This is a genomic window from Microbacterium soli (assembly GCF_039539005.1).
GTDB lineage: Bacteria > Actinomycetota > Actinomycetes > Actinomycetales > Microbacteriaceae > Microbacterium > Microbacterium soli.
Genome location: NZ_BAABCP010000002.1, coordinates 56598 through 110836, shown reverse-complemented (window position 1 = coordinate 110836; position 54239 = coordinate 56598). Strand labels below are relative to the sequence as shown.

Sequence of the window (54239 nt, the reverse complement as noted above, 5' to 3'; positions counted from 1 at the left end):
GCCTGCACACCGTGACGGGTCGCCCCATCTGGGTGGTCCGCACGGCGCTCGAGGTCACGGTGGTGCTGATCGGCTGGCTGCTCGGGGGTGATGTCGGCGTGGGCACTCTCGCGTTCGCACTGCTGGTGGGCCCCCTGTGTCAGTTCTTCATGCGCGTCTTCGACGTGGAGGTTCCGACTGCACCGCCGGGCGGCGAGGGGCAGGATCTCCGGCCGGATGCCGTGACGGGGTGACCGCGTGGACCTCACGGAGATGCGACGGATTCCTGCCGGTTCGGTGCACCTGCACGACGCCCGGCGCGGTCGTCGCTGGACGGTGGAGCTGGAGTCGTTCGAGATCGGCGTGTACCCGGTCACGGAGGAGCTGTTCGCCGAGTTGCTGGGCGTCCCCGCGCGTCATCCGCGGCGTCCGGCCCGTGATCTGAGTTGGCTGCGGGCGATCCGGTTCTGCAACGCCGCCTCGGAGTGGGAGGGACACGATCCGGCGTACTCGTTCGACGGTGAAGAGGTGACCTGGCATGTCGACAGCGACGGCTACCGCCTGCCGACGGAAGCCGAGTGGGAGTTCGCCTGCAGGGCGGGATCGACCGGCCCGCACTACGGGCCGCTGACGGAGATCGCCTGGACGGCGCTGGACGGGGTGTCGGAGCCGCAGGATGTGGGCGGGAAACTTCCCAACCTGAACGGACTGTTCGACACGCTCGGGAACGTGTGGGAGTGGTGCTGGGACCTGCTCGATCCGGCCCGGTACGACGATTACCGGGTGTTCCGCGGGGGAGGGTTCGAGGATGAGGCCTTCAGCGTCCGCGCGTCGGTGCGACGCGGGGGAGGCCCGCGCATGCACCATGACGACGTCGGCATGCGGCTGGCGCGCGGCGGGTTCGACACGGTCGACGCCGCCCAGGGCTGGTCCGCAGGGGAGGATCTGGAGCGCGGTGCCCGCGGAATGCCGCGACCGTTCGGATGGACTCCACGGGGCTGAGCCGTCGGATGGCTCCACCCGACGGCTCAGGCGCGGCGACGCCGCTCGGGGTCGAGGCCGATGCGGATGCGGGTGTGCTTGCGCTCGATGATGATCATCGTGGTGCCCAGCGCCCACAGCGGAAGCTGCGTGAGGAACGCCCATCTGAATGCACCCATCGAGTACGTCGACGGCGTGCCGGCGCCCTGCAGGTCGAGAGCGAGGCCGATCAGGAAGATCGCGGTGAGCGCCGCGAGGAACCCGCCCGAGTTCGTGACGCCGGTGGCGGTGCTGAGCCGATGGGCGGGGTTGTGGGTGCGAGCGTGGTCGAACGCGATCATCGACGCGGGGCCGCCTGCCCCCAGGCAGACGACGAGCACCACGAGAAGCCACAGCGGCGCGGCGCCCGGCCAGAAGATCACCAGCAACCAGCCCAGCACCTGCACTCCGATGCTCGGGATCACCAGGGCCAGCGAACGCCGCGTGGGAACACGACGGGAGAGTTCGCCGAGGACGGGGCCGAGAAGCATCGCCACCAGGACGTTCAAGGAGACCAGGCTCGCCGCGGCAGCGGCCGAGAGCCCCTCGCCCTCGGTCAGGTAAGGCATACCCCACAGCAGCAGGAAGGCCGTTCCTGCGAACGGTGTCGTGAAATGCGACCAGAACGCCAACCGTGTGCCAGGGTGCGCCCACGCGGCCCGGATGCCCACGCCCGTGTCGATGGAGGACGTCACGACGCGGATGACGCCCGTCTCGGTGTTGACGGAGACGTCCTCGGCGTGCTCGGGCGGACGGTTGCGGATGATCGCCCACACGAGGATCGCGAACAGCACTCCGAGTCCTGCGACGCTGCCGAAGGTGATCGTCCACGTCGTGGAGTGCAGGAGCGCGGCGAGGGGGAGCAGCGCCACCAGTTGTCCGCTCTGCCCGGCGATTCCCGTGAGCTGCACCATGATGGGGCCGCGCTGCGCGGGAAACCATGTGGCCACCAGGCGCACCACGGCGGGGAAGACGGCAGCGTCGCCCGCGCCCAGCAGCATGCGGGCGACGATCGCGACGCCGATGCTGGGGGAGAGGGCCATCACAAGCTGTCCGACGCTCATCAGCAGCATGCCGATGACCATGATGGGGCGGGAGCCGTAGCGGTCCAGCAGCACCCCGATCGGGATCTGCATTCCGCCGTACACGGCGAGCTGCACGACGGCGAACAAGGACAGCGTCGCGGCGTCCGCATGGAACCGTCCCGCCGCGTCGACGCCGACCGCGCTCAGCGAGCTGCGATTGACGATCGCGAGGACGTACGCGGCGACCGCGACGATCCAGATCAGCCAAGCGCGCCAGCCGGGAGATGAACGGTTCGGATCAGTGGCGGTCACTCCATCCAGACTAGTGCCCGACCGACGGTGCAGCGGCCTGCGCAGGAGCACGAACCCGTCCGCGAGCTGAGAACCCGCCGAGGAAGCGGAAGAGCGCCGACAGCGCCTGTTAACCTCAGGGCATGACGGGATCTCGTGGATTCACCCTGGCCGGGCTGACGGCGCTGTGCATCTTGGCACTGCCCGGGTGCGCGCTCATCGACACGGTCGTCTGGGGCGCCGACGGCGCCGAGGTGATCCGGATCACCGAGGACCTCATCGACGACCTCTCCGCCGATGGCACCACCGAGCTCATCTGCGACGGTGCCGACGTGGACCTCGGCGCCCCGGCGGATTGGTCGGGACGCGGGGCGGGAGAGCCGGAGCGGACCGGCGCGGCCGCCGCCGAGCAGGACATTCCGTGGGCGCAGTGGAGCATCAACATCGAACTGCTGCCGCTAGGCGCTTCGGTCGGCGACAGTTTCCCCGGCGATGTCCTGTACCGGCAGACGGACGATGGCCTCTGCGTCGACGACGTCCCCTGGACGACGCGCGAACACGTGGGCTGAGCCCTTCGCCACGCGGTGCCGGGGAGCGTTCCTTCACGCGTGTTGACATAATGTGCATTATCGGCGTTACCTCCTTCCGATACGCACCGTCGTGCCCAGGACGGCCGGTGACGGATCATCGGACCCCAGAACCTACTGCCTGCCCCCGACGTACACCGCCAGGTGCTGTCCGGTCAGCGTGGCGGCCGACGCGACCAACTCGGCCGGCGTGCCTTCGAACACGACGGCGCCGCCATCGTGTCCGGCGCCGGGACCGATGTCGATGATCCAGTCCGCATGGGCCATGACGGCCTGATGGTGCTCGATGACGATGACGGTCCTGCCGGCATCCACCAGGCGGTCCAGCAGGCCGAGGATCTGCTTCACATCCGCAAGATGCAGCCCCGTGGTCGGCTCATCGAGCACGTACACATCGCCTTTCTCCCCCATCTGGATCGCGAGCCGCACACGCTGACGCTCGCCGCCCGACAGCGTCGAGAGGGGCTGTCCGAGGGACATGTAGCCCAACCCGACCTCCTCCAGACGGGTGAGGATCGCAACGGCCGCGGGCAGCCTCGCCTCGCCCGCGGAGAAGAACTCCCGCGCCGCCGAGACCGAGAGGTCCAGCACCTGGGTGATGTCGAGACCCGCGAGCCGGTACTCGAGGACGCCGGCCTGGAAGCGCTTGCCACCGCAGTCCTCGCACGGCGTCTCGATGGTGTCCATGAACCCGAGCTCGGTGACGATCACGCCGGCGCCCTTGCAGGTGGGGCAGGCGCCCTCGGAGTTGGCGCTGAACAGCGCGGGCTTGACGCCGTTGGCCTTCGCGAACGCCTTGCGGATCGGGTCCAGCAGCCCTGTGTACGTCGCGGGGTTGCTGCGGCGTGATCCCTTGATGGGACTCTGATCGATCGACACGACGCCCTCGCGGGCGGACACCGAGCCGTGGATCAGCGAGCTCTTCCCCGATCCTGCCACGCCGGTGACGACCGTGAGCACACCCGTGGGGATGTCCACGTCAACGTGCTTGAGGTTGTTCGTGGTCGCGCCGCGAACCTCGATGACGCCGGTCGGCACGCGCACGGACTCCTTCAGGGAAGCCCTGTCGCCGAGGTGGCGTCCGGTGAGCGTGTCGCTGGATCGCAGGTCCGCGACCGTCCCCTCGAAGCAGATCTCTCCCCCGGCCCCGCCCGCGCCCGGTCCGAGGTCGACGACATGATCCGCGATCGCGATCGTCTCCGGCTTGTGCTCGACGACCAGCACCGTGTTCCCCTTGTCGCGCAGCTCCTGCAGCAGTCCGTTCATGCGCTGGATGTCGTGCGGGTGCAGACCGATCGTCGGCTCGTCGAACACGTAGGTGACATCTGTGAGCGCAGAACCCAGATGGCGGAGGAGCTTGATCCGCTGGGCCTCTCCCCCGCTCAGGGTCCCCGACGGCCGCTCCAGGCTCAGGTACCCGAGCCCCAGCGTCACGAACGCGTCCAGATTCGTACGCAGCGCCGCCAGCAGCGGTGCAGAGCCGTCCTGTTCAAGCCCGCGCACCCATTCCGCGAGGTCGGTGACCTGCATCCGGCAGGCGTCGGCGATGCTGACCCCCGCGATCTTCGAGGAGCGAGCCCCCGCCGTCAACCGCGTCCCATCGCAGTCCGGACAGGTGGCGAACGTGGCGACCCGCTCCACGAAGCGTCGGATGTGCGGCTGCAGCGCGTCGAGGTCCTTCGACAGCATCGACTTCGTGATCTTCGGGATGAGCCCCTCGTAGGTGACGTTGATCCCGTTGAGCTTGATCTTCGTGACCTCGCCGTACAGGAACATGTGGCGCTGCCGGTCGGTGAATTCCGAGATGGGACGATCCGGCGGGTAGAAGCCCGACGCGGCGAACTGCTTGACCATCCAGCCGTCGGCCGTGTAGCCGGGGACCAGGATCGCCCCGTCGTACAGCGATCTCGTCTCATCGACGACCTGGGACAGGTCGATGTCGGACACCACTCCCCTGCCCTCGCACCGCGGACACATGCCGCCCAGGTACACGGCGTCCTTGACGATCTTCCGCTCGCCATGGGGGCCGGTCATCACACCGCTGGCCTTCTGCGTCGGGATGTTGAAGGAGAACGCCGTGGGTCCGCCGATGTACGGCGTGCCGAGCCTCGAGAACAGGATGCGCAGCATGGCGTTGGCATCCGTCACCGTTCCGACCGTGGAGCGCGGGTTGGCGCCGAGGCGCTCCTGCCCGACGATGATCGCCGTCGTCAGACCCTCCAACACGTCCACGTCCGGGCGGGGAACGGACGGCATGAACCCCTGCACGAAGGCGCTGTAGGTCTCGTCGATCAGACGCCGCGACTCCGCGGCGATCGTGTCGAAGACCAGCGAGCTCTTCCCCGATCCTGAGACACCGGTGAAGACGGTCAGGCGACGCTTGGGAAGGACGACGCTCACGTCCTTGAGGTTGTTCTCCCTGGCGCCGGCGACCCGGATGCTGTCGTGCGTGTCTGCGGCATGGATGCTCATCGCTTCTGTTGAATCCTCACGAGGTTGCCGGCCGGGTCGCGGAAGGCGCAGTCGCGTGCACCATACGGTTGGTCGACGGGCTCCTGCACCACTTCGGCGCCCGCGGACACCGCCCGCTCGAAGGCCGCCTCAAGATCATCGGTGGACAGCAGGATCCATCCGTACGTGCCCTTCGCCATCATCTCGGAGATCATACGACGCTCCTCCTCGGTCACGCCGGGGTCGGTCGCCGGCGGGGCGAGGAGGATCGAGACGTCCGGCTGGTCCGGGTTCCCCACGGTGACCCAGCGCATGGTCCCGCTTCCGACATCGCCGCGCACCTCGAACCCCAGCGCATCGCGATAGAACGCGATGGACTCGGCCGGATCGATGTGCGCGAGCGCGGCGGTGTGAATCGTGATCGACATGCTGTTCACCTTACGGTTCTCAGTGGCCTGGGGGAATGCGGATGCGGCGGATGCACGGTTCAGCGGCTGCTGCCATGCCGGTAGGCACATGACCCTCGTCACTCCCAGCGGAAACCGTCGGGATCCGTGAACCGTCCGGTCGTCGGATGGATTCGCAGCCGATGCGATCCGCTGCCGTCCACGGGGACTCCGGCGTCCTTCGCGAGAGCGGAACGCTTGTAGAGGGCGAGACGGACGGCATCCGTCGAAGCCCCGAGCTCGGCGTAGTTGCCGACTCTCCTCCCCCGCTCGAATCCCCGGTCGACGTAGAAGCGCTGGGAGTCGGCGACCTTCTCGACACCGAGCAGCAGCACGAGCGAGTCGAAGCGGAGCGCCCCGTCCGTGCTGCTCCGCTTCGCGGAGGTCGCCGCCTTCCAGATCGTGCCGTCCGGGGCCTGCACGGTGCCGCCGTAGCCCCAGAGCGTCTTCGCCACCGGTTTGAGGACGGTGGCTCCCGCATCGGTCGCGCTGCGCAGCAACGCGTCCACGTCCGCGGGCTGAGAGGCCACGAGCGACAGGGTGAACCCGCGGAAGCCGCTTGTGGCGGAGTCGCCGTCGACCAGTCGGAGACGGTCGCCGATCTGGAATGCCGAGGTGTAGAAGGCCTCGGCGGCGGACAGGTCGTTCACCTCGAGGGTGATGCTCTCGATCGCATTCATGCCTCCACGCTAGAGAGCAGGAGCACCCGCCGCTTCTCGATTCCTGACCGGTCTGGTGACCTGCTTGGCGATGCACGCGGGCATTCCGACAGTCTGCGCGGCGCCGTGCTCGCGGTAGACGCTCGGCGGAACGCCGACGAGCTCGGTGAACCGCGTGCTGAACGTCCCCAATGAAGAGCCGCCCACGGCGAAGCAGACCTCCGTGATGCTCAGCCCGCCGCGGCGAAGCAGCATCATCGCCCGCTCCACCCGCCTGGTCATCAGGTACGAGTACGGGGACTCGCCGTATGCGTGTCTGAAGCGCCTGCTGAGATGCCCGGCGGACATGTGCGCGCCCTGCGCGAGAGACTCCACATCCAGTGGCTGGGCGTACTCGCGGTCGATCCTGTCCCGCACGCGCCGCAGCGCGACGAGCTCGCGTAGACGAGCATCGTCTCGGGACTGATCCGGCATCATCCCCCCATGCTCGCACTCTGGACCGACACGCGGTGCGTCCGCCGCGCGAAGGCCTGTCGCCCCGTGCGCTCTGCGGCTACGCTGTCGGTGTCATCACACACAGGAGGTTCTCAGAAAGGACCATCGTCATGACCGACGTCTCCCCCGCGGCGAAGAGCTTCCTGTCCGCCGTGCGCACCTCCCTCGCCGTCTCCGGCGTCATCATGCTCGTCCTCGGCGTCTTCATCCTCGTCGCGCCGACGAAGACGGCCGTCTTCTTCGCCGGCGTCCTCGCCTCCTACCTCATCATCCAAGGGCTCATCTACATCGGAACCGGCGTCTTCTCCCGGAGCACGGGCGGATGGGCACGGCTGGGTCATGTCCTGCTCGGTGTGCTGTACGTCGCAGGCGGCATCCTCGCCTTCGTGAACCTGTTCGCCTTCACGGCCTCGCTCGCGCTGTTCATCGCCATCCTGCTGGGCATCACCTGGATCGTCGACGGAGTCGTGGCGCTGTCCCTGCGCGGCGGCACTCGCTCCCGGACCTGGACGATCGTCTACGCGATCCTCAGCATCATCGCCGGGGTCGTGCTGCTGTTCTCCCCGTTCTACATCGTCATGCTCTGGTGGCTCGCGGGCATCTCGCTGGTCGTGCTGGGAGTCCTGCAGATCGCCCGCGCGATCACCCTCAGCAGGGACGCGAAGCTCGTGGCCGAGGAACTGCGCACCGGCCCCGCGAGCTGATCGCCCCGCGGACTATTCGGCGGCGAAGTCCGAGACGTCGCCGACCAGGCGCGTGTTGTCGGCGGGGACCGGATCCAGAGCGGCCTGCGCGACCTCCGCGGCGAACTCCGCGACGTTGTAGAGCTTCCCGGCCGATTCGCGGCGACCGGCGATGGCATCGGGATTCATGCGCTCGAGCAGCTTCGCGGTGATCGTCCCCTCGATCATGTCCCCGGAGACGACGGTGAACCCGATGCCCTTCTGCGCCAACCCCGGGATGAGCTCGCGCAGCGCGTCCTCGCCCGCGCGTTTCGACGTGGCGACGGCTTCGTACTCCGGCATCGTCGGCGTGGTGCGGATGAAGTGCGCCTGGTGGCTCGTGACGAACACGACGCGGGACCCCTCGCCCATCAGCGGCTCGGCGGCCTTGAGCGCCCCCACCTGCGCGTCTCTGTTGAGCCTGAGCGCGTAGTCCTCCGCCATCCCGGACTCCATCCCGCCCGAGGCGTTCAGTACGAGGATGTCGAGCCTGCCGAACTCCGCCCCGACGCTGTCGAACATGGCCGCCACGGAGGCCGGATCGGTGAGGTCCGCGCCGACGGTGAGCACGCGGCCGCCGAGTTCACGCAGCTGAGTCGCCAGCTTCTCGGCGCGAGGCGCTTTGTTGCGGAAGTTGATGACGACGTCCGCGCCGGCCTGAGCGAAGATGCGGACGGTGTCGGCGCCGATCCCGCGCGACGAACCGGTGACGAGCGCCACCTTGCCGTCGAGGGATCCGGCGGGCAGAACCTGGGTCATTCCTGACTCCTCATGATGCGGAAGGCCGCCGGGATGGCGACCTCCCAACCCTACAACGGCACGGGCGGCGTCCCCGGGCGGCCCCTGCGTGATAGGTTGACCGCAGGAGGGCGCATGGACGGTTTCTCGGCATTCATCACGGGCCTCGAACAGTGGGCGTGGATCGGCTGGCTGGTGCTCATCGCGCTGTTCCTCGTCATCGAGATGATGACGCTCGATTTCACCTTTCTCATGCTCGCGTTCGGCAGCGTCCTCGGTCTCGTCGCCGACCTCGTGGGCCTTCCGCTGTGGGCGCAGGTGATCATCGCCGCCGTCGCGGCGGCCCTGTTCATCCTCTTCCTGCGCCCGCCTCTCCTGCATCGGCTCCGTCGCGGCGAGGATCCGACCCCGTCGAACATGGCCGCGATCATCGATCTGCACGGTACGGCTCTGCAGGACATCACCCGCATCTCCGGCCAGGTCAAGCTCAGCAACGGCGACACCTGGACCGCCCGCAGCATCGACGGCGCACCCATCAGCGAGGGCAGTCGGGTGGCCGTCGCCGAGATCATCGGCGCGACAGCCGTCGTCCGCCCCGTCAACGATTAGGAGCACCGATGGACGATTCCTCGTTCCTGCCCGCGGCGATCGCCTGGATCCTCGCGATCGCCGTCATCATCTTCGTCCTGGTCACACTCGCCCGGTCGATCCGGATCATCCCGCAGGCGACGGCGGGCGTCGTGGAGCGGCTGGGCAGGTACCACAAGACCCTGCAGCCCGGTCTGAACCTGCTGGTCCCCTTCATCGACCGGCTGCGCCCGCTCATCGACATGCGCGAGCAGGTCGTGTCGTTCCCGCCGCAGCCGGTGATCACGGAGGACAACCTCGTCGTCTCCATCGACACCGTGGTGTACTTCCAGGTGACGGATGCCAGGGCCGCGACCTACGAGATCGCCAACTACCTCGGCGCCGTGGAGCAGCTCACCACGACGACGCTGCGCAACGTCGTGGGCGGGTTGAACCTCGAAGAGGCTCTCACCAGCCGGGACAACATCAACGGTCAGCTGCGGGTGGTCCTCGACGAGGCCACCGGCAAGTGGGGCATCCGCGTGTCGCGAGTGGAGCTGAAGGCGATCGACCCGCCCGTGTCCATCCAGGACTCCATGGAGAAGCAGATGCGCGCGGAGCGCGAGCGCCGCGCGACCATCCTCACCGCGGAGGGCTCCAAGCAGGCGCAGATCCTCGAAGCCGAGGGCGAGCGGCAGGCCGCGATCCTCCGCGCTGAGGGCGACAAGCAGGCGGCCGTGCTGCGCGCACAGGGCGAGGCCGAGGCGATTCAGAACGTGTTCGCGTCGATCCACGAGGGCCGCCCCGACGACAAGCTCCTGGCGTATCAGTATCTGCAGACTCTGCCGAAGATCAGTGAGAGCGCGTCCAGCAAGCTCTGGATCATCCCCAGCGAGCTGACAGACGCCCTGAAGAACTTCGGCGGCGCATTCGCCCCCAGGCAGGGCGACGGCACCCTGCCCCCCTCGGCGTGACCCACCCGTACTTCGCAGGGGCACGGCATCCGCGCGTCCTCGCCCATCGCGGGCTGCTCCCCGAGTCGAGCGCGGACTCGTCGCTGTGGGAGAACACCGCAGGGGCCTTCGCGGCAGCTCACGCGGCGGGCGTCGAGTACATCGAGACGGACTGCCGGGCCACCGCCGACGGTGATGCGGTGCTCCTGCACGATCCGACGCTGCAGCGGCTGGCCGGAGACGAACGCGCCGTGGCGGAGGTGCGCACCGCGGAGCTCTCCCGGATGTTCGAGGACCATGGCGGGCTGCTGACCGTCGCAGACGCGCTCGATGCCTTCCCCGAGATCCGCTTCAACATCGACGTGAAGGCCGCCGAGGCCGCCGAGCCGACGGGCCGCGCGGTCGCCGCACACGCGCACCGAGTGCTCATCACCAGCTTCTCGGAGCGCAACAGGACGGCAGCGCTGGAATCCGCTGCGTACGCGGGAGCCGCGCTGCGCCCCGCGACCGCACCCGGCAGGTCCGCCATCATCCGTCTGCGACTGCTCTCCGGACTGCGTCTCCCCTCTGCGCGCGTGCTGAAGGGCATCGACGCCATACAGGTCCCGGAAAGGCACGCGGGCGTGCAGGTCTTCACTCCCGTCCTCGTACGCGCAGCGCACCGTGCCGGTGTCGAAGTCCACGTGTGGACCGTCGACGACCCCGACGCCATGCGCGGTCTCATCGATGCCGGCGCGGACGGCATCGTCACCAATCGTGCCGACCTGGCGCTGAGCACGATCTGACCCCGCGGGCGAGCCGGGGACCAGAGGCCCTGGGATTCCGCTGTGAGTTCGGCACGCACTCGGCTCCCGTGGATGAAGCGCACAGGCGCGACCGTTATACCTGACAGCGACGAGAGGACCACAAAATGGCAGATCGCAGCCTTCGAGGCATCCGGTTGGGTGCCCAGAGCCTTCAGAGCGAAGAGGGCGTCGTCTTCATGGAGCGGCGCGCCACCACCTACAAGTGCGATGCGTGCGGCCACGAGACCACCCTCATGTTCTCGGCGGAAGCCGAGCCTCCCCAGACCTGGGAGTGCCGCAATTGCAGTGCGGACGCCGTGCTGCAGGTCGACGGCGCATCCGTGAAGCTCGACGAGTCGGAGGAGAAGCCCGCCCGCACGCACTGGGACATGCTCCTGGAGCGCCGCACCCGCGAGGAGCTCGAGGAGATCCTCGCGGATCGCCTCGCCTACGTGCGCGCCCGACGCGGCGGCGGCGACGACCCGACCCGAGAGCGCCTCGGCGCCTGAGTCACCGCCGCCGCGCTCTCCAGCCGGCGGTCGCCAGCGCACCCGCGCCCGCGACCAGCAGCGTCAGCTGCACCCACGGGCCCAGCAACACCGCTGCCGTGAGGCCGGACCGCAGCTCGACATCCTCGAGCAGCGCTCCGGCCTCATCCGCGTCCAGGCTCGCCACGGTCGTCCCGTCGGGCCGCATCACCTGGCTGGTGCCCACCGTCGAGACGTTGACCACGCTGCGCCCCGTCTCGATCGCCCGCATCCGGGCGAAGCCCAGCTGCTGCAGGTTCTCGTCGGTGCCGCGGAAGTCGGCGTTGTTGGTCTGGAACACGAGCACCTGCGCGCCGCCCTGCACGCCCTCGCGGATGACCTCGTCGTAGATGACGTCGAAGCAGATCGCCAGTCCGACGGCCGTGTCTCCGACACGCACGAGCGGGGGGTTCGTGCCGGGAGTGTATTCTCGCCCGATCAGGCCGATCAGGTCCGGCGCCAGCGCGTTGAAGAAAGCGCGGTCCGGCACGTACTCCCCGAACGGCACCGGGTGACGCTTGTCATGCTGTTCAGTCGCCGTGCCCTCCTGCGTCCACAGGAACGCCGTGTTGAAGACGTCGTCGCCGCGTTCCGTCGCGGCATCGGCCAGCACCGGAGCATCCATCCTCGCGGCCACCCGCGCCAGACGCCGTGCCGTCGAGGCGTCCTGGAACGGGTCGTAGTCGACGCTTCCCTCCGGCCACACTACCAGGTCCGCACCACGCCCCTCCAGCGGCTCGGTGGCCGCCATCTGCGCATCGATGACGCTGTACTGCGCCCGCGTGTCGAAGTAGCCGGTGGGCCCGTTCCCCTGCACGGCCGCGATCCTCATCGTGCCCTGCGGGGTGGTCGGGAAGAGGGGGGTCAGCAGCAGCACGAGCAGCGTGGCAGCCGGGGCGATGAGCACCCGTGCCCGGTGCACGGACCATGATCGGGCAGCCTCGACGACCAGCGCGACCGCGAACACCATGAGGAAGCTCAATCCGCTCACCCCGATCCAGGAGGCGACGGGTGCGAAGGGACCCTCGGCCTGGGTCATGCCCAGTCGGGCCCACGGGAACCCGCCGTACGGCCATGCGCCGAGGAACATCTCATGCACGGTCCACAGCGCCGCCACGACGGCCGGGAGCAGCACGGAGCGGAAGCACGGCCACGCCCGGGGCACCCAGCGGTAGGCCAGTGAGATCAGCACCAGCGACACACCTGTCAGCACACCCTCGACGACGGTCAGCGCGAGCCACGGCACCGGACCCAGGTAGCGCGCCGTCCACGACACGAGCAGTGAGAAGAGGACCAGACCGTACACCGTCGAGATCAGGAGCGCTCCGCCGAGCCGGCGGCCGTCCAGCACCACCAGCAGGATGGCGACGGCGACGAGCGCGGCCGGCCAGATCGCGACGGCGGGGAATGCCGCACTCATCAGCAGTCCCGCCACCGCGGCCATCCAGACGGCGATCCACAGCGGAATGCGCGGACGCGCCCGTGGACGCTCTCGTCGATGCGCCATCCTCACACCGCCGAGTATGCGACGATTCCCCGGCGGACGCCGTCCAGCGCCCGCCGGGCCGTGCGCGCCAGCTCGTCGTCCTCGGAGACGATCGAGAGCTGATCGAGCAGATCGATCGTCTGCTTCGCCCAGCGCACGAAGTCTCCCGCCGACATGTCGGCGTCCGTCAGCACGCGCTCCAGCGCACCGCCCCGGCACCACGAGTGCATGGCGGATGCCAATCCCGGCGCAAGAGGCTCCGTGCGCGGCAGCGAGAAGTCGTTCTCGATCGTGTCCAGTTCGTCCCACAGTCGCGTCGTCGCGTCGTACGCGATCCGGAAAGCCCCGCGAGGCATCCCCCGCTCCCCCGCGTTCTGCTCGTCGCGTCGGGGCTCGTAGACGAGGCAGCTGGCCATGGCGGCGAGTGAGGGGGCGTCGAGGCTGCGCCACAGCTCCCTTCGCAGCGACTCCGCAACGAGCAGGTCGCGTTCCCCGTAGATGCGGCGCATGGTGCGTCCGGCATCCGTCAGGGTCAGGGCCTCCTCCTCCCCTTCCAGGTATCCCACGACCTGCAGCACGTCGATGACGCGATCGAAGGTGCGCGCCACGGTGCCGGTCCGCGTCTGGATCTGACGCCGGATCCGGTCGGTCTCGCGCTTGAGCCGGAAGTACCGCTCCGCCCAGCGGGCGTGGACCTCCCGCTCCGGGCATCCGTGACAGCCATGTCGCTGCATGCGAGTCCGCAGACCCTGGATCTGGCGGATGCGCTTGTCATGGGTCGAACGGGATCCGCCGGTATCCCTGCGGTTCTTCTTCTCGAGATCGCTGAGCTCACGTCGCATGCCCGCGTACTCCAGGAAGTCGCCGTGCTCGCACTGCATGGGCCCCAGGTAGCCCTCCATCGACGCCTCGGCCTCTTTGACCTTGCGGGCCAGTCCCACCACCGCCCGGTCGGCCTGGAACTGTGCGAAGGAGGACTCCAGGATCTCCCTGGCCCGCGAGCGACCGAAACGTCCGAGGAGGTTGACGGCCATGTTGTAGGTGGGGCGGAAGCTGGAGTTCAGAGGGTACGTGCGCCGCGATGCGAGCGCGGCGACGGCCTGCGGATCCATGCCCTCGCTCCACTGCACGACGGCATGCCCCTCGATGTCGATGCCTCGTCGGCCCGCACGCCCCGTGAGCTGCGTGTACTCCCCCGATGTGATGGCCACCCGGGCCTCGCCGTTGAACTTCTCCATCTTCTCCAGCACGACCGTGCGGGCGGGCATGTTGATGCCCAGGGCGAGGGTCTCCGTGGCGAAGACGGCCTTGACGAGCTTGCGCTGGAACAGCTCCTCCACGACGTCCTTGAAAGCCGGAAGCAGACCGGCGTGGTGCGCGGCGACGCCGCGCTCGAGGTCGTCCCGCCACTGCCAGAACCCCAGCACGTCGAGGTCCTCGTCCTGCAGCGACCTGGTGCGGTCCGTGACGATCTCCCGGATCTCGGTGCGCTCCTCGTGCGAGGTCAACCGGATGCCCGCTCTGCGCACCTGCTGCACGGCGGCGTCGCAGCCGACCCTGCTGAAGATGAAGAAGATGGCCGGGAGCAGGTGAGCACGCTCCAGCAGGCGTACGACGTCGGGCCTGTCCATGCGCTCGATCCGATGCGCCTGGGATGGGCGCAGGGTACGTCCTCCCCCGCGGCTCGGCGGTTGAGACTGCCGCCCGGCGTGCCGTCCGCTGCGGTACTGTCGCGCCCGCCGGTTCCCGTCGTGACGGGAGCCCGCGGAGGAGCGGATGCGGAACAGCTCCTGGTTGACCTGCGCGGTCGCGGCCCCGGCACGGTCGTCGAACAACGGAAGCAGATCGCCCCGTACCAGCACATGCTGCTCCAGCGGGACGGGGCGGGTCTCCGAGACGATGACGTCCGTGTCACCGCGAACGGTGTCCAGCCAGTCGCCGAACTCCTCCGCGTTCGAGACCGTCGCGCTGAGGGCGACCAGGCGCACGTCCTCGGCGAGGTGCAGGATCACCTCCTCCCACACGGGCCCTCGGAATCGGTCGGCGAGATAATGGACCTCATCCATGATCACGTACCGAAGACCGCGGAGCGCATCTGAGCCGGTGTACAGCATGTTGCGCAGCACCTCGGTGGTCATCACCACGACGCGCGCGCTGCCGTTGATGTTGACGTCCCCGGTGAGCAGGCCCACCCGGTCCGCGCCGTACACGTCGACCAGTTCACGGAACTTCTGGTTCGACAGCGCCTTCATCGGCGTCGTGTAGAAGGCCTTGTCGTGCGGCGTCTGCATGGCCAGATGGATCGCGAACTCGCCGACGATCGTCTTGCCCGCACCGGTCGGCGCCGCCACGAGCACGCTCCGCCCCGCTTCCAGCGTCTGGCATGCCTCGACCTGGAACGGATCGAGTTCGAAGCGCTGGGATGCGGCGAACGCAGTGCTGCGGGGGTGCCGTGCGGCGGCCTGTGCCGCCGCGTAGCGCTCAGCGTGCGTCGTCATGCGGCAGAGGCATCGGGATCGAGCCCCGACGCGATCTGCCGGTTGCGCTTGCGCCGGTCGAACAGGAGCGACAGGAGCGCAGCGGCGAAGTACAGCACGATCAGGATCCCCGCGAGCAGGAACATCGAGGTGATGTCGGCCGCCGGCGTCGCGATCGCCGCGAAGAGCGCTGCGACGAGGACGGCGACACGCCAGCCCTTGAGCATCGTCCGCCCGCTGAGCACGCCCGCGATGTTCAACGCCACCATGAAGACGGGCAGCACGAAGGAGACGCCGATGACGAGGATGAACTTGAGGATGAAGTCGTAGTAGTAGTCCGAGTCCAGGAAGTTCTTGCCCACCTCGGGCACGAATCCCGACATGACCTCGATGACGTGCGGGGCGACCCAGATGGCCACGAACCCGCCCGCGAAGAACAGCGGCACGGCGGCGCTCATGAAGGCGACCGTGTATTTGATCTCCTTCTTCGTCAGGCCGGGCATGACGAAGGCCCAGATCTGCCACAGCCACACCGGGGCGGACAGCAGCAGGCCGATCGACAGCGCCATCCGGATGCGCAGGTTGAACCCCGAGGTGATCTTGGTGAACATCAGCTCGGCGAATTCCTTGCCGCGTTCCTCGTTGATGATCTCGATGGGGATCGCCATGAACTTGATGACGTGATCGGTGATGATGAACGCGATGACCATGCCCACGGCGAGGCCGATGACCGCGATGATCAGGCGTCTGCGAGCCTCACGGAGGTGCTCGCCCAGCGACATCCGTCGATCGTGCCTCCCTTCGGACGGCGCGTCGACGCTCAGTTCCGTCACGACCTACGAGGCTCGAGGCGGCGTGTCCTGGTCGGCAGGACTCTCGGCCGCCGCGGTCTCGGTGCCGGTCGATGCGGCCGGGGCGCTGTCCGTGCCGGATTCCGGCGCGTCGTCCTCCTTCATCGCCTTCATCTCGCCCTTGAAGACACGAGCGGACTGGCCGAGGCTCTTCGCCAGCGCAGGCAGCTTCGCCGCGCCGAACAGAAGCAGGATGATGATCAGGATGATCCACAGGTGCGGGCCTGCGAAGAGATTGCCCATGGAGAACTCCTCTTGTGGGTCGGTTGCGGTTCAGTCTACCCGGGCATCGTCCGCCCGAGGTACACCATAGAGATCCAGACCGGCTGCCGCCCACTCCCGTGTGGCGGTTCGCGCGCTGGGCGGATCCAGCACCTCCAGCGCACCGCCGAACCGACCGGCGATCCGTTTGACTCCCCGCGGGTCCGCCATGCCGATCCGCACCGTCACACCGGCCTCCGTCCTCTCGATCTCCTCATGGGGGAACGCGCCCAGCAGCAACGGCAGCATCCGCTCCGGCAGTCGCACCGTGACGTGATCGGATGCCGTCCCGCCGCCGATCTCGGCCGGAATCGGTGCGTCGGCGTGCGTGATGGGAATGTCCGTCAGCTGCGGATCGCTCACCCGGTCCAGATGGAACGTGCGCATGGCTTGGCGCAGATGGCACCAGCCCTGCAGGTACCACTGACCGTCGGTCATCTTGAGCTGCAACGGGTCGACGGTCCGGATGGTGGGCTGCGCATCGGGTGCCTGATACCGGAACGACACGGCCACACCGTCGTGCAGCGCGCGGGACACCGCCCGCTGCACCTCCGTGACGCGAACGGGCGCGATCACGAGCTCCGGCGGGGCGTCCGCGGAGCCGCGGGAGAGCTTGGCGATCAGGCCCGAGACCAGCTCCGAATCGGCGACGGCCGGCACCGCCGCGACCAACTGCAGCCCCGCCAGGAGCGCGGCGGCCTCCCGCGCCGTGAAGCGCGGCACCCTGCGCAGCGCGACGTCGTTGGTGATCTCGATGATGTCGTGCTGGTCGAGCAGCTCCCAGTCGATGTCGAACATCTCCTGCGGGAGCTGCCAGTATCCCGCCTCACCGGGCAGACCGATGACGGTGAGCTTCTCCACCATCGCACGCATCTGCGCGCGGGTCACCCCGAACTCTGCGGCCGCCTCGTCGAGGGTGACCTGGCCGCGCTCGAGGAGGTATGGGACGAGCGTCAGGTACAGGCGCACGCGGTCGGCCGCCAGCAGCGGTGCGGTGCTCATGCTCGGCCCTCCGGATGCGCGTGAGAGGCCACGATGGCCTGCAGGCGCTGGATCACGAGGTCACGAAGGTCGTCCGGCTCCACCACGCGCACCTCCGGACCGTAGCCGGCCAGCTCGTCGGCGAAGATGTGCCGGTCCACGTAGCTCACCCTGATGCCCTGCGCGGCCGGCACCGCCCGTCGGCCCAACCGCAGAGCCGCCTCGGTGCCCGGGGTCACCTCCAACAGCGCGGACTGGGAGGCCGCGAACTGTTCGAGGCCCGTCAGCGCCCTGGTGGCGGCACCCTCGCGAGGCGCGGGATCGAAGGTCTTCGCGGTGACCTTCACCTCGCTGATGATGCGGCTGAGCAGGAAGGTGCGCTCGGCGTCGGCATCGACGTCGATGCCGAACAGATGCCAGCGCGACTCGTACTCCACGAGCGCCAACGGGCGAACCCGCCGGTGCGTGGGTGCCGACTCCCCTGGTTTGAGATACTCGAACGCGACGACGCGATTGCGCTCGATCCCCTCCTGAAGCGCCGGAAAGGCGGGGTCCCGCGTGTCGATGCGCGGAGCGAAGCCGATGATGGGCTCGTCGCCGTCGATGCCCAGCGCGCGGATCTTGCGGACCCCGGCCTGCGCATCCGCGGACACCGACTCACTGCGCCACACGCTGCCGGCGAGTTTGAGCACCGCCAGTTCCGCCGCGGTGAACTCGATGTCGGGCGGGAGGTCGTACTCCGCCTGCGGGATGCGGTACCTGGCCTCGCGGAGATCCTGCGGGTCGGCAGGGTCGCCGATGGTCTCGACGGGCATCCCCAGCGCCCGCAGATCCTCCTTGTCCCGCTCGAACATCTTCTCGAGCGAGTCGACGCTCTTTCCCTCCTCGATCCGCTGACGATAGCCGGAGACGTTGTCGAGGATCTGCTTCTTGGTCAGCCCGATCTCCGTGGCCATCAGCGCCACGACGAGGTTCGTCAGGCGCTCCTCCGCGGGGATCCGCGCCGGGGTCATCCCCGGACCAACTCCGGGGGGAGGATACCGAGGACGTCGACGACGTACGCGGTGGCATCCGCGTCCTCACCGGGGACGATCACCAGCAGCTGCGAGCCGACCGTCGCCGCCGACACCGCATCCATGACCTCTTCGGGCAGTGCGGAGCCGTCGAACACGACGCCGGAGTCCCAGGACGAGCGGGTGACGGTCCGATCGGTCCAGTCCACCGCCGTGTACTGGAACATCGCGGTGCCGTCGCCGACAGCGTCCGCCCGCCCTTCGATGAGCGTCTGCGTGACGGCCTTCTTCGGTGCTGCCGCATCCGGGATGATGATGCCGGGGCGGCCGTCAGCGGCACGCACCACCGTCGGCAGGCCGTGCGCGTCGTTGAAGACGTCGCGCCCCTCTGCGTGGGGAAGCAGCACCTCCTGGATGTCGATGGTGCCGACCAGACCACTGTCGGGTCGCAGGCCCGCCTGCTCCGCCATGCCGTCGGGGAGATCCCCGGCGGGCACCGCGAAGGCGACTCGCGACCCCTCCGCGGCGCATGCGAGGGCGGCGCCGCCCGCACCCAGCTGCGCGTCCATCAGGTCGGAGGACCAGATCACGGGAGCGGTCTGGAGCACCTGCCCGGTCGACCCGCTCAGCAGCGTGACGACGGCGACGACGTTCTGCTGGGGCGTGCGGACGACGGGACCCTCGCCCGCGACGAGGTCGGCGTGCAGCACCTGCGAGGTCACCACGGGCGAGGTGAGGTTCACGGTGGGCGAGCCGATGTCACCCGTCGCGTTCACCGCCATCTCCAGTGCGCGCGAGTCGCCGCGCGCACACCCGGGGTCGCTGGTTGCCGGAGCCGACCCGCACCCGGTCAGGACGAGAGCGGACAGGGCGAGAGCGGACAGGGCCGCGGTCGTTTTACGCACGCGCCCCAGTCTATTCCGAAGCCGCGGCGTCCTCACGCGACGCGGCCGCGTAGCGCGCACCTTCGGCTGCCCTCCGGGCCTCGCGAACGCGCTTGCGCAGGTTCTTGTCGGTGATCTCACGGTCTCCGAGGGCGCCCGGGGTCCACAGTTCGACGTCCTCGTCGCCGTAGCGGGTCTTCGAGGCGCGGCGCCGCACATCCGGCAGCACGGCGCCCGGTGCCAGACGGCGGGCGGTGACCAGGAAGCCGGTGTGCGCGACCATGCGGTGATCGGGTCGCACGGCGAGGCCCTCCACATGCCAGCCCCGCACCATCGTCTCGGAGGCCTCCGGGTCGGTGAACAGGCCCATCCCGCGAATGCACTCGGCGATCCTGGACAGCTGCGTGACGGTCGCCACGTAGCAGATGACCACGCCTCCGGGCGTGAGCGCATCCGCTACGGCGCCCATGCACTCCCAGGGCGCGAGCATGTCGAGGACCACCCTGTCGACGGAACCGGTCGCGACCTGCGCGGGCAGCTGCTCGGCGAGATCCCCGATGGTGACGCGCCAGTTGGTCGGGAGCTTCCCGAAGAACGTCTCCGCGTTGGCCTTCGCGACCTCGGCGAAGTCCTCCCTGCGCTCGAACGAGGTCAGTCGCCCCTCGGCGCCGATCGCCCGCAGCAGAGCCAGCGAGAGGGCACCGGACCCCACGCCGGCCTCGACCACCACCGCACCGGGGAAGATGTCGGCCTGCATGACGATCTGCGCGGAGTCCTTCGGGTAGACGATCGCCGCGCCTCTGGGCATCGACATCGCGAAGTCACGGAGCAGCGGGCGGAGTGCCAGGTAGTCGTGCCCTCCGCTGTTGGTGACCACAGAGCCGTCCGGCTGTCCGATGAGCGCGCTGTGGGCGAGCTCGCCGTGGTGGGTGTGCAGCTTCCCGTCCGCACGGAGCGTGATGGTGTGCATCCTGCCCTTGGGCCCGGTCAACTGCACGCGGTCGCCCTCCCGGAACGGGCCTCTGGGCCGGCTCGCGTCCACTATGCGGCCTCTTTCGAGTGGCGTGCGTGCAGCGCACGGATGTCGGCGACGGTGCGTCCGTCGAGACTCGGCCACAGCTCGTGCGCCGCCGACCCGTCCAGCGGGACGATGTGCGGAACACCGAGGGTCACCGCTCCGGATGCCCGCCCTGCGGCGACTCCCGTCATCGAGTCCTCGATGACCACGGCATCCGCGATGTCGATCCCCAGCATCCGCGCCGCCTGCAGATACGGATCCGGATGAGGTTTCGGCCGGGGCGCCTCATCGCCGCCGAGGACGAGTTCGAACGCCGGGAAGTCGATGAGGGCGACCACCTCCCGCGCCATGCGCTTCAACGACATCGTCACGAGAGCGGACGGGATGCCCTCCGCCTTCAGCTCCGAGAGCAGTGCGCGCGCACCGGGCCGGAACGGGACGCCCTCGGTCCGCAGCCGGGCGGCGACATCGTCGGTGAGGCGCTGCACGATGGCATCCGCCTCCATGCGCACGCCATGGCGCTGCAGGATCACCGCACTGCCGTGCAGACCGCTGCCGACCAGCTCCAGCGCGTCCTCGTGGGTCCAGGTGCCGCCGTAGAACTCGACCAGGGCCGTCTCGGCGCTCATCCAGTACGGCTCGGTGTCGACGAGGGTTCCGTCCATGTCCCACAGGACTGCGCTGGGCTTGCTGCTCACTGAACCCATGCTAGCCGGGCACTCCGATGAGACGTCTGACACCCCGCACCGGCGTCGGGAAGCTAGCCTGGAGGAATATCCCCGGGGCCGCAGACAGGGTTTCGGGTCGCACAGGAAGGGGAACGGTGGACGTTCTCGGCTCACGGATCATCGTCGCCGCGTTCGACGGCTGGAACGACGCCGGCGAGGCTGCCAGCGGCGCCATCGCCGCGCTGCGCGGCACCGGCTCATACGAGCGGGTGCACACCGTCGACCCCGAGCTGTACTTCGACTACCAGTACACCCGCCCGTCGACGCGGACCGACGCATCGGGACGCCGTCGGCTGCAGTGGCCGGAGGCCGCCCTGTGGCGCCCCACAGCCGTCACCGACGGACCCGAGCTGTGGCTGCTCACCGGCGCCGAGCCCGCCCGTGCCTGGCAGGCCTTCGCCACGGAGCTCCTCGACGTCGCCCTGCGGGATGACGTCACGGGGCTGATCACCCTCGGCGCGATGCTCTCGGATGTCCCGCACACCCGGCCGATCTCCATCTTCGCCGCCAGCCAGAACGACCGGGTCCGCGAGGCGCACGGCCTGGACAAGTCGACCTACGAGGGGCCCGTGGGCATCCTCAGCGTGTTCGAGCACTTCGCCGAGGACTCCGGCATCCCCACGGCGAGCCTATGGGCGAGTGTGCCGCACTACGTCGCCTCCGCGACGCCGTCGCCGAAGGCGACCCTGGCGCTGCTGGACAGGCTCGAGGAGCTCACCGGCGTGGGGCCCGCGCGCGAGCATCTGCGCACCGAGGCCGCCGCGTGGGAGGCGTCGATCGACGCCGCGGCCGCCGAGGACGACGACATGACCGAGTACATCCGTCAGCTGGAGCGCACCAGGGACACCTGGGACTCGCCGGATGCCTCCGGGGATGCCATCGCGCAGGCCTTCGAGCGCTATCTGCGCCGGCGCGGCGACGGCTCCGACAAGCGCTGAGAGCCGTCGACCCCGGCTCCGGAGACGCGCCGGACGCGCCGATCAGCTCGGTGCGAGCAGCCCGGTGGACAGCAGCGCGATGAGGACGCCGCCCAGCAGCACGCGGTAGATGACGAACGGCAGGAAGCTGCGTTTGGAGATCCAGTTCATGAAGAACGCGATGACCCCCAGCGCGACCACGAAGGCGATGCCCGTGGCCGCGAAGGTCTCCCACAGGCTGAAGTACTGGTCGGCATCGCCGCCGTGCTTGACCAACTGGTAGAAGCCGCTGCCGAACACTGCGGGGATGGCCAGCAGGAATGCGTATCGTGCGGCGGCCGCGCGTTCGTAACCGAGGAACAGCCCCATGGTGATCGTGCCGCCGGACCGGGAGACGCCCGGCACCAGCGCGAGTGCCTGCGCGATGCCGTATGCGATGCCGTGCGGGTAGGTGAGCTGGTCGAGCCTCCGCCGCTTGGCGCCGATGTGGTCGGCGATGCCGAGGAGCAGTCCGAACCCGATCAGCATGATCGCGACGATCCACAGAGAGCGCAGGGTCGTCTCGATCCGGTCCTGGAGGGCCAGTCCCAGCGCGACGATCGGGATGCTGCCGAGGATGATGAGCCACCCCATCCGGGCATCCGGGTCGTCCCGTGGCACCCCGCCGGACAGAGACCGGAACCACCGTCCGATGATGCGGACGATGTCGCGCCAGAAGAACACGACGACGGCGGCCTCGGTGCCGATCTGCGTGATGGCGGTGAACGCGGCTCCCGGGTCCTCCCCCGAGGGCAGCAGTGCGCCGACGATGCGCAGGTGGGCGCTGGAGGAGATCGGCAGGAACTCGGTGAGTCCCTGGACGACGCCGAGGAAGAGTGCTTCGAGCAGATTCATGCGTGCTTTCTGGAGATCATGCGGCGGTGTGCCGAGAACGGATGCCGCTCAGCAGCTGCGCAGCAGATCGGCCAGCACACGACGGCCGAACTCAAGCGATTCTAGGGGAACGCGCTCGTCGACCCCGTGGAACATTCCTGTGAAGTCCAGATCAGCAGGCAGCCGCAGCGGGGCGAAGCCGTAGCCCGTGATGCCGAGGGACGCCAGCGCCTTGTTGTCGGTGCCCGCGCCCAGCAGGTACGGGATCACGGGCACACCCGGATCATGACGACCGAGGGCGGCGACCATGGCATCCACCAGTTTCCCGCTGAAGGGGGTCTCCATGCCGATGTCGCGCACGACGGTCTGGATCTCGATGTCGTCGCCGACGATCTCCTGGAGTCGTGCGAGGACGTCGTCCTCGGTGCCGGGGATGACGCGGACGTCGACGAGAGCCTCGGCCGTGGCGGGGATCACGTTGTGCTTGTAGCCGGCTTGCAGGACCGTGGGGTTGGCGGTCGTGCGGAAGGTGGAGCGCAGGAACGCCTCGGCGGGGCCCGCCGCAGCGGCCAGTGCGTCGGGATCGTCGACAGGGCGTCCGCTCAGCTCGCCGAGCCCCTGGAGCAGGGCCCGGGTGGTCGGGGTCAGCCGGATCGGCCAGCGCGTGCGCCCGATGGCCAGGACCGCCTCGGCGAGCCTCGTGATCGCGTTCTCCTCGTGGTACCGGCTGCCGTGCCCCGCCCTCCCCTTCGCGACCAGTCGGAGCCACATCAGCGCCTTCTCACCCACCTGCAGCAGGTAGGCGCGGTGATCGTCCACGGTGATCGAGTAGCCGCCGACCTCGCTGATGGCCTCGGTGGCTCCTGCGAACCACTCCGGTCGATCACGGACGACGAGCCCGGAGCCCTCGACGCCGCCGTTCTCCTCGTCGGCGAAGAAGGCGAGGATGAGGTCCCGTTCGGGCTGCTCGCCCGCACGCAGCAGATCCGCAACGGCGGTGAGGATCATGGCGTCCATGTTCTTCATGTCCACGGCGCCCCTCCCCCACAGCATGCCGTCCCGCACGACTCCGGCGAACGGGTCGACGCTCCACTCTTCGGCCACGGCCGGCACCACATCGAGGTGTCCGTGCACGACGAGAGCGGGGCGCCGGGGATCGCGACCGGGCACGCGTGCCATCACGTTCGTCCGCCGCGGGAGGGGCTCGTAGTACTCGGGCTCCAGCCCCAGAGACTCCAGATGGGCGCCCACGTACTCCGCCGCCTCCCGCTCCCCTTCGGACCTGCCGCCGCCGTGGTTGGACGTGTCGATGCGGATGAGGTCGCGAGCGATCCGTGCGACTTCGGGCAGGGGCGAATCTGACATGTGCTCAGGCTATCGAAGAGCGTGCCACGCCCGAGCGTCGGATCGTTTCGTGCCACGGTTCATGCCGTGCTAGAGTCGTTCTTCGGTCGGCAACGACCATTGCGCGGGTGGCGGAATAGGTAGACGCGCTAGCTTGAGGTGCTAGTGCCCGCATAGGGCGTGGGGGTTCAAGTCCCCCCTCGCGCACGTCGTGAGATCAGCCTCTGATCAGGAGTTCCAGACTCCGGGTCAGGGGCTGATCCCGTTCCAGGCACGAGAAGAAGCGCGACGGCTGGCCGACGCTGACGGAGAAGCGATCGAACAGCCGGGCGGCCGAGCGCCGGTGCGTGCCGGGTGCCGGTAGCGTTGGGGCATGGGAGGGTCAGGAGCCGCCATGCGCATCGCGGTGATCGGTGCAGGGGTCGGCGGGCTCGTCTTCGCCGCCGGAACGCAGGCCGATGGCCATGAGGTGACGGTCTTCGAGCGCCGGCGGTCGTCGGATCCCGCCGGTGCCGGATTGACGCTCTTCGGCAACGCGTTCGCCGCCCTCGACATCCTGGGGCTCGGTGATGCCGTCCGCGACGTCTCGAGCAGCACCATCGCGACGATGCGCGCGGGTCAGCGGACGCCTTCGGGTGCATGGCTGACCACGCTTCCCCCGAGTGCCGTCGCGTCCATGCGCAGCATCCACCGCGCGCAACTGCATCGTGCTCTCATCGACCAGCTCGCGCCGACCACCGTGCGGACCGGCAGGACGGCCACCGTGCCCTCGGACGGCTCGCCCCGTGTCGCGGCGGGCGGCGAGTTCGAGGAGTTCGACCTCGTCGTCGCGGCGGACGGCATCCGCAGTCGAACGCGCACCGGCCTCGGCCTCGACACGGGCCTCCGCTACGCGGGATGCACGGCCTGGCGGGGTATCACGGCCGAGCCCGTCGACATCCGCGAGGAGGCCGGCGAGACCTGGGGCCGTGGTCGGATCTTCGGTGTCGTGCCGCTGCGCGACGGCCGGATCTACTGGTTCGCGACGGCGAACGCTCCCGCGGGCACGAGGTTCGAGGACGAGCACGGGACCGTCCTCCGCCTGTTCGAAGACTGGCATGATCCCATCCCTGCCTGCGTCCGTGCGACCCCGGCAGGAGCGGTCATTCGACACGATCTCCACGACCTCGCCGAGCCGCTCCCGTCGTTCGTCCGCGGACGCACAGCGCTGCTGGGCGATGCCGCCCACGCGATGACCCCGAACCTCGGGCAGGGCGCGGGACAGGCGATCGAGGACGCCGCGACCCTCGCCGTCCTGCTGAGAGGGTGCGGTGAGGGTGGGCTCGACACCGCGCTGGCCGACTATTCGCGACTGCGGCGGCAGCGGACCCGTGCGATCGCCCGGCGCTCGCGAATGGCCGGCCGCGTGGCGCAGGCGGAAGGACGCCTGTCGGCGAGCCTGCGTGATGCCGCGCTGAGGCTCACGCCCGGCGCGGTCCTCAGCGGGCTGAGCCGTCGCATGCAGGACTGGGCGGCTCCGACTCCCTCGCGTCTCGCCCCAGCGCATCACCCCGGTGACGCGGTGGTGTGAGGGCGATGATCCGCCCTCACACCACCGCGTGAACCCCGGACAGCTCCAGGACGCGACCCCACACCCGCTGGGCGACACCGGGCTCCGGCGTGCGCGTGCGCGGATCGGAGGCCACGAGGACAGGCGCGCCGCGCATGCCCTCCCGCGGCGCGAAATAGTCGCCTCCCTCAGCGTCCGGGTCCGAAAGGGCTCTCACACCCGACCACGCCGCGGCGTCCTTGCCCTGCGCCCATGGTGTGAACGGGTTGCGCCGGCGCCGCACGCCGTCACCACTGATCCCCTGTCGCGACGGAGTCTTCGCGTCCACCCCCACTCCAGGACGAGTGATGATCGAGGACACCGGAAGGCCCGCCGCACGGAGACGCCGATCGAGCTCGTGGGCGAACACCTCCGTCGCCGTCTTCGCCTTGGTGTAAGCGCCCACCCCCGTGCGCGGGGTCTTCTCGAGGTCGGTCACGGACATCCCGAACCTGGTCACGAATCCTGTGGACGCGTGAACGATGCGGGCCGAATGGCCGAGGTCCTGTCGAGCCAGACGCGGCAGCAGCGCCATCGCCAGGGCCGCGTTGGCGATCATGTGGGCTCCGACCATGAGCGGCAGCCCGTCGTGCGTGCGCGCGCGCGTGGAGAAGTTCATGGGCCCGCCGTTGAGGAAGACGCCGTCCAGCCGCGGGAGCTCCGCCAGCGCGGCACCGGCGGCGGCGACGGAGTCGAGGGAGGTGAGATCCAGACGGACCGAGCGGACCGATGCCCCGGGTACGTGAGAGCGGAGCACCTCCTGCGTGTGCTGCATCCGTTCCTCGGATCGCGAGACGAGCACCACCTCCGCGCCGGCGGAGGCCAGCTGCTCGGCCGCGAAGTAGCCGATCCCGCCGGTCGAGCCGGTGACGGCATGCACCTGGCCCGACAGATCGGGCAGTGCGTTCGGGTTCCAGTTCATGGGTTCTCCTGTAAGTGGATGAATGATCCGTTTTATTCACTGTAACCGGATATGTCATCCGATTAGGTATCATGACGCTGTGAATCAGCTCCGCTCCGACGCAGCGCGCTCCCGAGAGCGCATTCTCGACGCAGCACGAAGGGTGCCCCTCGTCGACCTGCGGCTCAACGATCTGGCACGTGACGCCGGCGTCGGCGTCGGCACGGTGTACCGCCATTTCCCGACCGTGACCGCGCTGCTGGAGGCCCTGCACCGGGAACCGCTCGAACAGCTCGTCGAGAGCGCCCGTCGGGCTGCGCAGTCCGACGACCCCGCCTCAGCGTTCACCGACCTGATCCGCGCCGGAACGAGTGCGCAGCTCGCTCACGAGGGTCTGCAGGCCGTCCTCACCGCCCCGGATGCGTCCGAGGAGGTGTCCGCGCTGCGGGAAGAGCTCCACCGCTGCGCGGCACAGGCGCTGGACGCCGCCATCGCGCACGGGCAGGTGCGCGACGAGCTGACGGTCTCGTCGGTGCTGCGTCTCGTGTGCGGCATCGAGCACGCGGTGCGCCTGGGGGACGGCGAGGACCGCGAGCTGCTGCAGGATGTCCTGATCTCAGGTCTGCTCGCGCCGCGGCCCTGACGGGCGCGCCCGTCCGCCCTCCGCGGTCACCGGATGCTCACACCGCGCCGACGCCGAAGACCAGGCCCAGGGCATACGTCACGGCCGCGGCCCCGAAACCGATCGCGAGCTGCCGCAGCGCGCGCTTGAGCGGCGGCCCGCCGGAGAGGATGCCGACCATCGCGCCGGTGCCCAGCAACGCGACGCCGACCAGGACGAGGGCGAGGATGATGGCCCCGGTTCCCGACATCCCGAACAGCCACGGCAGCACGGGCACGATCGCGCCGGAGGCGAACAGCAGGAAGCTGGACAGCGCTGCCGTCCAATCCCTGCCGACGATGTCGTGGTCGCCGTGCACGCCGATCGGACCGGTGACATCACGACGGATGCCGGCCTGCGCCGCCGCGACGACTCGTGTCGCGCGGGCCAGCGACTCCTGCTCGCTCATGCCTCGCGCGCGATACACCAGCGCCAGTTCGTTCTCGTCGATGTCCAGGTCGCCCGCAGCGGCATCCGCATCCCCGCTCTCCTCGGTCGATGCCAGGAGCTCGCGCTGCGACCGCACCGACACGAACTCGCCCGCCCCCATCGACAGCGCGCCGGCGAGCAGACCCGCGATGCCGCTGAACAGGACCAGTCCGGACCCGACACCCGTCGCACCGATCCCCAGCACCAGCGCGAGGTTCGAGACCAGCCCGTCATTGGCGCCGAACACCGCGGCGCGGAACGATCCGGACAGCCGCCGCCGGCCACGGGCGGCAAGACCCCGGACCACCTCATGATGGACCTTCTCGTCGGCGCGCATCGCCGCTGTCGCGTGCACTTCGGCGTCGTACGGTGAGCGCGCCTCCGCGCTCTGCGCGAGCGCGAGCACGAAGATCGACCCGAAACGACCCGCCATCCAGCCCAGCATCCGTGACCGGAGCCCCGCCTTCGGGAGCCGCGCGGGTTCTTCGCCGCCGAGCAGGGTGAGCCAGTGCTGCTCGTGCCGACGCTCCGCATCAGCCAGCCCGAGCAGGATCTCCCGCTCCTCGCCCTCCCGACGTCCGGCCAGGCGGGAGTAGACGGCCCCCTCCGCACGCTCCTCGACCAGGTAGCGCGCCCACTGCCTGCGATCCGCTTCCGTGGGCACTGCGCTCTCCGACATCCATCCTCCGGTCTCCGACTGACATTCCACCGTATCCGGACAGCAGTGCGCGATCCGCACCAGGACGCGGATTGACAGCTTTTCGGATGCCCCAAAACCGCCCTTCCGACGCCTGCTCGGCAGTCACAGCGCCTCTGCTTCGGCCGACGTGACACGAACACGCAGCCGAGGTGAGCGGTGAGAGGCGAGTTGCGGGCCTCAGGCGCGCACGCGCTTGCGCAGCAGGTCGATGCGGGATTGCAGCTGGGTCACCGTCGCCTGTGCGACCGCCGGCCCTCCGCAGGTGCGGCGCAGTTCGGCGTGCACGGCTCCGTGCGGCTGGCCGCTCTGACGCGCGTACAGCCCGACCAGACTGTTGAGGAGCTGGCGCTGTTCACGCAGCGTGCGGTGCAGAGGCGCGGGCAGCGTCGTCTCCCGCTCCGGCTCGGCGGCCTCTCGCTCCTGTCTGAGCCGACTCTGCCGGGCCTGGCGCTGCATGAGCAGCTCGTGGACGTGCTCGGGGTCGAGCAGTCCCGGCAGACCGATGAACTCCTCCTCCTCGGGGGTGCCGGGTTCGGCGAGCTGGCCGAACTCGTGTCCCTCGAAGACGACCCTGTCGAAGTGTGCCAACGAGGAGATCGCCTGATAGCTGAACTCCTGCGTCAGCGCATCCGAGGCATCCTCCTCACGGTTCGCGCTCTCCAGCAACGAGTCGTCCAGGCCGTCGTCATCCTTGCCCACCCGATCCAGCGCATGGTCGCGCTCCCGCTCCATCTCGTTCGCCAGAGTCATCAGCACCGGGACATTCGGCAGGAACACGCTGGCTGCCTCACCGCGGCGACGAGCTCGCACGAAGCGGCCGATCGCCTGCGCGAAGAACAGCGGCGTCGAGGAGGACGTCGCGTAGACTCCGACGGCGAGCCGCGGGACGTCCACACCCTCCGAGACCATCCGCACCGCGACCATCCAGCGCCGGGTGCTCTGGCTGAACCTGTCGATGCGCTCCGATCCCGAGCTGTCGTCGGAGAGCACGACGGAGGGCTGCTCGCCGGTCATCCGGTGCAGGATCGCCGCATAGGCGCGCGCCACGGTCTGATCGGTGGCGAGCACCAGCCCTCCGGCATCCGGAATGTGGCGCCGGATCTCCGTGAGGCGGCGATCCGCAGCGGACAGCACCGCGGGCATCCACTCCCCCTCCGGATCCAGCGCCGTGCGCCAGGCCTGGGAGGTCACGTCCTTCGTGTTGTCCTGACCGAGATGCGCCTCCAGTTCGTCCCCCGCGCTGGTGCGCCAGCGCATCTTCCCCGAGTACATGTGGAACAGGACCGGGCGCACGACGCCGTCGGCGAGTGCACGACCGTATCCGTAGCTGTAGTCGGTGCGGGAGACGCGCGCTCCGGATTCATCGGGCAGGTACTGCACGAACGGGATCGGCGCGGTGTCGCTGCGGAACGGCGTCCCCGACAGCAGCAGCCGCCTGCGTGCCGGGCCGTAGGCATCACGGATCGCATCGCCCCAGCTGAGAGCGTCGCCGCCGTGGTGGACCTCGTCGAGGATGACCAGCGTCTTCGCATCCTCCGTCAGATGCCGGTGCACGCTGGAGCGCGCGGCGACCTGCGCATAGGTCACCACCACCCCGTGATACTGCCGGGAGGGCGCCCAGTGGCTGTTGCGGAAACGCGGGTCCAGACGGATGCTCACGCGCGCCGCCGCATCCGCCCACTGCGTCTTCAGATGCTCGGTCGGGGCGACCACGATCACCCGATTCACCTCGCCCATCCGCAGGAGCTCGACGGCGAGCGTCAGCGCGAAGGTCGTCTTCCCCGCGCCGGGCGTCGCGGCGACGAGGAAATCCCGCTGGTCCACCCGGTAATACTCCTCGAGCGCCTCCCGCTGCCAGGCTCGGAGCTTGTCCGCGGTCCCCCACGGGGCGCGCTGGGGGAAGGACGGGGAGAGCATCGAGTCAACGATAATCCAGACCGCAGACGCTGATCGGCGCAGTGCCCCCGCACCGCGAGTATGCTCTCACCGGTGCCGCCACGAGCGGCGCGGAGAAGTCGAAGGAGCACACGATGGTCGACCAGGATTCGTCCCGCACCCCATTCGTCCCGAATGAGGGCCCGCACCCGTGGCGACGTTTCGTCGCCGTCGGGGACTCCTTCACCGAGGGCATCGGAGACCCCGACCCCGCAGAACCCGATGGGCATCGCGGCTGGGCGGATCGCGTCGCCGAGGTCCTGTCCAGAGACGTCGAGGACTTCGCGTATGCCAACCTCGCGGTGCGAGGGAAGCTGATCGGTCAGATCGTCGCCGACCAGATCGAGCCGGCAGTCGCCCTCAATCCCGACCTCATCTCGATCTGCGCGGGTGGGAACGACGTGATCCGCCCCGGCACGGACCCCGACGAGATCGCCCAGCAGCTCGAGGGCGCCGTGGCACGGCTCTCCTCCACGGGCGCGGCCGTCATCCTGTTCACCGGCATCGACACCGCTTTCACACCGGTCTTCCGCCCGTTCCGCGGCAAGGTCGCCATCTACAACGAGAACGTCCGCGCGATCGCGGAGCGGTACGACTGCATCGTCGCCGACCAGTGGGCGCTCAAGGTCGTGCAGGATCCCCGGTTCTTCGACGACGATCGGCTGCACTTCAATCCCCTCGGTCATCATGAGATCGCCCGCATGGTGCTCCGTGCGCTGAATGTGCCGAACGACCTGCAGCCCATGCAGCCGGGTCCCCTGCCCGCCCGCACCTGGCGGGAGGCCCGAGCCGACGACATCGGCTGGGCGCGCGAGCACCTCGTGCCCTGGGTGCTGCGCAGGCTGCGCCACCAGTCCTCCGGGGATCACATCGTCGCCAAGCGTCCCGAGCCCGCACCCGTCCGGCGCCCGGACTCCGAGGACTGAAGTCCGACGACGGGTCGCGCCCGTCGCCCCTCAATGCGTCAGCGCCCACAGCGCGACGGCGGCGGCGGAGGCGACGTTGAGCGAATCGACACCGCCGAGCATCGGGATGGTGACCACGTCGTCAGCGGCGGCCAGCGCGTGCGAGCTGAGCCCGTCACCCTCCGTGCCCAGCACGAGCGCCACCCTCTCGGGGCGTGCCGCGGCGTACTCGTCCAGCGGTGTGGCTCCCTCGCGCAGCGCGAGTGCCGCCGTCCGGAATCCCGCCGTGCGCAGAACGGGCCCCGCCTCGTCCCATTCGCCGATCCGGGTCCACGGCACCTGGAACACCGTGCCCATGCTCACCCGCACGCTGCGCCGATACAGCGGATCGGCGCAGCGCGGCGTCACGAGCACCGCATCCGCGCCCAGCGCGGCGGCGGCGCGGAACGCCGCACCCACGTTGGTGTGATCGGACACGTCCTCCAGCACCAGCACCAGCCGCGCGTCGTCCAGGACGTCCGCGACGACCGGGAGGACCGGACGCTGCATCGCCGCCAGTGGCCCGCGGTGGATCGCGAATGCCGTGACCCGCTCGCTGACATCCGCGGAGACCACGTAGACGGGGACGTCCAGACCGTCGAGCGCTTCACCCACGGCATCCGTCCACCTGGGCTGGGTGAGCACCGACCTGGGGACGTGCCCCGCCTGCACTGCCCGTGCGATGACCTTGACGGACTCGGCCATGTACAGGCCGCCCGCCGGCTCGCGCACCCGTCGCAGGGCGGTGTCGGTCAACGAACGGTAGTCGTCGAGTCTGGGATCCGAGGCATCGTCGACGGGCACCAGCTGCATCCCTCCACTCTCGCAGACCCGGGCTTCTTCCACGTTCGCTCGCCGTAGACTTCCCCCGTGCACCCCGATGACACGACCGCCGTCCCCGCCGAGGATGACGAGGTGCTCGACCGGGTGCGCGCCGCGGCCGCGCTGCTGGCGGGACGCAGAATCGCCGTACTCACCGGTGCGGGCATCTCCACCGACTCCGGCATCCCCGCCTATCGCGGTGCGGGCGCCCGGCCCCGGGCGACCCCGATGACCATCCAGACCTACCTCGGCGACGCGGGCGCGCGCCGGCGCTACTGGCTGGGCGGCCACCTGGGCTGGCGGGCGTTCACCTCACCCGACCCGAACGCCGGTCATCTGGCGCTCGCACGGCTGGAGCGCACGGGTGCGGTCACCGGCGTGGTGACGCAGAACGTGGACGGCCTGCACCTGCGCGCGGGCAGCACGCGGGTCGTCGAGCTGCACGGCACCATGCATCGCGTGCTGTGCCTGAGGTGCGGTCAGGTCCTCGATCGTCGGGCCGTCGCGGAGCAGCTCGAGAAGCTCAACCCCTGGGTGCGCATTCCTGAGCGGATCGCACTGAACCCCGACGGGGATGTCACGCCGGAGAGCACCCGCGGCTTCGTCATCCCGCCGTGCACGGTGTGCGCGGGGATGCTCAAACCGGAGGTCGTCTTCTTCGGCGAGTTCGTCCCCGCCGCGCGGTTCCGCGCCGCGGAGTCGCTGGTGGGAGCCTCGGACGCCCTGCTGGTGGCGGGGACCTCGTTGACGGTGAACTCCGGCATCCGCATCATCGAGCGCGCCCGGCGCCGCGGCATCCCCCTCGTGATCGTCAATCGCGAGCCGACGAGGGCGGATGCGTGGGCGGATGCCGTGATCGCCGGCGGCACGTCATCCGTGCTGAGCGCTCTCGCAGATCGACTCGATAGGGTCGAGGCGTGACACTCATCTCCCTCGTGCGCCATGGTCAGACCGACTGGAACCTGGAGCGCCGCATCCAGGGTGCCACCGACATCCCCCTGAACGACACCGGGCGGGCCGATGCCCGTGCGGCCGCGGAGGCGCTCGCCGCCGGCCGCCATGACGCCGTGTACACCAGCCCGCTGATCCGTGCGCAGGAGACCGCGCAGATCATCGCCGCACGCCTGAGCCTGCCGGAGCCCGCCATCACGCGGGGTCTGCGGGAGCGGGAGTTCGGTGTGGCGGAGGGCATCGGAGTGTCCGACTACCTGGCACGCTACGGCGACTGGCAGTCCGAGGTTCCCGGCGCCGAGACGCTCGACGAGGTGCGCGACCGTGCACTGGACTCGCTCGAGCGCATCGCCCGCGCCGCCAGGCGCCGGTCCGCACCGGCCGCGGAATCGATCGTGGTGGTCACGCACGGCGGAGTGATCCGCGCGCTGCTCATGCACGTGTCCGGCGGCACCCTTCCCCGGGAGGGCGAGCCGATCCGCAACGGCTCCGTACACAGGTTCGTCGCCGAGCGCAGCACGCTGAGGTTCCTGGAGCCGATCGTCGGGTGAGCGGTGGCGCGGCGGATCGCCTGCCGCTCGTCGCGGATGCCCGCCTCACGCCTGCCCGAGGATCGCACGGGCCTGCCGCAGCAGCGGCTCGTCGACCATCCGACCCCGGTAGCTGAACACGCCGCGCTGCCCCTCGGCGGCCGCGAGCACGGCACGCGCCCACTCCCGTGAATCGGCATCGGGTCGGTACGCGTCGCGGATCACGGGGACCTGCTTGGGGTGGATGCAGGCGGTGGCCCGGAATCCGGATGCCGCCGCATCCGAGGCCTCCGCTGCCAGCCCGGCCTCATCGTCGATGTCCAGGTGCACGGCGTCGATCGCCGCGCGCCCGTGCCCCGCGGCGGCGAGCAGCGTCGCCGCGCGCGCATGCCGGGCGATGTCCCGGTATGAGCCGGAGTCGAACCGGCTGGAGGTGCCGCCGAGGGAGGCGACGAGATCCTCGGCGCCCCACATCAGTGCCGCGACACGTGGGTGCGCGGCGATCTCGGCGACGCGCAGCACGCCGGCGGCCGTCTCGCACAGTGCGATGAGCGCGTACGACTCGTCGAAGGCATCGAGTGCCGCAGGGTCCTCCGTCTTGGCCACCATGACGTTGCGGAACGGCGTGCGGGTCAGCGCCGCCAGATCGGCGGTGAACTCCGCAGAGGCGGGAGCATTGACCCGCACGACCACGCGCGCCGGGTCGAGGTCGGTGGAGATGATGTTCTCCCTCGCCTGCGCCTTCGCCTCGGGAAGGACCGCGTCCTCGAGATCGAGGATGACGGCGTCGGCTTTCGACAGCGCGCCGGCGAATCGCTCGGGCCGGTCGGCGGGGCAGAACAGCAGCGCCGGCCCGAGGTCGAAGCGGTCAGGCGGGGGGATGTCGGCCATGCACGTACCCTAACCGGCGATGCCGAGTGTGCGGGCGATGACCAGCAGCTGCACCTCGCTGGTGCCCTCGCCGATCTCGAGGATCTTCGAGTCGCGGTAGTGCCTGGCCACCGGGTACTCGTTCATGAAGCCGTTCCCGCCGAAGATCTGCGTGGCATCGCGTGCGTTGTCCATCGCGGCCTCGCTGGAGACGAGCTTGGCGATCGCGGCCTTCTCGGCGAAGGGCCGCCCCGCGTCGCGCAGCCGAGCGGCATGGTGCCAGGCGAGCCGTGCGGTGTGCACCCGCGCGCGCATGCGGGCGAGGGTGAACTGGGCGTTCTGCCTGGTGCTCAGCGCCGCGCCGAACACCGTGCGCGAGCGCGCGTAGTCGACGGCCGATTCCAGGCATCCCTCCGCCGCCCCGGTCGCCAGCGCGGCGATGGCGATGCGTCCTTCATCGAGGATGCTGAGGAAGTTCCTGAACCCGGCGCCGCGCTCCCCCAGCAGGTTGCCCTCCGGCACTCGCACGCCCTGCAGCGTGAGCGGGTGCGTGTCCGAGGCGTTCCAGCCGACTTTGTCGTATGCGGGTTCGACGGTGAATCCCGGGGTGCCGTTGGGGACGATGATCGTCGAGATCTCCTTGTGGCCGTTCACCTCGCCCGTGACCGCGGTGACGGTGACGAACCGGGTGATCGCCGTCCCGGAATTGGTGATGAACTGCTTCGTGCCGTCGATCACCCACTCGTCGCCCTCGAGGCGCGCGGTGGTGCGCGTCGCACCCGCATCGCTGCCCGCCTCCGGCTCGGTCAGGCCGAAGCCCGCGAGCTGCCTACCCGCCAGCAGGGACGGCAGGTACTCCTGCTTCTGCTCCTCGGATCCGAACCTGTGCACGGGCATGGCGCCGAGACTGACTCCCGCCTCCAGAGTGATGGCGAGGGACTGATCGACACGCGCCAGCCCTTCGATCGCGAGACCCAGCGTCAGCAGGTCTCCGCCCTGCCCTCCGTGATCCTCCGGGAAGGGCAGGCCGAAGAGCCCCATCTCGCCCATCCGGCGCACCACATCGAGGTTGAGCGTGTGGGAGCGGTCGGCCTCGTACGCCTGGGGAGCGACCACCTCCTCGGCGAAGTCGCGCACCATCGCAGCGAGCTCCCGCTGCTCCTGGGTCAGGTCGAGATCGCCGGAATCGTCGGTCATGCTGTCTCCTGTCCGTCGACACGGGCGACGGGTTGCTCGCGCCGCACCTGATCGCCCACCGCGACCAGCAGATGCACCGCGCCGTCGTGCGGCGCGAGCACCGGGTGCTCCATCTTCATCGCCTCGATCGAGACGAGCGGGTCCCCCTCGCGCACGACATCGCCCTCCGCAACGTGCAGCGCGACGACGGTCCCGGGCATGGGCGCGTGCCCTGTCGGGTCGTCGGCGCCGGTGGTCGTGGTCTGTGCGGCGAGACGGCGGAGCAGGCGTGCGCGGCGCGACAGCGGTCGCAGTCGTAGGGTCGTCCCGTTCTCGGACACCCAGATCGCGCCGTCGGCGTCCACCGCCGCCTCTGCATCCGTCGCGGCATCCGCGCCCGCCGTCGCGTTCGCGTCCGGCGCGGTCTCGACGATCTCGTCGTCATCGGTGAGGAACGCGACGGACGCCCTGACCGGTGGCGTCCCCATCCGCCAGCCCTGCGCCGTGCCCCACAGCTCACCGACCCGGACGTCGTCGGGCGCCTCGACGAGAACCGCCGCGGATGCCAGCATCCGGGGCGACGGACGCCGGGGCGGCAGCGGCAGCATCGTCTCGATGAGTCCGGTGTCCAGGTCGCCGGAGGTGACACGCGCATGCGTGCACAGGCTCCGCAGGAAGGCGATGTTGGTCTCCACGCCGAGCACGACCGTGCGGGCGAGCGCCGCGTCCAGCCGACGCAGCGCTGTGGCACGATCCGGCCCATGGGCGATGATCTTCGCGATCATCGGATCGTAGAACCCGGTGACCTCCGATCCGGACTCGACGGCGGCATCCACCCGGACTCCGCGCGGTGGATCGAACAGCAGCACCGTCCCCGTGGAGGGCAGGAATCCGCGCTCCGGCGACTCGGCGTACACGCGGGCCTCCACCGCATGCCCGCGCGCCGGGGGCGGCGCGGGAAGCGCACCGCCGGCAGCGACCAGCAGCTGCAGGGCGACGAGATCCAGCCCCGTGACCTGCTCGGTGACCGGATGCTCCACCTGCAGTCGGGTGTTCATCTCGATGAAGTGGACCTCGTCGACGGCATCCGCCTCCACGAGGAACTCCACCGTCCCCGCGCCGACATAGTGCACGCTGCGCGCGGCGGCGACGGCGGCGTCCATCAGACGCTCCCGGACGGCAGACGGCAGGCGGACGGCCGGAGCCTCCTCCATGACCTTCTGATGCCGACGCTGCAGCGTGCACTCCCGCTCCCCCAGCGCGAGGACGGTGCCGTGGGCGTCCCCGAAGACCTGCACTTCGATGTGTCGCGGCCGTCGCACCAGTCGTTCCAGCACCAGCGCATCATCGTCGAAGGCCGCCGTGGCCACCCTCCGGGCCGTGGCCAGCGCCTGCGCGAGTTCATCGCCGGTGCGGACGACCTCCATGCCCTTGCCCCCGCCGCCGGCGCTGGGTTTGACCAGCAGCGGATACCCGATCTCGTCGGCGCGCAGGCGGATGAGCGCATCGTCCATGCCCGTGGCATCGAAGCCGGGAACGACGGGAACACCGTGCGCGGACACGTGCTCACGGGCGCGGGCCTTGTCGCCCATGATCTGCAGTGCCTCCCTGCCGGGGCCGATGAACACGATGCCCGCGGCCGCGCAGGCCTCGGCGAGGGACACGCTCTCTGACAGGAAGCCGTACCCCGGGTGGATGGCCTGCGCGCCGGACCGGCGCGCAGCCTCCATGACGGCGTCGACCTTGAGGTAGGACTCCGCGGCGGATGCGCCGCCGATGCGCACCGCGTCGTCGGCCTCGCGCACGTGCGGGGCGTCGGCGTCCGCGTCGCTGAACACGGCGATGCTCCGGATGCCGAGCGTGCGCAGCGAGCGGATGATGCGGCGGGCGATCTCCCCGCGATTGGCGACGAGGACGGTCTCGAAGACGAAGGCGGGATCAGCGGTGTGCAAGGTCATGACAGTCACATCCGGAAGAGGCCGAAGTGCGGCTCGGGCATGGGGCTGCGGGAGACGACGTCGAGGGCGAGGCCCAGCAGGTCGCGGGTCTGATCGGGGTCGACGATGCCGTCGTCCCACAGCCGCGCCGTCGCGTAGTACGGCTCGCCCTGCTGCTCGTACTGATCGCGGATGGGCTCCTCGAACGCTTCCCTCTGCGCGCGTGTCCACTCCTGGCCCCGAGCCGCCAGCTGGTCGCCCTTGACGGTGGCGAGGACGGATGCCGCCTGCCTCCCGCCCATCACCGAGATCCGGCTCGCCGGCCAGGTCCACAGGAAGCGCGGTGAATAGGCCCGACCGCACATCGAGTAGTTCCCCGCGCCGAAGGAGCCGCCGATGATCACGGTGAGCTTGGGAACCCGTGTGGTCGCCACCGCGGTGACCATCTTCGCGCCGTCCTTGGCTATTCCGCCCGCTTCCGCGTCGGTGCCGACCATGAACCCGGTGATGTTCTGCAGGAACAGCAGCGGGATGCCGCGCTGATCGCACAGTTCGATGAAGTGCGCTCCCTTCAGGGCGGACTCGCTGAAGAGCACCCCGTTGTTGGCGATGACACCGACCGGATGCCCGTGCAGCACGGCGAAGCCCGTGACGAGTGTGGTGGCGTACTCGGGCTTGAACTCGGAGAAGCTGTCGGCATCGACGAGTCGGTCGATGACCTCGTGCACGTCGTAGGCCTCGTTCACGTCAACGGGGACGACGTCGTACATGCTGCCCTGCTGCGCCGGCGAGCGAGAGGCGACGACCTCCCAGGCGGGGGCGGCGGGGCGGGGCAGGGTCGCCACGATGTCGCGCAGGATCTGCAGCGCGTGCTCGTCGTCCTCCGCCAGGTGGTCCACGACACCCGAACGACGGGCGTGGAGTTCTCCCCCGCCGAGCTCCTCGGCGGTGACGACCTCGCCGATGGCGGCTTTGACGAGCGGCGGGCCGCCGAGGAAGATCGTGCCCTGGTTGCGCACGATGACCGTCTCGTCACTCATCGCGGGGACGTAAGCGCCGCCCGCCGTGCACGACCCCAGGACGGCCGCCAGCTGCGGAATGCCCTCCGCGGACATCCGCGCCTGGTTGAAGAAGATGCGGCCGAAGTGGTCGCGGTCGGGGAACACCTCGTCCTGCTTGGGCAGGAAGGCACCCCCGGAATCGACGAGGTACAGGCAGGGCAGTCGGTTCTCCAACGCGATCTCCTGAGCGCGCAGGTGCTTCTTCACCGTCATCGGGAAGTAGGTGCCTCCCTTCACGGTCGCGTCATTGCACACCACCATCACATGGCGACCGTGCACGAGGCCGATTCCTGCGATCACGCCCGCGCCCGGCGCAGCACCGTCGTACAACCCCGTCGCCGCGAGCGGTGCGATCTCGATGAACGGGCTGTCCTCGTCGAGGAGCCGTGTGACCCGGTCTCGGGGCAACATCTTGCCTCGTGCGACGTGACGATCGCGAGAATGCTGTGGTCCGCCCAGAGCCGTCTCGGCGATCCGCTCCCGCAGCTCGTCTGCCAACTCCTGCTGGGTGCGGGCCATCGCGCGTCCTCCTCGACTCACCCCAGGGCTGATATTCCACCCAGGATTGGTTAAGGTTCATTAACCATGACAATTCAGGTTAGCGAGGATTAACTGAGATGGCAACGTCCCGAACCGCCCGCGATCGCGCGAAGGCCCGCCGGACCGACGCGATCCTCCATGCAGCGGCGGAGCTGTTCGCGATGCACGGCTATTCCGGTGCTTCTCTGGAGGAGATCGGAGCGGCCGTGGGCATCTCCGGCCCGGCCGTCTACCGGCACTTCGCCGGCAAGCAGGCGCTGCTGGGCGCGCTCCTCGTGGGTGTCAGCGAACGGCTCGTCGACGGCGGGACGGACGTCGCGGAATCCGCGGCCGCGGGAAGGGACCGAGTGCGCGCGCTGGTCGCCTTTCACGTCGAGTTCGCGTTGAGCAACGCGGACGTGATCCGAATCCACGACCGCGATCTGCCTTACCTCTCCCCGGAGTGCCGAGCCGACGTACGCCGGCTGCAGCGCGCCTACGTCGATCTGTGGATCGACGCATTGGCAGAACTCGTCGATGACGGCAGGGACGCGCTGCGCCTGCGCGTGCAGGCCTGCTTCGGCCTGCTCAACTCCACGCCGCACAGCACCAGCACCCTGCTTCGCACCCAGGAGGGCACCGGCCGCCTGCTCGAGGCCATGGCACTGGCGGCACTGCTCGTCGACGACTGACCGTGCTGATCCCGCAGGACCGGTGCCGATGACGCCGCCCCGGCATCCGCTCAGTACAGCATCGCCCTGCCGGGCTGCTCGAGCAGGTCGGCGACGTCCTTGAGGAAGCGGGATCCCTCCGCACCGTCGACCAGACGGTGATCGAACGACACGCTCAACGTCATCATCCGACGCAGCGCGATCTGACCGTCGTGCTCCCAGGGCTGGCGACGCACCGCCCCGACCGCGAGGATCCCGGACTGCCCCGGCGGCAGGATCGGCGTGCCCGCATCGATCCCGAACACTCCGATGTTGGTGATGGAGAAGGTTCCGCCGGCGAGCTCCGCGGGGCTCGTCCTCCCCGACCGCGCGGTCCGGGTGAGCTGCGCGAGAGCATCGGCGAGGCCGGTGAGGGAGAGCCGTTCGGCATCACGGATGATCGGGACGATCAGACCGCGATCCGTCGCCGCGGCGATGCCGAGGTCCACGAAGTGATTCTCGATGATCTCCCCGGCCTCTTCGTCCCACGTCGCATTGAGGGAGGGATTGCGGCCCAGCGCCATGCACACGGCCTTCGCGACGAGCACGAGCGGTCCGATGCGATGCTCCGACAGCGACCTGTCCGCCCGCAGCTGCTCGATGAGCTCCATCGTCGCCGTCACGTCGACGGTGTGGAAGCACGTCACGTGCGGAGCCGTGAAGGCGCTGCGCACCATGGCCTGGGCGGTGTGCTTGCGCACGCCCCGGATGGGGATCCGGGTCTGCGCGCGTTCGCCGACGGACGCGGAGGACACGGCGGGAGCCGGCGATGCAGGCGCCGACGACGCGGATGCGCCGGACGCACGGGCTCCGACGCGCTCGGCGTACGCGTCGACGTCGGCCCGGGTGATGGTGCGATCCCCGATCTCCGCCGCCACCAGCACGAGATCCACGCCGAGGCGCTTCGCATGCGCACGCACCGGGGGCGTCGAGCGCGGCCGCTCCCCCACCACGGGCTCGGCCGCGCTGGGGGGCAGCGCGTCGTGCGGCGCGGCCTCGATCACGGCCGCATCCGCGCTGACCGACTGAGATGCCGCGGCGCGCCGCGCACGCCGCACCGGACGCCCCCCGGAACTCGGCGCCGCACCGTAGCCGACGAGATTGGGCTGCGCCTTCTCCTCGGCATCCGTCGCCTGCGCGGAAGGAGCCGGCTCCGCACCCGCGACGTCGAAGGTGATCAGCGGAGATCCGACGGCCACCGTCTCACCGGCCTCGGCATGCAGCGCGGAGACGACGCCCTCGTACGGGGAGGGGAGCTCGACAACGGCTTTGGCGGTCTCCACCTCGGCGAGCGTCTGATTCAAGGTGACGGTGTCACCGGGCACGACGAGCCATTGCACGACCTCCGCTTCGGTGAGACCCTCCCCGAGGTCGGGGAGACGGAACTCCTCGATCACAGCTGTGCTCCCTTCACGCCGCTGATGCTGCTGGGACGATCCAGGACGCGATCCACCGCATCGAGGATGCGGTCCAGATCGGGCAGGTGGAACTTCTCCAGCTTCGCCGGCGGGTACGGGATGTCGTGGCCGGTCACCCGCAGCGGCGCCGACTCGAGGTATTCGAAGCAGAACTCGGTGATGCCGGCGATGATCTCCGCACCGACACCCGCCTCGCGCGACGCCTCGTGGGCGACGACGACGCGTCCGGTGCGGCGCACCGAAGCGTTGACGGTCTCGTAGTCGACCGGAGACAACGAACGCAGGTCGATGACCTCCAGGGAGATCCCCTCATCCTCGGCCGCCTCGGCGGCGTCCAGGGCGGTGCGGACCATGGCGCCGTAGGCGATGACGGTCGCGTCGGCGCCTCTGCGCACGACCTTCGCCAGTCCCAGGGGAGGAGCATCCGCAAGAGGAGACGCCAGATCCACCTCCCCCTTGTGGTGATACAGCCGCTTGGGCTCGAAGAACAGCACGGGGTCGTCGCTGGCGATGGCCTGGCGCAGGCAGCGGTAGGCGTCCTGCGGATCCGACACGGCGACCACGCGAAGACCGGCGGTGTGCACGAAGTAGGCCTCGGGTGATTCGGAGTGGTGCTCGGCGGCGCCGATGCCACCGGCCCAGGGAACCCGGATCGTGATCGGCATCTTCACGCTGCCCTGCGTGCGGTAGTGCAGCTTGGCGACCTGCGAGACGATCTGATCGAAGGCGGGATAGATGAAGCCGTCGAACTGGATCTCGACCACCGGACGGTACCCGCGGAACGCCAGCCCCACCGACGTGCCGATGATGCCGGACTCCGCCAACGGCGTGTCGATGACCCGCTGGGCGCCGAACTCCTCCAGCAGGCCGTCCGTGATGCGGAACACGCCGCCGAGGGTGCCGATGTCCTCCCCCAGCAGCACGACCCTGTCGTCGTCGCGCATGGCCTGCCGCAGCCCTGCGTTGAGCGCCTTGCCCAGCGTCAGCTGCGCCATCTCACGCCTCCTCGAAGGTCGACAGGTACGCCGCGTACTCGGCACGCTCGCGCTCGAGCCCGGAGTGGGGTTCGGCGTACACGCGGTCGAAGACGGTGAGGGCCGGCCGCGTGACCATGCCGAGGCACGCCGCGCGCATGTCTCGGGCCGTCTCATCGGCCTGCGCCTGCACGGCGTCGAGGTGGTCCTGCGGCAGCTCGCCGGCAGCGCGCAGATGCGCCTCCAGCCGCGCGATGGGGTCGAGTCTGCGCCACTTCTCCAGCTCTGCGTCGTCGCGGTAGCGCTTGGGGTCGTCGGCGGTGGTGTGCGGGCCCATCCGGTACGTGACGGCCTCGAGGTAGGCGGGTCCCTTCCCCGAGCGCGCGTGCTCGAGCGCCCAGCGCATGGCGGCGAGGCACGCCAGCACATCGTTGCCGTCGACGCGCAGACTCGGGATGCCGAACCCGGGCGCACGACCGGCGAGGGGGAACGGCGACTGCAGACCGACCGGCTCGGAGATCGCCCAGTGGTTGTTCTGGCAGACGAAGACGACCGGTGCGCGGAAGGATGACGCGAACACCATGGCCTCATTCACGTCGCCCTGGCTCGTGGCGCCGTCTCCGAAATACGTCACGGCCACCTCGTCGGCGCCCTCGTGCCGGATGCCCAGGGCGTAGCCGACGGCATGCAGCGTCTGCGCACCGATGATGATCTGCAGGGGTGCGATCCGCAGGGCCGCGGGATCGTAGGCGGCGCCCTCCTCGCCGCGCCACATGCGCACGTAGTCACCGGGCTGCGCCCCGCGAACGTACATCAGCCCGGTCTCGCGATAGCTGGGGAAGACGAAATCCTGCGGGTCCAGAGCGCGCGCGGTGCCGATCTGCGCCGCCTCCTGGCCGTTGCACGGCGCCCAGAGCCCGAGCTGGCCCTGCCGTTGGAGTGCGACGCCCTCCGCGTCGATGCGGCGCAGCACCACCATGTCGCGATGCAGGTCGCGCAGCGTCGGGAAGTCGATGCCGCGGACGTAGCCGTCGAGCTGAGGATTCGGTATGCGCACACCGTCCGGCGCGATCATGCGCTCGGTCAGTTCGAGGTCTCTCTCGGCGTCTGTGATCGGTGACATCTTCGTCCTCCTGACGTGGGGCCCTTGTGGGGCGTGCACGGTCTGCCGACGGCTCCGTCGGCCATATCTGAAGGGTACGTCGACCTGACACATCACTCAAGCATGCGCCGAGCTCTTGAGCATGTTGCACACGAGTGACACAGCCACCCCTGCTATTGTGTGGCACTATGCCCGCTCTGGACCGCGTCGATCTCGAATTGCTCTCCGCCCTCGCCGAAGACCCCCGCACCACCGTCGTCGCGCTCGCGGAACGCCTGCGCCTGTCCCGCAACACCATCCAGGCGCGAATGGCCCGGCTGGAGCAGACGGGCGTGTTCGAGTCGTACGAGAGGTCCTACTCGACGGAGGTGCTGGGCTTCCCGCTGCAGGCGTTCATCAGCATCGGCGTCCGCCAGACAGAACTGCCGCGGATCACCGCCGAGCTCGCCCGCGTACCCGAAGTGGTGCAGGCGCACGGGTTGAGCGGCTCCATCGACATCCTCGCCAGAGTCGCCTGTCGGGACGCCAGGCACCTGTTCGACGTGGATGCCCGCATCCTCTCCATCGACGGCGTGGAGCGCACGGAGACGTCGCTCGCGATGGGCGAGGTCATCCCGTTCCGAGTGGCGGGGCTCATCGGCCTCGCTCGGCGGGAGGCCTGAGGAAGCGCCGGATCGCGCCGGCGGCCTCGGCGGGCGTCTCATAGTGGATGAGGTGGCCGACCTCGGCGAACTCGACGAGCTCGGCGTCGGGGAACCGCCCCGCCAGGCGGCGCTCGGCCTCGATCGGCGTGATGTCATCGCGCTGGGCGGCGATGAGCAGCACGGGAGCATCGATGACCCCCGCGAACGCCCGCACGTCATGAGAGACGCTCGTGACGAAGGCGTCGTGCAGCACCTGCCGATCCGCGAAGGTGGAGAAGTACCTGCGGTGCTGGTCGTGGACGAACCGCCGCAGCTGCGGGTCCCGCGTCTTCGCCATCGCCGCGCTCATGATGCGCACGATCAGCGGATGCCGCAGCAGCGCTGTCCCGTACCGATCGGGGAGCTGTGCTCCCAGCCGGTAGTAGAGCACGGCGAGTCGTGTGAGCACGCCCCGCGGCCCCTCCAGCGCTGGCGCACCGATGGGGTTGATGAGGATGAGCCGTGGGGCGCGCAGCCCGCCGGCGACCGCCGCTGAGGCGACGATGGACCCGAAGGAGTGCCCGAGGACGACGGCGTCGGGTGCGACGGTGCGCGCGAACTCCGTCAGCCATCCGGAGTACAGACTCAGATCGTGTGCGCGTCCGGGGATCGGCGGCGTCTCGCCGAAGCCGGGAAGGTCCGGGGAGATCACGCGCATGCCGGGCAGATGGGCGATCACGGGCTCGAGGCCGTGGTGCTCACCGCGGAAGCCGTGCACGGCGATGACCGTCAGCGCATCCTCGCCGTCGGGCCCGTACACCCAGTACGCCGTGGTGGAGCCCAGCACCTGAACAGTGCGTCTCTCGACGGGGATCCGTCCGAGGCGGGCGGCGTACGGCGAGGCGACGGACATGGTCACGAGTCTAGAGGAGCCGATGTCGGTGGCCGTCCTTATGTTCGAAGGAGGAAGGAGTCGACATGATCACCATCACCGAGAACGTCCCCCTCCTGCGCTGGGAGGCCCCCGTGCTGCGCTCACGCGCAGAGCGTCTGGAGAGAGCAGGGGGCGGCCTGTGGCGGGTCGTCGACGCACGAGGCTCCATCCGGGGCCACCTGCGAGTCGTCGCGGATCCGCTCGGCGTCCGCTACCGCGCGGAGCGTCTGCTGCTGGGATCCGGTGCCTTCCGACTCATCGGCGAGTTCTGGGATGCGGATGACGCCGTCGCCGCGCTGCGGTTCTGAGCACGGTTGCGCCCGCTCTTCGGCAAGAGGCTCCCCTGCACTGCAGGGGAGCCTCTGATCTGGGGTGGCTAACGGGGCTTGAACCCGCGACCCCCGCGACCACAACGCGGTGCTCTACCAGCTGAGCTATAGCCACCATGCGCCTTCTGGAGAAGGCAACTCCCCGAGTCTATTACATGTTCGAGGCGAACTCCGACACGGCGTGCGCGGAGAGGGCGCGTGCCTCATCGGAGGACGGTCCGGGCTCTGCGACGAACACGGCGTCGCGGTAGTACTGAAGCTCGCGGATGGACTCCAGGATGTCGGCGAGGGCCCGGTGGCCGCCGTTCTTCTCCGGCGCCTGGAAGAACACCCGCGGGTACCAGCGACGGGAGAGCTCCTTGATGCTGGACACGTCGACATTGCGGTAGTGCAGGTAGCTGTCGATGCGCTGCATGTACTTCGCGAGGAACATCCGATCGGTTCCGATGGTGTTGCCGGCCAACGGCGCCTTTCCCTCGAGGGGGACGAAGCGCTTGATGTACTCCAGTGTGCGCTCCTCGGCGACGGCCAGCGGCACGCCGTCGGGGATCTCCTCGATCAGGCCGGAGGTGCGGTGCATGTTCGTGACGAACTCGTTCATGTGCGCGAACGCCGCATCACTGGGCTTGATCACGATCTGGAAGCCGGGATCGAGCGGCCTCAGCTCGAAGTCGGTGATGACCACGGCGATCTCGACCAGTTCGTCGATGGAGAGATCGAGCCCTGTCATCTCGCAGTCGATCCAGACGAGTCGGTCGTTATCAGACGCAGAAACCATGGTCCGATCCTACCGATGCCCTCCGACACGCTAGTCTGGGTAACCGCGCCTCCTTAGCTCAGTGGATAGAGCAACAGCCTTCTAATCTGTCGGTCGCAGGTTCGAATCCTGCAGGGGGCACCGTTGCGGATGCCTTGTGCCTCCGAGGCCTGGACGCGAGTGCGGACGACCGTCTCGTCACGCCGTTCGAGTTCGCGGATCTCTTCTGCCGACTGCGCGCTCCGGGCCGACGCGGATCCGATCTGCTGCGCGAGTTCCTCCGCCACCCGTCCGAGACGCTCCCTCGCGGGCCATTGCTGTCCGAGGCGTGGCTTTCTCCGCCTCGACGCCACCGCCGCCCCCGACGACACCCCGACTCCCCACTCCGTTCCGGGGATGCGGTGAATACGGCCAGCCTGCTCTGAGAGTTCTCACACGAACGCTGCCGGCCGGCGGGCGTCGATAGCATCGGGGTATGTCCACTCACGTCCGCCTCGCCTCCGGTTCCGACCTGGATGCGCTCGCCGACATCGAAGACGCCGCCGACTCGCTCTTCCGATCCCTGTTCGGTGCCGTCCCCTGGCCCTCAGCGCCCTCCGCGTCGGAACGGCTGCAACGGCCCGGCTTCATCCTCGTCGCCGCCGAGCAGGAGGACGGTCCTGCGGTCGGGTTCGCGCACGTGCTGCTGCACGACGAGGACGGCTCGCACCTGGAACAGCTCAGCGTGCACCCCGCGCACGCCCGGCACGGGCACGGGCGCACACTGCTGGACGCCGCGATCGACGAGGCCGCGACGCGAGGTGCGGCGACACTGACGCTGCGCACCTTCGCGGACGTGCCGTGGAACGCGCCGTTCTACGCCTCCGCGGGCTTTGTCGAGGCCCCGGCGCCGGACACCCCGTTCCACAGGGAACTGGCCCAGGCGGAACAGCGTCTGGGACTGACCGGCCTGGGCCGGAGGGTGCACATGCAGCGGGAGCTCGGCATCCGCATGGACCCCGACGAGTTCGAGCGGCTGGTCGTCGATGAGCTGGATCGACTGCCCGATGAGATGGTCGACGGCCTGGAGAATGTCGTATTCGTCGTCGAGGACGCGCCGGAGAACGGCGAGGACCTGTTCGGGCTGTACGAGGGCTTCGCCCTCACCGAGCGCGGACAGTACGGCCTCGGCGAGCTCCCCGATCGCATCGTGGTGTACCGTCGCGCCCATCTGGCCGCCTGCCGCGACGAGGCCGAGCTGCGCAAGGAGATACACACCACCCTCGTGCACGAGATCGCACACTTCTACGGCATCGACGATGAGCAGCTGCATGACCTGGGATGGGCATGAGCAGCCCGGTATCCGCTCCTCTCATCGAGGAGGAGCTGAGCTCCGCACCGCTTCTGCCGTGGCAGCTGGTGGTGTGGGACGACCCGGTGAACCTCATGAGCTATGTGGTGCGCGTCTTCCGCACCTACTTCGGGTACTCCGAGGAGAAGGCCACCCGACTGATGCTGGCCGTGCACAACGACGGCCACGCCGTCGTTGCCACCGGGCCGCGGGAGACCATGGAGGTGCATGCGCAGGCCATGCACGGGTTCGGACTGTGGGCGACGGTGCGCAGGGAGCCGCGATGACCCATCGGATGCTGCGGATGCCCCTCGCCGGCATCGAGGGTCACCGGCTGCTGGCTCTCGTCGACGAGTACATCGGTCTGCTGGAGGGGCCTCGCTCGGGTGCGGACGACGCGATGGACCGGCTCGCCCCGAACCCGTATCCCGACGACGCGGAAGCGGCTGCCGAGTACCGTCGGAGCACGCGGGAGGATCTGTTCGACCGGCGGGTGGAGGACGCGCGGGTCGTGCGCACGGGCCTGGGCGAGTTCGAGACGACGGGCATCGAGGCCGTCGCTCGCGAGTGCACCGTGCTCATCCGGCCCGCGGAGGTCGACCATTGGCTGAGGACCCTCTCGGGGATCCGCCTCGTACTGGCACGGAGACTGGGCATCGACGGGTCGGATGAGCACGATGCCGGGGACCCTCGGTACGGCGTCTACGACTGGCTGGGATACCGGCTGGAGCTGCTCGTGCTGCTCGCCGACCGGCACGACGCGCGCTGAACGCGCCTCGTCACGGCGTTCGCACCCGGATGTCGGCGATCTCCTGAGGACGATCGTCCGCGATGTGCGTCTCCTCCTGCTCGGCCCACATGTCCCAGTGCGCGCGGAACGCCTCACCGTCGCGCGCGAGAGCCCTGGCCCGACGCGAATCGGCGGGCCCGTCGACCCAGACGGTCACATCCGCCAGTCGGGCCGATGCGGCTCCGAGCGCCCCGCAGCCCTCCATGACGAGGCCGAGGGCGGGATCCACGGCGTGCGCCTCCGCCGCCTCGCCGAGCTCCCAGTCCCAGCGCCGCCAGATGCCGATCCTGCCGCGGGCATGCGGGACCAGCACCCGCTCCCTGGCGTACTGCGCTCCCCGAGCCAGCCCGTCCCATCCCGGATACACGGAATCGAGCGCAAGCAGCTGGGCGGGCGCTCGCAGCGGCCAGGCGCGGATCAGGCGAGCGGCGAGACTGCTCTTGCCCGCACCGCTGCGGCCGTCGATGATGACGACAGGATTCGACGCCGCCGTGCCCCGTACCGCTGCGAGGATGCGATCGGTCGCCGCGGTCAGGGCGTCGTCGAACGGGTCGTCACTTCTTGAGTGCACGGATGACGCGGCTGAGAGCTCGTCCTGCCACGCAGACGAAGGGGATCGCGACGGCGAGGAGCGTGACGATGTTCGGCTCGAAGCGCAGACCCTCCTCACGGCGCACGTACACGCCGAAGGGGATGGACGCGCCGCCGCCTCCACCGCCCTCGCCATCCTCCGCGCTGCCGCCGCCGAAGCCTGCGATCGTCATCGCGACGGGTGTCACGCTCACGCCGTCGACGTCGACGGGGTCGCCGTACGCCGCCTTCACTCCCAGCGAGGCCATCTGATTCCCGAGTTCCACGACGATGTTGGGCATGCGTCCACGCTAGCCGACCCGGGTGCCGGTGTCGCACAGGCCGCCGGGTTCACTCCCGCCCGAAGGGGCGTGGCTGATCCGCTCCGGCAAGGCCGCCGCTGCGGCCGACGTGCCGTGCGCGGGTGATCGTGCCGGCCCCGAACCGTGCCCTGGCCTCGTCCAGCGTGCCCTCCAGCCTGCGCAGACCCTCGTCGTCGTCCCACAGCGTCGCACCGCCGCCCGCACTGTCCCGCAGCTTCTCGGCACGCACGCCGACGAGTCGCACGGGGTCCCGGCGGTCGATCCCGTCGAACAGGCTGACAGCAGTCTCGCCGATGCGCTGTCCGACCTCCGTCGGCTCCGGCAGGGAGGCGGTGCGGGTGATGGTGGCGAAGTCCGCGAAGCGGATCTTGATGGCCACCGCGCCCGCTTGCCGTCCCGTGGCGCGCAGTCGCGCCCCGACACGGTCGCCGAGCCTCAGCAGCTCGGAGCGGAGGACCACGAGGTCGTCGATGTCGACCTCGAAGGTCTCCTCGTGGCCGATGCTCTTCTCGATGCGCTCGGTCTCGACGGATCGCGGGTCCTCGCCGCGCGCCAACTGCTGCATCCGCTGCGCCAGTGCGGGCCCCACGGCGCGCACGAGGGACTCCGGCGGAGACATCCTGACGTCTCTGATGAGCCGGATGCCCCGGCGGGCGAGCGCGTCGACGGCCTTGGGCCCGACGCCCCACATGGCGCCGACCGGGCGCGGGTCGAGGAACTCCTGCGTGCGGGCGGCCGGGACGATCAGCATCCCGTCGGGCTTGGACGCGGTCGAGGCCATCTTCGCGACGTGCTTGGTCGCCGCCACCCCCACGCTGCAGGAGATGCCGATCTCATCCCGCACACGCCGTCGCAGCAGCACGGCGACCTCTCCGGGGCTGCCCCACAGTCGACGCACACCGCGCACATCGAGGAACGCCTCGTCGATGGACAGCTGCTCCACCAGAGGCGTCACGCTCTCGAACACCGCCATGACCTGCGCGGACACGGCACGGTACCGCGTGAAGTCGGGTGGGACGATGCGCGCCTGAGGGCACAACCGCACGGCCTGCGAGACCGGCATGGCGCTGCGCACGCCGTAGCGGCGCGCCTCGTAGGACGCGCTGGAGACGACCGACCTGCCATCAGGGGCGCCGATGATCAGCGGCAGCCCCCTCAGCGACGGGTCGTCCATGACGGCGACCGACGCGTAGAAGGCATCCATGTCGACATGAAGAATGCCGGTGCCGGCGTCGTCGGCGCCCTCCGGCGAGACGATGCGCCCCGATCCGTCTCCACGTCCCATCCGTCCATTGTCGCGGAGGTCGCCGACAACGGTGTGAGGATCTTGACCGATTGGTCAAATCGAGGCGTATAGTGGGCCTCGACCCCCGATTCGGGAGCCATTCTTTCTGCAAGGAGGATGAGTTCAATGAAGAGGTGGACACGCTGGCAGGACTGGGTGGCCGTCGCCGCCGGGCTGTACGCCGCCCTCGCGAGCATCTGGACAGCGCCGCGCACGGGCGCGTCGATGTCCCTGATGATCGTGCTGGGAGTTCTGATGATCGCCGCCGGGGTGTGGAGTCTGGCAGCGCCGGGTGTGGTGTGGATCGAATGGGTCCTCGCCGCCCTCGGCGCCCTGCTTTTCCTCTCCCCGTGGTTCGGCTCCTTCGCCGGAAGCGCCGGTCCCGCGTGGACCGCGTGGATCTGCGGAGCCGTCGGTGCGATCGCAGGGCTGTGGGCGCTCGCCCCGGCGGAGCGCGCGCGCCACGCCGCTCCGGGAGGTTCGCGCGCCGCGCACGCGTGACCCGCGCAGCGGACGGATGCGGGGTGGCGGACCGCCGCCCCGCATCCTCGCCGGCCGCACAGCACAGCGGCGACCGACCTGCGAGGAGCAAGACTCATGGCCCCTGTCCACGACACGGCGCACGCCCGTAACAGGATCCTGGACGCCGCGGAGCGGCTGTTCGCGCGCCACGGCTTCGACGGCACCTCCACCGCCCATCTGGCTCGCGCGGCGGGCGTTCCGAAGGGCCTGCTGTTCTACTACTTCCCCACCAAGCCCGACATCCTCACCACGCTGCTGGATGAACGTCTGACGGCAGCGGCATGGGAGCCGGGCCCGCTCGTGGTCGCCGGCGATCCCGTACGGACGCTTCTCAACCTCGCCGACCGTGTGCGCAGCGATCGAGACGCGTCGGGCGTGCTGCGGGACGTGATCTGGCACGAGGCCCGCATCCGACCCGAGGTGCGCGCGGTGCTCTCCCGGTACCGGCATTCCCTGCATGATGCGATCACGAGCGCACTTCGTGCGAGCGTGCCGGCCGTCGTGGAAGGCCGGGCACTGCATGCCGCGGCGGCCGCATGGGCCGCCATCATCACGGCCCGGCCCCTGGACCCACCACCGCACGCCGGAACAGGCGATCGCCCGGTCGACGCCACGAGCCTGCAGTCGGTCGCCCGGCTGCTCAGCGCCGGGCTGCTGTCCACGGCGACGACGACGTGAGCAGCAGCCCGGCCTCCATCACTGCGCGGCCCGCTCCAGGATCAGCTCCCGCACACGCGCGGCATCGGCCTGACCCCGCATGGCCTTCATGACCGCGCCGATGATGGCGCCCGCCGCCTGCACCTTGCCGTCCTTGATCTTCGCGAGCACATCCGGCTGGGCCGTCAGAGCCTCGTCGATCGCGGCGATGAGCGCACCGTCGTCGGAGACCACGGCAAGACCCCTGGCGTCCACGACCTCCTGGGGAGTCCCTTCCCCGGCGATGACGCCGTCGAGCACCTGTCGTGCCAGCTTGTCCGTCAGGGTACCCGCATCCACCAGCCGCTGCAGCGCCGCGACGTTCTCGGGGGTGATGAGCTCGGTCGCCTCCCGCTCGGCGGCGTTGGCGACACGGGTGATCTCGCCGGTCCACCACTTGCGGGCCGCCGCCGGTGATGCGCCCGCCGCCACCGTCGCCTCGACGACCTCGACGAGTCCGCCGTTGCGGACGTCCTGGTACTCGAGGTCGGTGAAGCCCCACTCGGACTTCAGCCGGCGGCGCCGGGCGACGGGCTGCTCGGGCAGAGCCGCACGCAGCTCCTCCACCAGCTCGCGGGAGGGCTGCACCGGCAGCAGATCGGGCTCGGGGAAGTACCGGTAGTCATCGGCATCCGACTTCGGGCGACCGGGCGAGGTGACCCCGGTGTCCTCATGCCAATGCCTGGTCTCCTGCACGACGCTTCCGCCGTCGGCGAGGATCTGCGCCTGGCGCTGGATCTCGTATCGCACGGCGCGCTCCACGGAGCGCATCGAGTTGACGTTCTTCGTCTCGGTGCGCGTGCCCAGCTTCTCCTGCCCGCGGGGGCGCAGGGACACGTTCGCGTCGCAGCGAAGATTCCCTCGCTCCAGTCTCGCCTCGGAGATCCCCAGCGAGCGGGCGATGTCTCGGATCGCCGCGATATAGGCCTTGGCGTACTCGGGAGCCCGGTGCTCGGCCCCGATGATCGGCTTGGTGACGATCTCGACGAGCGGGACGCCCGCCCGGTTGTAGTCCACCAGGGAGTACTCCGCGCCCTGGATGCGACCGGTCGAGCCCATGTGGGTGAGCTTGCCGGCATCCTCCTCCATGTGCGCGCGCTCGATGGGGATCTGCACGAGCGTGCCGTCCTCGAGTTCGATCTCGACGGCCCCCTCGAAGGCGATGGGCTCGTCGTACTGGGAGATCTGGTAGTTCTTGCCGAGATCCGGATAGAAATAGTTCTTCCGGGCGAAGCGGCACGACTCGGCGATCGAGCAGCCCAGGGCCAGGCCGAGGCTGATCGCGGACCGCACGGCCGTGGCGTTGACGACGGGGAGTGAACCGGGCAGACCCAGGTCGACGGGCGCGATGAGCGTGTTCGGCGCGGCCGAATGGAACTCCTCGTTGGCCGGGTTCGGGGCATCCGAGAACATCTTGGTGCGCGTGTTGAGCTCGACATGCACCTCGAACCCGAGCACCGGCTCGAACAGCTCGAGCGCCTTGTCGTAGTCCATCAGCTTGGCCGCGGCCATCAGCGTGCCCCTCCCTCGGTGTTCTGCGCTTCGCGGAGCGCGGGCGCCCGATCCAGCAGCGGCGAGCCCCAGGAGTCGACCAGAGCCGCCTCCACGGCCGCGCCGACGCGGTACAGTCTGGCGTCCTGCCGTGCGGGAGCGAGGAACTGGATGCCGACGGGCAGCCCGTCCTCGGCGGCGAGCCCGGACGGGATCGAGATCCCCGGCACACCGGCGAGGTTCGCCGGGATCGTGGTCAGGTCGTTGAGATACATCTGCAGCGGGTCGTCGACCTTCTCGCCGATCCTGAACGCCGTGGTGGGCGCAGACGGCGTGGCGATGACGTCGACCTGCGCGAACGCCGCATCGAAGTCGCGCTGGATGAGGGTGCGGACCTTCTGCGCACTCCCGTAGTAGGCGTCGTAGTACCCCGCGGACAGCGCATACGTGCCGAGGATGATGCGGCGCTTCACCTCCGGTCCGAAACCGACCTCACGGGTGAGGGACATCACGTCCTCGACGGTCCCGCCACCATCCGGATTGACGCGCAGGCCGAAGCGCACGGAGTCGAACTTGGCGAGGTTGCTGGACGCCTCGGCGGGCAGGATCAGGTAGTACGCGGCCACACCGTACTCGAAATGCGGCGCGGAGATCTCGACGATCTCAGCCCCCTGCTTCTCCATGAGCGCGAGCGCCTCGCGGAAGGACGCGGCGACACCGGCCTGGAACCCGGAATCGGGGAGCTCCTTGACGACTCCCACCTTCAGACCCTTGAGCACCTGCCCGGTCGCGCCCTCACGGGCGGCCTCGGCGAACGACGGCCACTGCTCGGGCAGCGACGTGGAGTCCTTGGGGTCATGCCCGCCGATGACGTCGTGCAGCAGGCCCGCGTCCAGCACCGTCCGACTGACCGGGCCGACCTGGTCGAGGCTGGATGCCAGCGCGATGGAGCCGTACCGGCTCACACCGCCGTATGTCGGCTTGATGCCCACCGTGCCCGTGACGTGCGCGGGCTGGCGGATCGAGCCGCCGGTGTCCGAACCGAGGGCGAGGGGCGCCTCGAACGCGGCCACGGCCGCCGCCGATCCACCACCGGATCCGCCGGGGATCCGCTCCAGATCCCACGGGTTCCGCGTCGGACCGTACGCGGAGTGCTCCGTGGAGGAGCCCATCGCGAACTCGTCCATGTTGGTCTTGCCGAGCAGGACGAGTCCCGCCGCCCTCGAGCGCGCCACGACCGTCGCGTCGTAGGGGGACATGTACCCCTCGAGGATCCTCGACCC

General features: G+C 69.5%; 57 protein-coding genes, 3 tRNA genes and 1 pseudogene (2 of these 61 cut by a window edge). 25 read left to right on the top strand and 36 right to left on the bottom strand.

Annotated elements, in window-relative coordinates; genetic code table 11:
- Both yczE and ABD770_RS12695 read left to right on the top strand, forming a co-directional pair.
- Positions 1-233 carry the end of a membrane protein YczE gene (gene yczE / locus ABD770_RS12700; protein ID WP_344820039.1) on the top strand. It extends 415 nt beyond the left edge of the window, so the window shows 233 of its 648 coding nt (coding positions 416-648); its start codon lies off the left edge, out of view; its stop codon occupies positions 231-233.
- A gap of 19 nt (positions 234-252) precedes the next feature.
- Complete coding sequence (locus ABD770_RS12695) at positions 253-981, top strand: formylglycine-generating enzyme family protein (protein ID WP_344820436.1); 729 nt, start codon at positions 253-255, stop codon at positions 979-981.
- Between the two features lie 26 nt (positions 982-1007).
- On the opposite strand, the gene ABD770_RS12690 is transcribed toward ABD770_RS12695, so the two are convergent.
- Positions 1008-2336, bottom strand: a complete 1329-nt coding sequence (locus tag ABD770_RS12690) for an MFS transporter (RefSeq protein WP_344820038.1) — start codon at positions 2334-2336, stop codon at positions 1008-1010.
- A gap of 122 nt (positions 2337-2458) precedes the next feature.
- On the opposite strand from ABD770_RS12690, the gene ABD770_RS12685 reads away from it, so the two are divergent.
- Complete coding sequence (locus ABD770_RS12685; protein ID WP_344820037.1) at positions 2459-2884, top strand: hypothetical protein; 426 nt, start codon at positions 2459-2461, stop codon at positions 2882-2884.
- Between the two features lie 132 nt (positions 2885-3016).
- Here the strand turns inward: ABD770_RS12685 and ABD770_RS12680 are convergent, their stop codons facing one another.
- The 4 genes from ABD770_RS12680 to ABD770_RS12665 form a co-directional block, all read right to left on the bottom strand.
- A complete protein-coding gene (locus ABD770_RS12680) occupies positions 3017-5374 on the bottom strand; it encodes an ATP-binding cassette domain-containing protein (RefSeq protein WP_344820036.1) in 2358 nt (785 codons plus the stop codon).
- Entirely contained in the window at positions 5371-5781 is a 411-nt protein-coding gene (locus ABD770_RS12675) for a VOC family protein (protein WP_344820035.1), read from the bottom strand. Before ABD770_RS12675 ends, ABD770_RS12680 begins: the two co-directional genes overlap by 4 nt.
- 98 nt (positions 5782-5879) lie before the next feature.
- Positions 5880-6479, bottom strand: a complete 600-nt coding sequence (locus ABD770_RS12670) for a glyoxalase (RefSeq protein ID WP_344820034.1) — start codon at positions 6477-6479, stop codon at positions 5880-5882.
- Between the two features lie 9 nt (positions 6480-6488).
- Positions 6489-6932 carry a helix-turn-helix transcriptional regulator gene (locus tag ABD770_RS12665; RefSeq protein WP_344820435.1) on the bottom strand — a complete coding sequence of 148 codons (444 nt, stop codon included), beginning with the start codon at positions 6930-6932 and terminating at the stop codon, positions 6489-6491.
- Positions 6933-7063: 131 nt separating this feature from the next.
- On the opposite strand from ABD770_RS12665, the gene ABD770_RS12660 reads away from it, so the two are divergent.
- Positions 7064-7657, top strand: coding sequence for an HdeD family acid-resistance protein (locus ABD770_RS12660; protein ID WP_344820033.1), 594 nt, complete (start codon positions 7064-7066; stop codon positions 7655-7657).
- A gap of 12 nt (positions 7658-7669) precedes the next feature.
- On the opposite strand, the gene ABD770_RS12655 is transcribed toward ABD770_RS12660, so the two are convergent.
- Positions 7670-8434, bottom strand: coding sequence for an SDR family oxidoreductase (locus ABD770_RS12655; RefSeq protein ID WP_344820032.1), 765 nt, complete (start codon positions 8432-8434; stop codon positions 7670-7672).
- Between the two features lie 114 nt (positions 8435-8548).
- Between ABD770_RS12655 and ABD770_RS12650 the strand changes: the two genes are divergently transcribed.
- The 4 genes from ABD770_RS12650 to ABD770_RS12635 all read left to right on the top strand — a co-directional run bounded on the left by ABD770_RS12650 (position 8549) and on the right by ABD770_RS12635 (position 11227).
- Positions 8549-9022 (top strand): NfeD family protein, encoded by a 474-nt coding sequence (locus ABD770_RS12650; protein ID WP_344820031.1) that lies wholly within the window; start codon positions 8549-8551, stop codon positions 9020-9022.
- An 8-nt stretch (positions 9023-9030) separates the two neighbouring features.
- Positions 9031-9954, top strand: a complete 924-nt coding sequence (locus ABD770_RS12645; RefSeq protein WP_344820029.1) for an SPFH domain-containing protein — start codon at positions 9031-9033, stop codon at positions 9952-9954.
- On the top strand, positions 9951-10718 hold the full coding sequence (locus ABD770_RS12640) for a glycerophosphodiester phosphodiesterase family protein (RefSeq protein ID WP_344820028.1): 768 nt from the start codon (positions 9951-9953) through the stop codon (positions 10716-10718). The genes ABD770_RS12645 and ABD770_RS12640 overlap by 4 nt, the downstream gene beginning before the upstream one ends.
- Before the next feature lie 125 nt (positions 10719-10843).
- Positions 10844-11227 carry an RNA polymerase-binding protein RbpA gene (locus tag ABD770_RS12635; RefSeq protein WP_344820027.1) on the top strand — a complete coding sequence of 128 codons (384 nt, stop codon included), beginning with the start codon at positions 10844-10846 and terminating at the stop codon, positions 11225-11227.
- A 1-nt stretch (position 11228) separates the two neighbouring features.
- Here ABD770_RS12635 and lnt read toward each other — a convergent pair whose 3' ends face one another.
- Genes lnt through ABD770_RS12590 form a run of 9 tightly spaced genes read right to left on the bottom strand, consistent with a single transcriptional unit; the run spans position 11229 to position 20923 of the window.
- Positions 11229-12752 (bottom strand): apolipoprotein N-acyltransferase, encoded by a 1524-nt coding sequence (lnt, locus tag ABD770_RS12630; protein WP_344820026.1) that lies wholly within the window; start codon positions 12750-12752, stop codon positions 11229-11231.
- Between the two features lie 2 nt (positions 12753-12754).
- Positions 12755-15229, bottom strand: coding sequence for a DEAD/DEAH box helicase (locus ABD770_RS12625; protein WP_344820025.1), 2475 nt, complete (start codon positions 15227-15229; stop codon positions 12755-12757).
- The gene (gene tatC / locus ABD770_RS12620) at positions 15226-16041 is read right to left on the bottom strand and encodes a twin-arginine translocase subunit TatC (protein WP_344820024.1); all 816 of its coding nucleotides are present in this window, start codon (positions 16039-16041) and stop codon (positions 15226-15228) included. The genes ABD770_RS12625 and tatC overlap by 4 nt, the downstream gene beginning before the upstream one ends.
- Positions 16042-16044: 3 nt before the next feature.
- The gene (locus tag ABD770_RS12615; RefSeq protein ID WP_344820023.1) at positions 16045-16302 is read right to left on the bottom strand and encodes a twin-arginine translocase TatA/TatE family subunit; all 258 of its coding nucleotides are present in this window, start codon (positions 16300-16302) and stop codon (positions 16045-16047) included.
- A 30-nt stretch (positions 16303-16332) separates the two neighbouring features.
- Positions 16333-17322 carry a helix-turn-helix transcriptional regulator gene (locus ABD770_RS12610; RefSeq protein ID WP_344820022.1) on the bottom strand — a complete coding sequence of 330 codons (990 nt, stop codon included), beginning with the start codon at positions 17320-17322 and terminating at the stop codon, positions 16333-16335.
- Entirely contained in the window at positions 17319-18314 is a 996-nt protein-coding gene (locus ABD770_RS12605; protein WP_344820021.1) for a helix-turn-helix transcriptional regulator, read from the bottom strand. Before ABD770_RS12605 ends, ABD770_RS12610 begins: the two co-directional genes overlap by 4 nt.
- Complete coding sequence (locus tag ABD770_RS12600) at positions 18311-19219, bottom strand: hypothetical protein (protein ID WP_344820020.1); 909 nt, start codon at positions 19217-19219, stop codon at positions 18311-18313. Before ABD770_RS12600 ends, ABD770_RS12605 begins: the two co-directional genes overlap by 4 nt.
- Positions 19220-19229: 10 nt before the next feature.
- Positions 19230-20243, bottom strand: a complete 1014-nt coding sequence (locus tag ABD770_RS12595) for a tRNA (adenine-N1)-methyltransferase (RefSeq protein WP_344820434.1) — start codon at positions 20241-20243, stop codon at positions 19230-19232.
- Positions 20240-20923: an HAD family hydrolase gene (locus ABD770_RS12590; protein ID WP_344820019.1), complete on the bottom strand. Its 684-nt coding sequence runs from the start codon at positions 20921-20923 to the stop codon at positions 20240-20242. The genes ABD770_RS12595 and ABD770_RS12590 overlap by 4 nt, the downstream gene beginning before the upstream one ends.
- Before the next feature lie 116 nt (positions 20924-21039).
- Here ABD770_RS12590 and ABD770_RS12585 point away from each other — a divergent pair, with 116 nt between their 5' ends.
- Positions 21040-21882 carry a PAC2 family protein gene (locus ABD770_RS12585; protein ID WP_344820018.1) on the top strand — a complete coding sequence of 281 codons (843 nt, stop codon included), beginning with the start codon at positions 21040-21042 and terminating at the stop codon, positions 21880-21882.
- Positions 21883-21924: 42 nt separating this feature from the next.
- Here the strand turns inward: ABD770_RS12585 and ABD770_RS12580 are convergent, their stop codons facing one another.
- On the bottom strand, positions 21925-22755 hold the full coding sequence (locus ABD770_RS12580) for an undecaprenyl-diphosphate phosphatase (protein ID WP_344820017.1): 831 nt from the start codon (positions 22753-22755) through the stop codon (positions 21925-21927).
- A gap of 48 nt (positions 22756-22803) precedes the next feature.
- Positions 22804-24099, bottom strand: a complete 1296-nt coding sequence (locus ABD770_RS12575; protein WP_344820016.1) for a M20/M25/M40 family metallo-hydrolase — start codon at positions 24097-24099, stop codon at positions 22804-22806.
- A 101-nt stretch (positions 24100-24200) separates the two neighbouring features.
- Here ABD770_RS12575 and ABD770_RS12570 point away from each other — a divergent pair.
- Positions 24201-24285 (top strand) — tRNA-Leu (locus tag ABD770_RS12570).
- Between the two features lie 166 nt (positions 24286-24451).
- Positions 24452-25648 carry an FAD-dependent monooxygenase gene (locus ABD770_RS12565; protein ID WP_344820015.1) on the top strand — a complete coding sequence of 399 codons (1197 nt, stop codon included), beginning with the start codon at positions 24452-24454 and terminating at the stop codon, positions 25646-25648.
- A 16-nt stretch (positions 25649-25664) separates the two neighbouring features.
- Here the strand turns inward: ABD770_RS12565 and ABD770_RS12560 are convergent, their stop codons facing one another.
- Complete coding sequence (locus ABD770_RS12560; protein ID WP_344820014.1) at positions 25665-26588, bottom strand: SDR family NAD(P)-dependent oxidoreductase; 924 nt, start codon at positions 26586-26588, stop codon at positions 25665-25667.
- A 79-nt stretch (positions 26589-26667) separates the two neighbouring features.
- Between ABD770_RS12560 and ABD770_RS12555 the strand changes: the two genes are divergently transcribed.
- A complete protein-coding gene (locus ABD770_RS12555) occupies positions 26668-27210 on the top strand; it encodes a TetR/AcrR family transcriptional regulator (protein ID WP_344820013.1) in 543 nt (180 codons plus the stop codon).
- Between the two features lie 37 nt (positions 27211-27247).
- Here ABD770_RS12555 and ABD770_RS12550 read toward each other — a convergent pair whose 3' ends face one another.
- Complete coding sequence (locus tag ABD770_RS12550) at positions 27248-28336, bottom strand: VIT1/CCC1 transporter family protein (protein WP_344820012.1); 1089 nt, start codon at positions 28334-28336, stop codon at positions 27248-27250.
- Positions 28337-28534: 198 nt separating this feature from the next.
- Positions 28535-30274 (bottom strand): DEAD/DEAH box helicase, encoded by a 1740-nt coding sequence (locus ABD770_RS12545; protein ID WP_344820011.1) that lies wholly within the window; start codon positions 30272-30274, stop codon positions 28535-28537.
- A 113-nt stretch (positions 30275-30387) separates the two neighbouring features.
- Here ABD770_RS12545 and ABD770_RS12540 point away from each other — a divergent pair, with 113 nt between their 5' ends.
- The gene (locus ABD770_RS12540) at positions 30388-31218 is read left to right on the top strand and encodes an SGNH/GDSL hydrolase family protein (protein ID WP_344820010.1); all 831 of its coding nucleotides are present in this window, start codon (positions 30388-30390) and stop codon (positions 31216-31218) included.
- Positions 31219-31248: 30 nt separating this feature from the next.
- On the opposite strand, the gene ABD770_RS12535 is transcribed toward ABD770_RS12540, so the two are convergent.
- The gene (locus ABD770_RS12535; RefSeq protein WP_344820009.1) at positions 31249-32049 is read right to left on the bottom strand and encodes a TrmH family RNA methyltransferase; all 801 of its coding nucleotides are present in this window, start codon (positions 32047-32049) and stop codon (positions 31249-31251) included.
- Positions 32050-32106: 57 nt separating this feature from the next.
- Between ABD770_RS12535 and ABD770_RS12530 the strand changes: the two genes are divergently transcribed.
- Together ABD770_RS12530 and ABD770_RS12525 are read left to right on the top strand one after the other, a co-directional pair.
- Complete coding sequence (locus ABD770_RS12530; RefSeq protein WP_425562768.1) at positions 32107-32979, top strand: Sir2 family NAD-dependent protein deacetylase; 873 nt, start codon at positions 32107-32109, stop codon at positions 32977-32979.
- Complete coding sequence (locus ABD770_RS12525) at positions 32976-33560, top strand: histidine phosphatase family protein (RefSeq protein WP_344820008.1); 585 nt, start codon at positions 32976-32978, stop codon at positions 33558-33560. The genes ABD770_RS12530 and ABD770_RS12525 overlap by 4 nt, the downstream gene beginning before the upstream one ends.
- Before the next feature lie 45 nt (positions 33561-33605).
- Here the strand turns inward: ABD770_RS12525 and ABD770_RS12520 are convergent, their stop codons facing one another.
- Genes ABD770_RS12520 through ABD770_RS12505 form a run of 4 tightly spaced genes read right to left on the bottom strand, consistent with a single transcriptional unit; the run spans position 33606 to position 39102 of the window.
- A complete protein-coding gene (locus ABD770_RS12520; RefSeq protein ID WP_344820007.1) occupies positions 33606-34430 on the bottom strand; it encodes an HpcH/HpaI aldolase/citrate lyase family protein in 825 nt (274 codons plus the stop codon).
- Positions 34431-34439: 9 nt separating this feature from the next.
- The gene (locus ABD770_RS12515; protein ID WP_344820006.1) at positions 34440-35606 is read right to left on the bottom strand and encodes an acyl-CoA dehydrogenase family protein; all 1167 of its coding nucleotides are present in this window, start codon (positions 35604-35606) and stop codon (positions 34440-34442) included.
- A complete protein-coding gene (locus tag ABD770_RS12510; protein WP_344820005.1) occupies positions 35603-37543 on the bottom strand; it encodes an acetyl/propionyl/methylcrotonyl-CoA carboxylase subunit alpha in 1941 nt (646 codons plus the stop codon). The genes ABD770_RS12515 and ABD770_RS12510 overlap by 4 nt, the downstream gene beginning before the upstream one ends.
- A gap of 5 nt (positions 37544-37548) precedes the next feature.
- A complete protein-coding gene (locus ABD770_RS12505; protein WP_344820004.1) occupies positions 37549-39102 on the bottom strand; it encodes a carboxyl transferase domain-containing protein in 1554 nt (517 codons plus the stop codon).
- A gap of 98 nt (positions 39103-39200) precedes the next feature.
- On the opposite strand from ABD770_RS12505, the gene ABD770_RS12500 reads away from it, so the two are divergent.
- Entirely contained in the window at positions 39201-39794 is a 594-nt protein-coding gene (locus tag ABD770_RS12500) for a TetR/AcrR family transcriptional regulator (RefSeq protein ID WP_344820003.1), read from the top strand.
- Positions 39795-39844: 50 nt separating this feature from the next.
- On the opposite strand, the gene ABD770_RS12495 is transcribed toward ABD770_RS12500, so the two are convergent.
- The 3 genes from ABD770_RS12495 to ABD770_RS12485 are packed head-to-tail and all read right to left on the bottom strand — an operon-like array spanning position 39845 to position 43327.
- Positions 39845-41209, bottom strand: a complete 1365-nt coding sequence (locus ABD770_RS12495) for a dihydrolipoamide acetyltransferase family protein (RefSeq protein WP_344820002.1) — start codon at positions 41207-41209, stop codon at positions 39845-39847.
- Positions 41206-42225, bottom strand: a complete 1020-nt coding sequence (locus ABD770_RS12490; protein ID WP_344820001.1) for an alpha-ketoacid dehydrogenase subunit beta — start codon at positions 42223-42225, stop codon at positions 41206-41208. The genes ABD770_RS12495 and ABD770_RS12490 overlap by 4 nt, the downstream gene beginning before the upstream one ends.
- 1 nt (position 42226) lies before the next feature.
- Complete coding sequence (locus ABD770_RS12485) at positions 42227-43327, bottom strand: thiamine pyrophosphate-dependent dehydrogenase E1 component subunit alpha (RefSeq protein ID WP_344820000.1); 1101 nt, start codon at positions 43325-43327, stop codon at positions 42227-42229.
- Between the two features lie 167 nt (positions 43328-43494).
- On the opposite strand from ABD770_RS12485, the gene ABD770_RS12480 reads away from it, so the two are divergent.
- Entirely contained in the window at positions 43495-43968 is a 474-nt protein-coding gene (locus ABD770_RS12480; RefSeq protein WP_344819999.1) for an Lrp/AsnC family transcriptional regulator, read from the top strand.
- Here the strand turns inward: ABD770_RS12480 and ABD770_RS12475 are convergent.
- Entirely contained in the window at positions 43940-44842 is a 903-nt protein-coding gene (locus tag ABD770_RS12475) for an alpha/beta fold hydrolase (RefSeq protein ID WP_344819997.1), read from the bottom strand. The two genes, ABD770_RS12480 and ABD770_RS12475, sit on opposite strands and share 29 nt — an antisense overlap.
- A gap of 65 nt (positions 44843-44907) precedes the next feature.
- On the opposite strand from ABD770_RS12475, the gene ABD770_RS12470 reads away from it, so the two are divergent.
- Entirely contained in the window at positions 44908-45171 is a 264-nt protein-coding gene (locus tag ABD770_RS12470) for a hypothetical protein (RefSeq protein WP_344819996.1), read from the top strand.
- Positions 45172-45231: 60 nt separating this feature from the next.
- Here the strand turns inward: ABD770_RS12470 and ABD770_RS12465 are convergent.
- Both ABD770_RS12465 and orn read right to left on the bottom strand, forming a co-directional pair.
- A tRNA-His gene (locus tag ABD770_RS12465) sits at positions 45232-45307 on the bottom strand.
- A 36-nt stretch (positions 45308-45343) separates the two neighbouring features.
- Positions 45344-45970: an oligoribonuclease gene (gene orn / locus ABD770_RS12460; protein ID WP_344819994.1), complete on the bottom strand. Its 627-nt coding sequence runs from the start codon at positions 45968-45970 to the stop codon at positions 45344-45346.
- 47 nt (positions 45971-46017) lie between these two features.
- Between orn and ABD770_RS12455 the strand changes: the two genes are divergently transcribed.
- From ABD770_RS12455 to ABD770_RS12435, 5 genes and pseudogenes are all read left to right on the top strand, one after another.
- A tRNA-Arg gene (locus ABD770_RS12455) sits at positions 46018-46090 on the top strand.
- 334 nt (positions 46091-46424) lie between these two features.
- Positions 46425-46820 (top strand): annotated as a pseudogene (locus tag ABD770_RS12450) (GNAT family N-acetyltransferase); the annotation flags it as partial.
- Between the two features lie 120 nt (positions 46821-46940).
- A complete protein-coding gene (locus tag ABD770_RS12445; RefSeq protein ID WP_344820432.1) occupies positions 46941-47279 on the top strand; it encodes a metallopeptidase family protein in 339 nt (112 codons plus the stop codon).
- The gene (gene clpS, locus ABD770_RS12440; RefSeq protein WP_344819993.1) at positions 47276-47566 is read left to right on the top strand and encodes an ATP-dependent Clp protease adapter ClpS; all 291 of its coding nucleotides are present in this window, start codon (positions 47276-47278) and stop codon (positions 47564-47566) included. Before ABD770_RS12445 ends, clpS begins: the two co-directional genes overlap by 4 nt.
- Complete coding sequence (locus ABD770_RS12435; protein ID WP_344819992.1) at positions 47563-48048, top strand: DUF2017 family protein; 486 nt, start codon at positions 47563-47565, stop codon at positions 48046-48048. Before clpS ends, ABD770_RS12435 begins: the two co-directional genes overlap by 4 nt.
- Before the next feature lie 10 nt (positions 48049-48058).
- On the opposite strand, the gene ABD770_RS12430 is transcribed toward ABD770_RS12435, so the two are convergent.
- From ABD770_RS12430 to dinB, 3 genes are read right to left on the bottom strand one after another with little or no spacing between them, the layout of a single operon-like run.
- Positions 48059-48640, bottom strand: coding sequence for a nucleoside/nucleotide kinase family protein (locus ABD770_RS12430; protein ID WP_344819991.1), 582 nt, complete (start codon positions 48638-48640; stop codon positions 48059-48061).
- A complete protein-coding gene (locus ABD770_RS12425; RefSeq protein WP_344819990.1) occupies positions 48624-48941 on the bottom strand; it encodes a hypothetical protein in 318 nt (105 codons plus the stop codon). Before ABD770_RS12425 ends, ABD770_RS12430 begins: the two co-directional genes overlap by 17 nt.
- 49 nt (positions 48942-48990) lie before the next feature.
- Positions 48991-50247, bottom strand: a complete 1257-nt coding sequence (dinB, locus tag ABD770_RS12420) for a DNA polymerase IV (RefSeq protein ID WP_344819989.1) — start codon at positions 50245-50247, stop codon at positions 48991-48993.
- Between the two features lie 126 nt (positions 50248-50373).
- On the opposite strand from dinB, the gene ABD770_RS12415 reads away from it, so the two are divergent.
- Both ABD770_RS12415 and ABD770_RS12410 read left to right on the top strand, forming a co-directional pair.
- Positions 50374-50748 (top strand): SPW repeat domain-containing protein, encoded by a 375-nt coding sequence (locus tag ABD770_RS12415; RefSeq protein ID WP_344819988.1) that lies wholly within the window; start codon positions 50374-50376, stop codon positions 50746-50748.
- A 96-nt stretch (positions 50749-50844) separates the two neighbouring features.
- Positions 50845-51447, top strand: coding sequence for a TetR/AcrR family transcriptional regulator (locus ABD770_RS12410; RefSeq protein WP_344819987.1), 603 nt, complete (start codon positions 50845-50847; stop codon positions 51445-51447).
- 18 nt (positions 51448-51465) lie between these two features.
- On the opposite strand, the gene gatB is transcribed toward ABD770_RS12410, so the two are convergent.
- Positions 51466-52977 (bottom strand): Asp-tRNA(Asn)/Glu-tRNA(Gln) amidotransferase subunit GatB, encoded by a 1512-nt coding sequence (gatB, locus tag ABD770_RS12405; protein ID WP_344819986.1) that lies wholly within the window; start codon positions 52975-52977, stop codon positions 51466-51468.
- Positions 52977-54239, bottom strand: the 3' portion of a protein-coding gene (gene gatA / locus ABD770_RS12400) for an Asp-tRNA(Asn)/Glu-tRNA(Gln) amidotransferase subunit GatA (protein WP_344819985.1). 273 nt of this gene lie beyond the right edge of the window; the window shows 1263 of its 1536 coding nt (coding positions 274-1536); its start codon lies off the right edge, out of view — the gene reads right to left on this strand; its stop codon occupies positions 52977-52979. The genes gatB and gatA overlap by 1 nt, the downstream gene beginning before the upstream one ends.

Excerpts from the sequence above, each read along its gene's own strand:
- ABD770_RS12410 (WP_344819987.1), top strand. The coding sequence starts at position 50,845 with ATGGCCCCTGTCCACGACACGGCGCACGCCCGTAACAGGATCCTGGAC.
- orn (WP_344819994.1), bottom strand. The coding sequence starts at position 45,970 with ATGGTTTCTGCGTCTGATAACGACCGACTCGTCTGGATCGACTGCGAG.
- ABD770_RS12685 (WP_344820037.1), top strand. The coding sequence starts at position 2,459 with ATGACGGGATCTCGTGGATTCACCCTGGCCGGGCTGACGGCGCTGTGC.
- ABD770_RS12590 (WP_344820019.1), bottom strand. The coding sequence starts at position 20,923 with ATGGGTTCAGTGAGCAGCAAGCCCAGCGCAGTCCTGTGGGACATGGAC.
- ABD770_RS12625 (WP_344820025.1), bottom strand. The coding sequence starts at position 15,229 with ATGACGACGCACGCTGAGCGCTACGCGGCGGCACAGGCCGCCGCACGG.
- ABD770_RS12425 (WP_344819990.1), bottom strand. The coding sequence starts at position 48,941 with ATGCCCAACATCGTCGTGGAACTCGGGAATCAGATGGCCTCGCTGGGA.
- ABD770_RS12560 (WP_344820014.1), bottom strand. The coding sequence starts at position 26,588 with ATGAACTGGAACCCGAACGCACTGCCCGATCTGTCGGGCCAGGTGCAT.
- ABD770_RS12650 (WP_344820031.1), top strand. The coding sequence starts at position 8,549 with ATGGACGGTTTCTCGGCATTCATCACGGGCCTCGAACAGTGGGCGTGG.
- dinB (WP_344819989.1), bottom strand. The coding sequence starts at position 50,247 with ATGGGACGTGGAGACGGATCGGGGCGCATCGTCTCGCCGGAGGGCGCC.
- ABD770_RS12605 (WP_344820021.1), bottom strand. The coding sequence starts at position 18,314 with ATGACCCCGGCGCGGATCCCCGCGGAGGAGCGCCTGACGAACCTCGTC.
- ABD770_RS12580 (WP_344820017.1), bottom strand. The coding sequence starts at position 22,755 with ATGAATCTGCTCGAAGCACTCTTCCTCGGCGTCGTCCAGGGACTCACC.
- ABD770_RS12635 (WP_344820027.1), top strand. The coding sequence starts at position 10,844 with ATGGCAGATCGCAGCCTTCGAGGCATCCGGTTGGGTGCCCAGAGCCTT.
- ABD770_RS12520 (WP_344820007.1), bottom strand. The coding sequence starts at position 34,430 with ATGGCCGACATCCCCCCGCCTGACCGCTTCGACCTCGGGCCGGCGCTG.
- ABD770_RS12415 (WP_344819988.1), top strand. The coding sequence starts at position 50,374 with ATGAAGAGGTGGACACGCTGGCAGGACTGGGTGGCCGTCGCCGCCGGG.
- clpS (WP_344819993.1), top strand. The coding sequence starts at position 47,276 with ATGAGCAGCCCGGTATCCGCTCCTCTCATCGAGGAGGAGCTGAGCTCC.
- ABD770_RS12645 (WP_344820029.1), top strand. The coding sequence starts at position 9,031 with ATGGACGATTCCTCGTTCCTGCCCGCGGCGATCGCCTGGATCCTCGCG.
- ABD770_RS12660 (WP_344820033.1), top strand. The coding sequence starts at position 7,064 with ATGACCGACGTCTCCCCCGCGGCGAAGAGCTTCCTGTCCGCCGTGCGC.
- ABD770_RS12670 (WP_344820034.1), bottom strand. The coding sequence starts at position 6,479 with ATGAATGCGATCGAGAGCATCACCCTCGAGGTGAACGACCTGTCCGCC.
- ABD770_RS12615 (WP_344820023.1), bottom strand. The coding sequence starts at position 16,302 with ATGGGCAATCTCTTCGCAGGCCCGCACCTGTGGATCATCCTGATCATC.
- ABD770_RS12470 (WP_344819996.1), top strand. The coding sequence starts at position 44,908 with ATGATCACCATCACCGAGAACGTCCCCCTCCTGCGCTGGGAGGCCCCC.
- ABD770_RS12485 (WP_344820000.1), bottom strand. The coding sequence starts at position 43,327 with ATGTCACCGATCACAGACGCCGAGAGAGACCTCGAACTGACCGAGCGC.
- ABD770_RS12535 (WP_344820009.1), bottom strand. The coding sequence starts at position 32,049 with ATGCAGCTGGTGCCCGTCGACGATGCCTCGGATCCCAGACTCGACGAC.
- gatB (WP_344819986.1), bottom strand. The coding sequence starts at position 52,977 with ATGGCCGCGGCCAAGCTGATGGACTACGACAAGGCGCTCGAGCTGTTC.
- lnt (WP_344820026.1), bottom strand. The coding sequence starts at position 12,752 with ATGGCGCATCGACGAGAGCGTCCACGGGCGCGTCCGCGCATTCCGCTG.
- ABD770_RS12540 (WP_344820010.1), top strand. The coding sequence starts at position 30,388 with ATGGTCGACCAGGATTCGTCCCGCACCCCATTCGTCCCGAATGAGGGC.
- ABD770_RS12665 (WP_344820435.1), bottom strand. The coding sequence starts at position 6,932 with ATGCCGGATCAGTCCCGAGACGATGCTCGTCTACGCGAGCTCGTCGCG.
- ABD770_RS12545 (WP_344820011.1), bottom strand. The coding sequence starts at position 30,274 with ATGCTCTCCCCGTCCTTCCCCCAGCGCGCCCCGTGGGGGACCGCGGAC.
- ABD770_RS12610 (WP_344820022.1), bottom strand. The coding sequence starts at position 17,322 with ATGAGCACCGCACCGCTGCTGGCGGCCGACCGCGTGCGCCTGTACCTG.
- ABD770_RS12515 (WP_344820006.1), bottom strand. The coding sequence starts at position 35,606 with ATGACCGACGATTCCGGCGATCTCGACCTGACCCAGGAGCAGCGGGAG.
- ABD770_RS12675 (WP_344820035.1), bottom strand. The coding sequence starts at position 5,781 with ATGTCGATCACGATTCACACCGCCGCGCTCGCGCACATCGATCCGGCC.
- ABD770_RS12480 (WP_344819999.1), top strand. The coding sequence starts at position 43,495 with ATGCCCGCTCTGGACCGCGTCGATCTCGAATTGCTCTCCGCCCTCGCC.
- ABD770_RS12550 (WP_344820012.1), bottom strand. The coding sequence starts at position 28,336 with ATGTCGGAGAGCGCAGTGCCCACGGAAGCGGATCGCAGGCAGTGGGCG.
- ABD770_RS12505 (WP_344820004.1), bottom strand. The coding sequence starts at position 39,102 with ATGGCCCGCACCCAGCAGGAGTTGGCAGACGAGCTGCGGGAGCGGATC.
- ABD770_RS12510 (WP_344820005.1), bottom strand. The coding sequence starts at position 37,543 with ATGACCTTGCACACCGCTGATCCCGCCTTCGTCTTCGAGACCGTCCTC.
- ABD770_RS12490 (WP_344820001.1), bottom strand. The coding sequence starts at position 42,225 with ATGGCGCAGCTGACGCTGGGCAAGGCGCTCAACGCAGGGCTGCGGCAG.
- ABD770_RS12680 (WP_344820036.1), bottom strand. The coding sequence starts at position 5,374 with ATGAGCATCCATGCCGCAGACACGCACGACAGCATCCGGGTCGCCGGC.
- ABD770_RS12695 (WP_344820436.1), top strand. The coding sequence starts at position 253 with ATGCGACGGATTCCTGCCGGTTCGGTGCACCTGCACGACGCCCGGCGC.
- ABD770_RS12500 (WP_344820003.1), top strand. The coding sequence starts at position 39,201 with ATGGCAACGTCCCGAACCGCCCGCGATCGCGCGAAGGCCCGCCGGACC.
- ABD770_RS12445 (WP_344820432.1), top strand. The coding sequence starts at position 46,941 with ATGGACCCCGACGAGTTCGAGCGGCTGGTCGTCGATGAGCTGGATCGA.
- ABD770_RS12435 (WP_344819992.1), top strand. The coding sequence starts at position 47,563 with ATGACCCATCGGATGCTGCGGATGCCCCTCGCCGGCATCGAGGGTCAC.
- ABD770_RS12475 (WP_344819997.1), bottom strand. The coding sequence starts at position 44,842 with ATGTCCGTCGCCTCGCCGTACGCCGCCCGCCTCGGACGGATCCCCGTC.
- ABD770_RS12575 (WP_344820016.1), bottom strand. The coding sequence starts at position 24,099 with ATGTCAGATTCGCCCCTGCCCGAAGTCGCACGGATCGCTCGCGACCTC.
- ABD770_RS12565 (WP_344820015.1), top strand. The coding sequence starts at position 24,452 with ATGGGAGGGTCAGGAGCCGCCATGCGCATCGCGGTGATCGGTGCAGGG.
- ABD770_RS12655 (WP_344820032.1), bottom strand. The coding sequence starts at position 8,434 with ATGACCCAGGTTCTGCCCGCCGGATCCCTCGACGGCAAGGTGGCGCTC.